The organism is Pseudomonas sp. WS 5027 (assembly GCF_012985695.1).
GTDB lineage: Bacteria > Pseudomonadota > Gammaproteobacteria > Pseudomonadales > Pseudomonadaceae > Aquipseudomonas > Aquipseudomonas hygromyciniae.
In genome coordinates, this window is record NZ_JAAQWU010000010.1 from 1 (window position 1) to 57,671 (window position 57,671).

The 57,671-nt window shown below is 59.1% G+C and carries 50 protein-coding genes and 2 tRNA genes (1 of these 52 running past the window's edge); 19 read left to right on the top strand and 33 right to left on the bottom strand.

Annotation, left to right across the window (positions count from 1 at the left end; translation table 11 throughout):
* Positions 1 to 424: 424 nt before the first annotated feature.
* From msrQ to mrcB, 9 genes are all read right to left on the bottom strand, one after another.
* Positions 425 to 1,045, bottom strand: a complete 621-nt coding sequence (msrQ, locus tag HBO09_RS13855) for a protein-methionine-sulfoxide reductase heme-binding subunit MsrQ (RefSeq protein WP_169995095.1) — start codon at positions 1,043 to 1,045, stop codon at positions 425 to 427.
* A complete protein-coding gene (gene msrP / locus HBO09_RS13860; protein WP_169995097.1) occupies positions 1,045 to 2,058 on the bottom strand; it encodes a protein-methionine-sulfoxide reductase catalytic subunit MsrP in 1,014 nt (337 codons plus the stop codon). Before msrP ends, msrQ begins: the two co-directional genes overlap by 1 nt.
* A gap of 63 nt (positions 2,059 to 2,121) precedes the next feature.
* Positions 2,122 to 2,979: a CDP-diacylglycerol--serine O-phosphatidyltransferase gene (gene pssA / locus HBO09_RS13865; protein ID WP_029298897.1), complete on the bottom strand. Its 858-nt coding sequence runs from the start codon at positions 2,977 to 2,979 to the stop codon at positions 2,122 to 2,124.
* Between the two features lie 143 nt (positions 2,980 to 3,122).
* Positions 3,123 to 4,139 (bottom strand): ketol-acid reductoisomerase, encoded by a 1,017-nt coding sequence (gene ilvC, locus HBO09_RS13870; protein WP_003194132.1) that lies wholly within the window; start codon positions 4,137 to 4,139, stop codon positions 3,123 to 3,125.
* 46 nt (positions 4,140 to 4,185) lie between these two features.
* Complete coding sequence (ilvN, locus tag HBO09_RS13875) at positions 4,186 to 4,677, bottom strand: acetolactate synthase small subunit (protein WP_003176102.1); 492 nt, start codon at positions 4,675 to 4,677, stop codon at positions 4,186 to 4,188.
* 2 nt (positions 4,678 to 4,679) lie between these two features.
* Positions 4,680 to 6,404, bottom strand: coding sequence for an acetolactate synthase 3 large subunit (locus HBO09_RS13880; protein WP_169995099.1), 1,725 nt, complete (start codon positions 6,402 to 6,404; stop codon positions 4,680 to 4,682).
* Positions 6,405 to 6,835: 431 nt separating this feature from the next.
* Positions 6,836 to 7,165 carry a YqcC family protein gene (locus tag HBO09_RS13885; protein ID WP_169995101.1) on the bottom strand — a complete coding sequence of 110 codons (330 nt, stop codon included), beginning with the start codon at positions 7,163 to 7,165 and terminating at the stop codon, positions 6,836 to 6,838.
* A complete protein-coding gene (locus tag HBO09_RS13890) occupies positions 7,165 to 7,896 on the bottom strand; it encodes a hypothetical protein (RefSeq protein WP_169995103.1) in 732 nt (243 codons plus the stop codon). Before HBO09_RS13890 ends, HBO09_RS13885 begins: the two co-directional genes overlap by 1 nt.
* A 16-nt stretch (positions 7,897 to 7,912) precedes the next feature.
* Positions 7,913 to 10,237 carry a penicillin-binding protein 1B gene (gene mrcB, locus HBO09_RS13895; RefSeq protein ID WP_169995105.1) on the bottom strand — a complete coding sequence of 775 codons (2,325 nt, stop codon included), beginning with the start codon at positions 10,235 to 10,237 and terminating at the stop codon, positions 7,913 to 7,915.
* 117 nt (positions 10,238 to 10,354) lie between these two features.
* Here mrcB and HBO09_RS13900 point away from each other — a divergent pair, with 117 nt between their 5' ends.
* The 3 genes from HBO09_RS13900 (at position 10,355) to HBO09_RS13910 (ending at position 12,820) form a co-directional block, all read left to right on the top strand.
* A complete protein-coding gene (locus HBO09_RS13900; RefSeq protein WP_169995107.1) occupies positions 10,355 to 11,911 on the top strand; it encodes a bifunctional aminoglycoside phosphotransferase/ATP-binding protein in 1,557 nt (518 codons plus the stop codon).
* A gap of 90 nt (positions 11,912 to 12,001) precedes the next feature.
* Positions 12,002 to 12,346 carry a pentapeptide repeat-containing protein gene (locus HBO09_RS13905; RefSeq protein ID WP_169995109.1) on the top strand — a complete coding sequence of 115 codons (345 nt, stop codon included), beginning with the start codon at positions 12,002 to 12,004 and terminating at the stop codon, positions 12,344 to 12,346.
* A 201-nt stretch (positions 12,347 to 12,547) separates the two neighbouring features.
* Positions 12,548 to 12,820, top strand: coding sequence for a TfoX/Sxy family protein (locus HBO09_RS13910; protein ID WP_169909993.1), 273 nt, complete (start codon positions 12,548 to 12,550; stop codon positions 12,818 to 12,820).
* A 281-nt stretch (positions 12,821 to 13,101) separates the two neighbouring features.
* Here HBO09_RS13910 and HBO09_RS13915 read toward each other — a convergent pair whose 3' ends face one another.
* Genes HBO09_RS13915 through HBO09_RS13925 form a run of 3 tightly spaced genes read right to left on the bottom strand, consistent with a single transcriptional unit; the run spans position 13,102 to position 15,781 of the window.
* Positions 13,102 to 13,869, bottom strand: a complete 768-nt coding sequence (locus HBO09_RS13915) for a heme ABC transporter ATP-binding protein (RefSeq protein WP_169995111.1) — start codon at positions 13,867 to 13,869, stop codon at positions 13,102 to 13,104.
* Complete coding sequence (locus HBO09_RS13920) at positions 13,869 to 14,906, bottom strand: iron ABC transporter permease (protein WP_032862939.1); 1,038 nt, start codon at positions 14,904 to 14,906, stop codon at positions 13,869 to 13,871. Before HBO09_RS13920 ends, HBO09_RS13915 begins: the two co-directional genes overlap by 1 nt.
* Positions 14,903 to 15,781, bottom strand: a complete 879-nt coding sequence (locus HBO09_RS13925) for an ABC transporter substrate-binding protein (RefSeq protein ID WP_169995113.1) — start codon at positions 15,779 to 15,781, stop codon at positions 14,903 to 14,905. Before HBO09_RS13925 ends, HBO09_RS13920 begins: the two co-directional genes overlap by 4 nt.
* Before the next feature lie 184 nt (positions 15,782 to 15,965).
* On the opposite strand from HBO09_RS13925, the gene HBO09_RS13930 reads away from it, so the two are divergent.
* Positions 15,966 to 16,283: a Rieske (2Fe-2S) protein gene (locus HBO09_RS13930; protein WP_169995115.1), complete on the top strand. Its 318-nt coding sequence runs from the start codon at positions 15,966 to 15,968 to the stop codon at positions 16,281 to 16,283.
* Here HBO09_RS13930 and sfsA read toward each other — a convergent pair.
* Both sfsA and HBO09_RS13940 read right to left on the bottom strand, forming a co-directional pair.
* Positions 16,280 to 16,993 (bottom strand): DNA/RNA nuclease SfsA, encoded by a 714-nt coding sequence (gene sfsA / locus HBO09_RS13935; protein WP_169995117.1) that lies wholly within the window; start codon positions 16,991 to 16,993, stop codon positions 16,280 to 16,282. The genes HBO09_RS13930 and sfsA overlap by 4 nt on opposite strands.
* Entirely contained in the window at positions 16,993 to 18,165 is a 1,173-nt protein-coding gene (locus tag HBO09_RS13940; RefSeq protein WP_169995119.1) for a pyridoxal phosphate-dependent aminotransferase, read from the bottom strand. Before HBO09_RS13940 ends, sfsA begins: the two co-directional genes overlap by 1 nt.
* Positions 18,166 to 18,484: 319 nt before the next feature.
* Between HBO09_RS13940 and dksA the strand changes: the two genes are divergently transcribed.
* The 14 genes from dksA to HBO09_RS14010 all read left to right on the top strand — a co-directional run bounded on the left by dksA (position 18,485) and on the right by HBO09_RS14010 (position 38,254).
* Entirely contained in the window at positions 18,485 to 18,919 is a 435-nt protein-coding gene (gene dksA / locus HBO09_RS13945) for an RNA polymerase-binding protein DksA (RefSeq protein ID WP_169995121.1), read from the top strand.
* A gap of 84 nt (positions 18,920 to 19,003) precedes the next feature.
* The gene (gene gluQRS / locus HBO09_RS13950; protein ID WP_169995123.1) at positions 19,004 to 19,891 is read left to right on the top strand and encodes a tRNA glutamyl-Q(34) synthetase GluQRS; all 888 of its coding nucleotides are present in this window, start codon (positions 19,004 to 19,006) and stop codon (positions 19,889 to 19,891) included.
* A gap of 62 nt (positions 19,892 to 19,953) precedes the next feature.
* Positions 19,954 to 20,130: a hypothetical protein gene (locus tag HBO09_RS13955; protein ID WP_003176118.1), complete on the top strand. Its 177-nt coding sequence runs from the start codon at positions 19,954 to 19,956 to the stop codon at positions 20,128 to 20,130.
* Entirely contained in the window at positions 20,114 to 23,068 is a 2,955-nt protein-coding gene (locus tag HBO09_RS13960) for a sensor histidine kinase (protein WP_169995125.1), read from the top strand. The genes HBO09_RS13955 and HBO09_RS13960 overlap by 17 nt, the downstream gene beginning before the upstream one ends.
* Positions 23,069 to 23,090: 22 nt before the next feature.
* Positions 23,091 to 24,518 (top strand): sigma-54 dependent transcriptional regulator, encoded by a 1,428-nt coding sequence (locus HBO09_RS13965; protein WP_169995127.1) that lies wholly within the window; start codon positions 23,091 to 23,093, stop codon positions 24,516 to 24,518.
* A gap of 713 nt (positions 24,519 to 25,231) precedes the next feature.
* Positions 25,232 to 26,629 (top strand): polynucleotide adenylyltransferase PcnB, encoded by a 1,398-nt coding sequence (locus HBO09_RS13970; RefSeq protein ID WP_133715797.1) that lies wholly within the window; start codon positions 25,232 to 25,234, stop codon positions 26,627 to 26,629.
* A 5-nt stretch (positions 26,630 to 26,634) separates the two neighbouring features.
* Positions 26,635 to 27,117: a 2-amino-4-hydroxy-6-hydroxymethyldihydropteridine diphosphokinase gene (gene folK, locus HBO09_RS13975; RefSeq protein ID WP_169995130.1), complete on the top strand. Its 483-nt coding sequence runs from the start codon at positions 26,635 to 26,637 to the stop codon at positions 27,115 to 27,117.
* Between the two features lie 322 nt (positions 27,118 to 27,439).
* Positions 27,440 to 28,240: a 3-methyl-2-oxobutanoate hydroxymethyltransferase gene (gene panB / locus HBO09_RS13980; RefSeq protein ID WP_169995132.1), complete on the top strand. Its 801-nt coding sequence runs from the start codon at positions 27,440 to 27,442 to the stop codon at positions 28,238 to 28,240.
* On the top strand, positions 28,237 to 29,091 hold the full coding sequence (gene panC, locus HBO09_RS13985) for a pantoate--beta-alanine ligase (RefSeq protein WP_169995134.1): 855 nt from the start codon (positions 28,237 to 28,239) through the stop codon (positions 29,089 to 29,091). The genes panB and panC overlap by 4 nt, the downstream gene beginning before the upstream one ends.
* A 349-nt stretch (positions 29,092 to 29,440) precedes the next feature.
* Positions 29,441 to 31,105 (top strand): glucose-6-phosphate isomerase, encoded by a 1,665-nt coding sequence (pgi, locus tag HBO09_RS13990; protein ID WP_159906453.1) that lies wholly within the window; start codon positions 29,441 to 29,443, stop codon positions 31,103 to 31,105.
* A gap of 98 nt (positions 31,106 to 31,203) precedes the next feature.
* The gene (gene acs / locus HBO09_RS13995) at positions 31,204 to 33,141 is read left to right on the top strand and encodes an acetate--CoA ligase (protein WP_169995136.1); all 1,938 of its coding nucleotides are present in this window, start codon (positions 31,204 to 31,206) and stop codon (positions 33,139 to 33,141) included.
* 16 nt (positions 33,142 to 33,157) lie between these two features.
* Positions 33,158 to 34,027, top strand: coding sequence for an oxygenase MpaB family protein (locus tag HBO09_RS14000; protein ID WP_169995138.1), 870 nt, complete (start codon positions 33,158 to 33,160; stop codon positions 34,025 to 34,027).
* Positions 34,028 to 34,197: 170 nt separating this feature from the next.
* A complete protein-coding gene (locus HBO09_RS14005; protein ID WP_169995140.1) occupies positions 34,198 to 35,214 on the top strand; it encodes a class I SAM-dependent methyltransferase in 1,017 nt (338 codons plus the stop codon).
* 106 nt (positions 35,215 to 35,320) lie between these two features.
* Complete coding sequence (locus HBO09_RS14010) at positions 35,321 to 38,254, top strand: DUF748 domain-containing protein (RefSeq protein WP_169995142.1); 2,934 nt, start codon at positions 35,321 to 35,323, stop codon at positions 38,252 to 38,254.
* A 275-nt stretch (positions 38,255 to 38,529) separates the two neighbouring features.
* Here HBO09_RS14010 and HBO09_RS14015 read toward each other — a convergent pair whose 3' ends face one another.
* The 16 genes from HBO09_RS14015 to rlmE form a co-directional block, all read right to left on the bottom strand.
* The gene (locus tag HBO09_RS14015; RefSeq protein ID WP_029298967.1) at positions 38,530 to 39,150 is read right to left on the bottom strand and encodes a BON domain-containing protein; all 621 of its coding nucleotides are present in this window, start codon (positions 39,148 to 39,150) and stop codon (positions 38,530 to 38,532) included.
* A 295-nt stretch (positions 39,151 to 39,445) separates the two neighbouring features.
* Positions 39,446 to 41,551 (bottom strand): polyribonucleotide nucleotidyltransferase, encoded by a 2,106-nt coding sequence (gene pnp / locus HBO09_RS14020; RefSeq protein ID WP_169995144.1) that lies wholly within the window; start codon positions 41,549 to 41,551, stop codon positions 39,446 to 39,448.
* 194 nt (positions 41,552 to 41,745) lie between these two features.
* Positions 41,746 to 42,015, bottom strand: a complete 270-nt coding sequence (gene rpsO, locus HBO09_RS14025; RefSeq protein WP_003176135.1) for a 30S ribosomal protein S15 — start codon at positions 42,013 to 42,015, stop codon at positions 41,746 to 41,748.
* A 115-nt stretch (positions 42,016 to 42,130) separates the two neighbouring features.
* Positions 42,131 to 43,048 (bottom strand): tRNA pseudouridine(55) synthase TruB, encoded by a 918-nt coding sequence (gene truB, locus HBO09_RS14030; protein ID WP_003176136.1) that lies wholly within the window; start codon positions 43,046 to 43,048, stop codon positions 42,131 to 42,133.
* A 3-nt stretch (positions 43,049 to 43,051) separates the two neighbouring features.
* A complete protein-coding gene (gene rbfA / locus HBO09_RS14035; RefSeq protein ID WP_029298974.1) occupies positions 43,052 to 43,447 on the bottom strand; it encodes a 30S ribosome-binding factor RbfA in 396 nt (131 codons plus the stop codon).
* A 159-nt stretch (positions 43,448 to 43,606) separates the two neighbouring features.
* The gene (gene infB, locus HBO09_RS14040; RefSeq protein WP_169995146.1) at positions 43,607 to 46,129 is read right to left on the bottom strand and encodes a translation initiation factor IF-2; all 2,523 of its coding nucleotides are present in this window, start codon (positions 46,127 to 46,129) and stop codon (positions 43,607 to 43,609) included.
* 27 nt (positions 46,130 to 46,156) lie between these two features.
* Positions 46,157 to 47,638, bottom strand: coding sequence for a transcription termination factor NusA (gene nusA / locus HBO09_RS14045; protein WP_169995148.1), 1,482 nt, complete (start codon positions 47,636 to 47,638; stop codon positions 46,157 to 46,159).
* A gap of 59 nt (positions 47,639 to 47,697) precedes the next feature.
* Positions 47,698 to 48,156, bottom strand: a complete 459-nt coding sequence (gene rimP, locus HBO09_RS14050; protein WP_169995150.1) for a ribosome maturation factor RimP — start codon at positions 48,154 to 48,156, stop codon at positions 47,698 to 47,700.
* 140 nt (positions 48,157 to 48,296) lie between these two features.
* A tRNA-Met gene (locus tag HBO09_RS14055) sits at positions 48,297 to 48,373 on the bottom strand.
* Between the two features lie 96 nt (positions 48,374 to 48,469).
* Positions 48,470 to 48,555, bottom strand: a tRNA-Leu gene (locus HBO09_RS14060).
* 21 nt (positions 48,556 to 48,576) lie between these two features.
* On the bottom strand, positions 48,577 to 48,960 hold the full coding sequence (gene secG, locus HBO09_RS14065; protein ID WP_169995152.1) for a preprotein translocase subunit SecG: 384 nt from the start codon (positions 48,958 to 48,960) through the stop codon (positions 48,577 to 48,579).
* A gap of 4 nt (positions 48,961 to 48,964) precedes the next feature.
* Complete coding sequence (gene tpiA, locus HBO09_RS14070) at positions 48,965 to 49,720, bottom strand: triose-phosphate isomerase (protein ID WP_070994377.1); 756 nt, start codon at positions 49,718 to 49,720, stop codon at positions 48,965 to 48,967.
* A gap of 66 nt (positions 49,721 to 49,786) precedes the next feature.
* On the bottom strand, positions 49,787 to 51,124 hold the full coding sequence (glmM, locus tag HBO09_RS14075) for a phosphoglucosamine mutase (protein ID WP_169995154.1): 1,338 nt from the start codon (positions 51,122 to 51,124) through the stop codon (positions 49,787 to 49,789).
* A 16-nt stretch (positions 51,125 to 51,140) separates the two neighbouring features.
* Complete coding sequence (folP, locus tag HBO09_RS14080) at positions 51,141 to 51,992, bottom strand: dihydropteroate synthase (protein WP_169995156.1); 852 nt, start codon at positions 51,990 to 51,992, stop codon at positions 51,141 to 51,143.
* Between the two features lie 8 nt (positions 51,993 to 52,000).
* Positions 52,001 to 53,911 carry an ATP-dependent zinc metalloprotease FtsH gene (gene ftsH / locus HBO09_RS14085; RefSeq protein ID WP_029298988.1) on the bottom strand — a complete coding sequence of 637 codons (1,911 nt, stop codon included), beginning with the start codon at positions 53,909 to 53,911 and terminating at the stop codon, positions 52,001 to 52,003.
* Positions 53,912 to 54,111: 200 nt separating this feature from the next.
* Positions 54,112 to 54,762, bottom strand: coding sequence for a 23S rRNA (uridine(2552)-2'-O)-methyltransferase RlmE (rlmE, locus tag HBO09_RS14090; protein ID WP_029298990.1), 651 nt, complete (start codon positions 54,760 to 54,762; stop codon positions 54,112 to 54,114).
* A gap of 105 nt (positions 54,763 to 54,867) precedes the next feature.
* On the opposite strand from rlmE, the gene HBO09_RS14095 reads away from it, so the two are divergent.
* A complete protein-coding gene (locus tag HBO09_RS14095) occupies positions 54,868 to 55,176 on the top strand; it encodes a YhbY family RNA-binding protein (protein ID WP_029298992.1) in 309 nt (102 codons plus the stop codon).
* A gap of 8 nt (positions 55,177 to 55,184) precedes the next feature.
* On the opposite strand, the gene HBO09_RS14100 is transcribed toward HBO09_RS14095, so the two are convergent.
* The 3 genes in view from HBO09_RS14100 to carB are tightly spaced (at most 28 nt apart) and all read right to left on the bottom strand, a layout consistent with a single transcriptional unit that may run on beyond the window.
* Positions 55,185 to 55,589: an MFS transporter gene (locus tag HBO09_RS14100; protein WP_169995158.1), complete on the bottom strand. Its 405-nt coding sequence runs from the start codon at positions 55,587 to 55,589 to the stop codon at positions 55,185 to 55,187.
* A 28-nt stretch (positions 55,590 to 55,617) separates the two neighbouring features.
* Positions 55,618 to 56,094 (bottom strand): transcription elongation factor GreA, encoded by a 477-nt coding sequence (gene greA, locus HBO09_RS14105; RefSeq protein ID WP_008029775.1) that lies wholly within the window; start codon positions 56,092 to 56,094, stop codon positions 55,618 to 55,620.
* On the bottom strand, positions 56,091 to 57,671 hold the 3' end of the coding sequence (carB, locus tag HBO09_RS14110; protein ID WP_169995160.1) for a carbamoyl-phosphate synthase large subunit. 1,641 nt of this gene lie beyond the right edge of the window; the window shows 1,581 of its 3,222 coding nt (coding positions 1,642-3,222); the start codon falls outside the window, past its right edge; it ends in the stop codon at positions 56,091 to 56,093. The genes greA and carB overlap by 4 nt, the downstream gene beginning before the upstream one ends.

Below are 57,671 nucleotides of genomic sequence, written 5' to 3' on the forward strand. Positions count from 1 at the left end.
TTCTCGCGGAGTAACTTGTGATGCTGATAATCTTGTTGACTATCAGTCTGACTCCACAAGCACCCACACGAATTGCTTGATTCAGTTGTTAAAGAGCGGTTGGTTAAGATCTTTCGTCTCAACCGAGACGCGCATTCTACAGCAGCCTCATTTGCTGTCAAGTGGTTATTTTTAGAAGTTTTCGAGGATTTTCTCAACAACTTCAACCACTTGCGCTTTCGATCTCTCGTTAGCGGGAGGCGAATTCTACAGCGTTACACGCTGCTGTCAACACCTCTTTTTCAACTTCCTTTTGGCTTCGATAAACTGAAGCAACCTGCTGCCGAAAAATTCGTAACTCATTGTTTACCAAGGAGTTTTCCGTTTCGACTGCGCCGGAAGTGGGGCGAATTATAGACTTCTAGGATCTGCGGTCAAGGGTTTATTACGCTTTTGTTGCAGAAGGTGCTTTTTTAGCAATAAGGCGAGGGATTCGACGCATCACGGGCGGGATTCGCAGGACCAGAAGCAGCCCCCCTATAGAAGCATAAATCGCCCACTCCTTTAGATCGGCCCGAACAATCCACAGCATATGCAGCAAACCAAGCCCCAGCACCACATAAACCAGGCGATGCAGCTTCTTCCAGCGAGCGCCTAACCGACGCTGGCTATAGCGATTGGATGTCACCGCCAATGCCAGCAAGCAAAGGAAACCCAACGCTCCCACAATAATGTAGGGTCGTTTGCGCAGCTCAACCCCCAACTGCGACCAATCCAGCCCCAGGATAAATACGCAGTAAGCCGCGAGATGCAGCACCACGTAAGCAAAGCACCATAACCCCAACTGCCGGCGCACCGCGATCCACCCTGCCCAACCGCTCAGCTTTTGCAAAGGTGTCATTCCCAGCGTGATCAGCAACAGGATCAGTGTTCCCAACCCCAAGCGATCAACCAGCACTTTGCCGGGGTCAGGCCCCAAGGCGAAACTCCAGGCCTCATACAACCAGTACAACGGCCACACCGCAGCCGCTATAAAGACGCCAATGCGCCAGATGGGGTAGCGCATCAGTAGTTCTTCCGCAGATCAAGGCCCGTATAGAGAGAGGCAACCTCATCCGAGTAGCCGTTGAACATTTGCGTATCCCGGACATTCGGACTGAATAGACCACTGGGCAGACGTCGTTCCCGCGCCTGAGTCCAACGCGGATGATCGACCGTGGGATTCACATTTGCATAAAACCCATACTCCTCCGCCGCAATGCTCTGCCATGTGGTCTTCGGCTGCTCACTCACCAGACTGATCCGCACGATGGACTTCACACTCTTGAAACCATACTTCCACGGCACCACTAAACGCAGCGGCGCGCCATTCTGGTTGGGCAGCTCCCGCCCATACATACCCACCGCCAGGATCGCCAAAGGATTCATCGCTTCATCCAGGCGCAGCCCCTCTATATAAGGCCAGTCGATCAAGCCAAAGCTCGAACGCTGACCCGGCATGCTCTTGGGATCATGGAGGGTTTCAAAGCGTATGTACTTGGCCTTGGATGTCGGCTCAACCTGTTTAAGCAAGGCCGATATAGGAAAGCCCATCCACGGAATGACCATCGACCATGCCTCGACACAGCGTAGACGATAGATCCGTTCTTCCAACTGATACGGTTTCATGAAGTCTTCCAAGGCATAGCGCCCTGGTTTTGCGACCTCACCATCAATCACGACGCTCCATGGTTCAGTCTTGAGGGAACCAGCATTCGCCGCCGGGTCACCCTTGCCGGTACCGAACTCATAGAAGTTGTTGTAGTGGGTCGCATCTTTGGACGGCGTGATGGCTTCGTCTTTTACGGTCACCGCCTGCCATTGTGTGCCGGGGAGCTTCTCGGCGAACCAACTGGGCGCCTTGCCTGGCTCGACATCGGCATAACGCGCAGCGTCAGCAGCGCTCGCCCACCGCGGCAGGCTACTGGCAGCAATACCGGCAAGCGCACCACCGAGCAAACTGCGGCGAGAGAAATAGAAGGATTCTGGGGTGACATCCGATTCATGGCAGTCGGACGCTTTGGGTAACTTGATTAACATGGCAACTCCGCAGCATTGGAGAACTGATGCACCAATAGACTGCGGAGTATGGGAGAAATTACATTAAGGCAATGTTTTGTCCCGGCGCAGATGCAACAGGTACTGAACCGGACCCGAAGCCGCATACACCAGGAACGCCAGCAGCAGGATCCTGGGCGGATCACTGAAGACAACCGCGAAAACCAGGACCACCACAAGAATCGCCACGAAAGGCACCCGCCCCTTCAAGTCGAATTCCTTGAAGCTGTTGTACTTGATGTTGCTGACCATCAGCATACCGGCCGCCGCAACCATCAAGGCCACCAGGAACGACATCTTCGACCCCTGGATACCGTAGTCACTGAACGCCCAGACAATACCCGCCACCACACCCGCTGCCGCAGGACTGGCGAGGCCAATGAAATAACGCTTATCGGCAGTACCCACCTGAGTATTGAAACGCGCCAGTCGCAGCGCTGCTCCCGCTACATAGATGAAGGCAACCATCCAGCCGACCTTGCCCATATCCCCCAGCGCCCAGGCAAATGCCAACAACGCAGGTGCGACACCAAAGGCAACCATATCCGACAGCGAGTCGTACTCGGCACCGAAGGCGCTTTGGGTATTGGTCATCCGCGCCACACGACCATCAAGACCGTCGAGCACCATGGCCACGAATATCGCAATGGCGGCAAAACCGAAGTATTTGCTGGCACTCGCTGCATCACCTGCCGCCAATGCGCTCTGGGCACTCATGGAATTGATGATGGAATAGAAGCCGGCAAACAGGTTCGCCGTAGTGAACAGGTTGGGCAGAAGATAGATGCCACGATGCCGGACCTTGCGGCCTTCCGCGTCATGCCCTTCTTCGACATGTTCATCGATCGGTAGCAGGCTTTCGGCGTCAGAGGCCTGGTTTGGCTCTTCGGGACGTTCGCTCATGGACTTTACCTTGCAACGGTGTGAAAAAATTCGACAGACACTTGCGGCGAGTGTTCGCCCGCAAACGATGCAGCTTTATACCAGAACCGGCCCTCAAACGAAAAAACGCGGCCTAGGCCGCGTTTTCCGTAGACACGTGCGACTTAGTTCTTGGCTTTGTCGACGATCTTGTTGGCACCGATCCACGGCATCATGGAGCGCAGTTGCTCGCCGATGACTTCGATACCGTGAGCGGCGTTGTTACGACGCTTGGCGGTCATCGAAGGGTAGCCGGTTGCGCCCTCGCTGATGAACATTTTGGCGTATTCGCCGTCCTGAATACGTTTCAGGGCGTTGCGCATGGCCTGACGGGATTCGGCGTTGATCACTTCCGGGCCAGTCACGTACTCGCCGTATTCGGCGTTGTTGGAGATCGAGTAGTTCATGTTGGCGATACCGCCTTCGTACATGAGGTCAACGATCAGCTTCAGTTCGTGCAGGCACTCGAAGTAGGCCATTTCCGGCGCGTAGCCAGCTTCAACCAGGGTTTCGAAACCAGCTTTGACCAGCTCGACGGTACCACCGCACAGAACGGCTTGCTCGCCGAACAGGTCGGTTTCGGTCTCGTCCTTGAAGGTAGTTTCGATGATACCGGTACGACCGCCACCCACGCCTGCGGCGTAGGACAGTGCAACGTTCTTGGCGTTGCCCGAAGCGTCTTGGTAGATCGCGATCAGGTCAGGGATACCGCCGCCCTTGACGAACTCGGAACGCACGGTGTGGCCCGGTGCTTTCGGCGCGATCATGATCACGTCGAGGTCAGCGCGCGGCACGACCTGGTTGTAGTGGATCGCGAAGCCGTGGGAGAAGGCCAGAGTGGCGCCTTTCTTGATGTTCGGCTCGATTTCGTTCTTGTACAGCGAGGACTGGAACTCGTCCGGAGTCAGGATCATGACCAGGTCAGCAGCCGCAACAGCGGAAGCAACGTCAGTCACTTTCAAGCCATGGGCTTCTGCCTTGGCAACAGTGGCCGAACCTTTACGCAGGCCGACAGTGACGTCTACGCCGGAGTCTTTCAGGTTGCACGCCTGGGCGTGGCCCTGGGAACCGTAGCCGATGATGGCGACTTTTTTGCCCTGGATGATCGACAGGTCGCAATCTTTATCGTAATAAACTTTCATGAGGTTCCTCTATATATCCAGGCCGTAAGGCCATTCACTAATTGGGTTAGATGCTGAGTACTTTGTCGCCACGGGCAATCCCGGTGACACCACTGCGTACGGTTTCCAGAATCGAGGCCGTCCCGATCGACTGGATGAAGCTGTCCAGCTTGTCGCTTGTACCGGTCAGTTGCACGGTATAAACGCTGGCGCTCACATCGACGATCTGCCCACGATAAATATCGGTAGTACGCTTGATCTCGGCACGTTGGGCACCCGTGGCCTTGACCTTAACCAGCATCAGCTCGCGCTCGATGTGGGCACTTTCCGACAGATCGACCAGCTTGACCACTTCGATCAGCTTGTTGAGGTTCTTGGTGATCTGCTCGATCACTTCATCATGGCCAACGGTGGTCAACGTCAGGCGCGACAAGGTCGGGTCTTCGGTCGGAGCGACAGTCAGGCTTTCGATGTTGTAGTTGCGCTGCGAAAACAGGCCAACCACACGAGACAGAGCGCCCGGTTCGTTCTCCAGAAGCAGGGAGATAATGTGCCGCATGATTAGGTTCGCTCCGTCTTGTTCAGCCACATATCGCGCATTGAACCGTCTTTGATCTGCATCGGGTAGACGTGCTCGCTGGTGTCGACCTGAATGTCGATGAACACCAGACGATCCTTCATGGCGAACGCCTCTTCCATTTTCGGCTTGAGGTCCTTCAAGTCGGTGATGCGCATGCCGACATGGCCATAGGCTTCAACCAATTTGACGAAGTCAGGCAACGACTCCATGTAGGAATGGGAGTGACGACTGTTGTAGCTCATGTCCTGCCATTGGCGAACCATGCCCAACACACCGTTGTTCAGGCAGACGATCTTCACCGGCAAACCATATTGCAGGCAGGTCGACAGCTCCTGGATGTTCATCTGGATACTGCCTTCACCGGTGACGCATGCAACGTCAACGTCCGGGAAGCTCAGTTTCACACCCATGGCAGCTGGAAAACCAAAGCCCATCGTGCCCAGGCCACCGGAGTTGATCCAACGGTTAGGCTTGTCGAACTTGTAGTACTGCGCGGCAAACATCTGGTGCTGGCCCACGTCGGAGGTCACAAAGGCGTCGCCCTTGGTCACTTCGCACAGGGTTTCGATCACTGTCTGTGGCTTGATGATGCTGCCGTCACCCTTGTCGTAAGGGAACAGGCCGCGGTCGCCACGCCATTCGTCGATCTGCTTCCACCAACTGGCAACGAATTCCTTGTTCGGCGTCTCGCCAATGTCCTTGAGCGCGGCGACCATTTCGGTCAACACGCTTTCCACAGGACCTACGATCGGCACGTCGGCCTTGATGGTCTTGGAGATGGACGCCGGGTCGATGTCGATATGGATGATCTTGGCATTCGGGCAGAACTTGCTCGCGCCGTTGATCACCCGGTCATCGAACCGCGCGCCCACAGCCAGGATCACGTCGGCGTGGTGCATGGTCAGGTTGGCCGTGTAGCTGCCGTGCATGCCGAGCATGCCGACGAACTGACGATCCGAACCCGGGAACGCGCCGAGCCCCATCAAGGTGTTGGTCACCGGCAGGTTGAGCATCTTGGCGAGTTCGGTCAATGGTGCGGAACCACCGCCCAGAATCACGCCACCACCGGAGTACAGCACCGGACGCTTGGCCGCCAGGAGCATTTCTGCGGCCTTGCGGATCTGCCCCGAGTGCCCACGAACGGCCGGGCTGTAGGAACGCAGCTTGGCTTTCTTCGGGAAGATGTATTCGAATTTTTCCGCCGGGTTGGTCATGTCTTTCGGAATATCCACCACCACAGGCCCCGGACGACCGGATTGCGCGAGGTAGAACGCCTTCTTCATGACTTCCGGGATTTCCGAGGCATGCTTGATCATGAAGCTGTGTTTCACGATCGGCCGGGAGATACCGATCATGTCGGTTTCCTGGAATGCATCAGTGCCCACCATGGTGCTCGCCACCTGGCCGGAAATGATCACCATCGGAATAGAGTCCATATACGCAGTCGCGATGCCAGTAATGGCATTGGTTGCGCCAGGGCCGGACGTTACCAGCACCACGCCGGCTTTACCGGTGGCACGGGCATAACCGTCAGCCATATGGGTCGCGGCCTGTTCGTGGCGAACCAGGATGTGGTTGACAGCCGGTTCCTTGAACAGTGCGTCGTAGACATGCAGCAGAGCACCACCCGGGTACCCGTAGATATAGTCGACGCCTTCGTCACGCAAAAAGCGGACGAGCATCTCACCGCCAGATAAAAGCTCCACGTTGTTCACCTCTAAAACGCCAGAATACCGTCCGTTGAAAACCGACGGGTCTTAATAGGTTTACTTCTCAACAGAGCATGAGCGACGGTGGTCGCCGACTACGTCAGCACTGACTGAGCAAGTATTGGGATCGTCCCAAGTGTTGCGGGCTTTTCCCACCCAGCGCGAGGTAACGCGTTGCGGGTGTAACAGGTCGGCGCGGATGTGCGCCTCATGATCTGCTGAGTGGGCCTGCTTCTGGCAGTCCCTCTACAGCGGACTTTGGATTCTTCTGTTTCAGCCCCCTCAAGTCAAGCAATAATTGCGCTTTTTTCCAACTAAGCGCATGAGAACGTAGAAGAAAGGGGTTTGAGGAGGGATAAAACTCGCCTGAATGTCGTCAAGCGGTAGAAATGTGCGCAAGACTGCCGGAAAACCCGGCAGTCAGGCAATTAACGAGCGCCGACGATCAATTGGTCGAACTTTTTCAGCGCAGACCTTAGGCCAAGACTCTCTTGGGGGCGATCGGCGTAGACCATCTCGGCCATCTCCAGGATGCCCGAAGCATTAGGTAGCGGCAGGTCCTGTTCGAGGATCTGTTTCATCCGGACCAGGAAGATCCACTGCAGCCACTGATGAAAATCCAGGGTATCGACTGAAAACGGCTCAACGCTGCTCAGCGCCTCGGCTGTGGGGGACACTTCATCCCACCAGCCCGCCAGGCGCAATTCACGCTCAATCAGCAACAACTGTTCGGCAATCGCCGGAAAACGAGGATCCATCAGAGACTGACCTTGGCCTTTTGCCGGGCCTGGGCAGCGCCGGCGGCATCACCTTGCGCAGCGCGCGCATCACCAATCAGAGCCCACAGGCTGGCTTGCAGATCAGGACGACCGTTGGCCATGGTCAAGCCGCGACGGGCGAACTGTTCAGCTTGTGGCGCATCACCCTGGGCCATGCGCACTTGCGCCAGGCGGTAGAGCACCTGCGGCTCACGTGGTGCGACACGCTGGGCGCGCTCAAGGCTGGATGATGCGCCGTTCAAGTCGCCACCAGCCTGCTGTTGCTGCGCAGTGGTGAGCAACGCCAGGACCGGGCCGTCCAACTGCTCGTCGGCAGACAAGCCGCCGGCGCTGGCCGAAGGAATCCCGCTTGGTGTCGACGGCATGTTGTAGGAACCCTGGTTGATCGGCGCAGTATCAATTGGCGCGGAGTTCGACGGCCCAGGTGTGATAGGGCCCGGCGTCCAAGGCGCGGAGCTGATCGGCGCTGACGTGGTAGCGCCACCACCCGGGACCATCACCACCACCCCGGAATCCTGCGGCACAGCCTGGGTCGTGGCAGGGTTGGGACGGGTGGTCACGGTCTGGCGGAAGCCGCCATTGGCCGAAATCCGGTCATTGTTGGACACGGCCGTGCCGGAATCCACCACCGGGATCGAACCGCGCTGCACGCTGGAGCAACCACTGAGCAAAGCTAACGTTGTAATAGCCGGAATCAACCACTTGTTCACTTGAAATCCTCTTTGCTTAATTCATCCAGCCCTTGACCCAATCCATCACCGAATCCGCATCCGTGGGCACACCTGTGCCACACGGAGCGCCGGCTGGCGGTTCACTGCCGCGAATATACGGCATCTGCACCGCGCCCGGACAGTTGGCATCGGAGCCCTGCCCGGTATGGGGGTCGATCCAGGCCTGAACAATATTGTCGGGTTGCGGCATGTTCAGTGGCAGCGGGTCGGCCTTGTGCATAAAGCTGGTCCAGACCTGCAAGGCGCCGGTCGCACCGGTAAACGGTGTCTTGCCATTGTCATCGCGCCCCAGCCACACCACCGCAAGCAGGTCCTGGCTGAAACCGGCGAACCAACTGTCACGGGAATCGTTACTGGTACCGGTCTTGCCGGCCAGCGTCAGGTTGGCCGGCAACGAGCTGTACACCGACCGACCGGTACCTTCACGCATAACCCGTTGCATGGCGTTCTGGATCAGATAGATGGAAGCCGGATCAAAACGCTGCTCGATCTGGAACGGATAGCGCTTGAGCGGCTCGCCTTCCGCCGTGAGAACACTGCGGATCCCGCGCATCGGTGTATTGAAACCACCGTTGGCGAGGGTCTGGTACATGGTCGCCACTTCCATCGGGCTCAAGCCCCCTGCACCCAGCAACATCGACGGGAACGCCGGAAACTCGCGGCTAACACCCAATCGCGCCAGGGTCTTGAGCACATTCGGCACGCCCAGCTCCAGGCCAAGCCGCGCCGTGGACAGGTTGTAGGAATGCGCCAGCCCCTGGTACAGGAACACCGTACCGTGGGAGCGACGATCATAATTCTGCGGCTTCCACACCTGGCCGTCGGCGCCCTTGACCGAAAACGCTTCATCGGAGAGCCAACTGGTCAGGGTGTACTTGCTCGGTTTTTCCAGCGCGGTGAGGTACACCGCCGGCTTGATCAGCGAGCCAATCGGCCGTACGGCATCCAGTGCACGGTTGAAGCCGGCAAAGCTGGCCTGGCGGCTGCCGATCATGGCCTGGACTTCACCCGTTTCCGGATTGGTCACCACCATGGCCGCTTCGACTTCGTCCGAGCCTTTACGCCCGGCCAGGCGCTTGAAGGTATCGCTGACCGAGGCTTCGGCCTTCATCTGCAGGATCGGGTCAAAGCTGGTGAAGATTCGCAGGCCTTCTTCGGTCAAGTCCTCGTCGCGATAGTCTTCACGCAACTGACGCTTGACCAGATCGATAAAGCCGGGGAAGGAACTGTCGGCCAACTTGCCACGGGTGGTGACGCCCAGGGGCATCTTTTTCGCTGCGGCGACCTGTTCTGCTGTGGCTACACCCTGTTGCTCCAAGACATCGAGTACCAGGTTGCGGCGTTCCAGGGCCCGTTCCGGGTTGCGACGCGGGTTGTAATAGGACGGTCCCTTGACCATGCCCACCAGCAACGCCACCTGGTGCAACTTCAGCTCGGACAATGGCTGGCCGAAGAAGAACTGGCTGGCCAAGCCGAAACCGTGCACCGCGCGCTGACCATCCTGGCCGACGAACACCTCGTTGAGGTAGGCCTCCAGAATCTCCTGCTTGCTGTAGTGCAGCTCCAGCAACATCGCCATCATGGCTTCGGTGAGTTTGCGGGTCAGGCTGCGCTCACTGGTCAGGTAGAAGTTCTTGACCAACTGTTGCGTCAGCGTACTGCCGCCCTGGGTCATCCGGCCACCCGAGGTGTTGACCCAGATGGCGCGGGCGATGGACTTGGGCGATACGCCCCAATGGCTGTAGAAATCCCGGTCTTCGACCGCAACCAGGGTTTCCAGCAGATACGGCGGCACCTGATCGATCTTGATCAGGATGCGATCTTCAAGGTTCTTCGGGTAAATCCCACCGATCAACAAGGGCTCAAGGCGCACCACCGGCAGCTTGCCGCCATTGAGTGCAGAAAGCTCGGCCACGTAATCCCCGGAGAAGCGCACGCGCACCGGCTGCGCCTTTTCGAGGCCTTCATAGAACTGGAAGCCCCGGGTGTTCAAATCCACGGTGTTGCCGCTGACCGCCGCCGCCCCCGGACCATTGGCCACGGCTTCACGCCGGTAGCCCAACGCATCGAGCTCGGTGAGGAAATCAGCCTTGCTCAGCTTCTGGCCAGTAAACAGCTCCAGCGGGCGAGCGTAGACCTTCGCCGGGATGGTCCAGCGCTTGCCAGAGAACTTCTCCTGGACCACGGCATCGAGGTACACCGCGATGCCTGCGAGCACCACCAGGCCAACCAGGCCGAGCTTGAGCGCCCACCCCAGCCAGGGGCGCAGGCTGCGTGAAGGAGGTTTTTTGCGGGAACGGGGAGATCGGGTACGAGTCATGGCGGCGGATTATACGCATTTTATTGACGATCAACATGAACCGGACGGCGGTTTGCATGACCGACTTGAGCGGCCATAATGCGCTCCATTATTTTCCCAGACTCCGAAGGATCGCCCGTGAGCCAGCCCCTGATTGCCGCCCTGCAAAACCCGGCCCTGTTTCCTCATCCGGTCGAAGCGTTTCAAGTCATCGAAACCCATATTTCCTGGGTCCTGCTCACCGGCCCCTATGCCTACAAGATCAAGAAGCCGGTGAACTTCGGTTTCCTCGACTTTACCCAACTGGACGACCGCGCCCACTTCTGCAATGAAGAGCTGCGCCTGAACCAACGCCTGACGCAAGATTTGTATCTTGAAGTGTTGCCGATCACCGGCAGCGTTGAAGCACCGCAACTGGGTGGCGAAGGTCCCGCCATCGAATATGTGCTGAAGATGCGCCAGTTCCCGCAAAGCCAACTGCTGAGCACCTTGCAGGCCAACGGCGAGCTGACCAGCGGCCATATCGATGAAATGGCCAGCCAGATTGCCCATTTCCATCTCAACGCCCCCAAGGTTCCCGAGGCGCATCCCGCCGGCACCCCGGACGAAGTGATGGCGCCGGTACGGCAGAACTTCGAGCAGATTCTTCCATTCCTCAGCGACAAGGCCGACCTGGCCCAACTCGACGCCCTGCAAGCCTGGGCCGAGAGCAGCTTCGAACGCCTCAAGCCGCTGCTGGAGCAACGCAAGCTCAATGGTTTTATCCGCGAGTGCCACGGTGATATCCACCTGGGCAACGCGACCATGATCGACGATCACGTGGTGATCTTCGATTGCATCGAGTTCAACGAACCGTTCCGCTTCACCGACGTGTGCGCCGACACCGGCTTCCTGGCCATGGACCTGGAAGACCGCGGCCTCAAGTCCCTGGCCCGACGCTTTATCAGCCAATATCTGGAGCTGACCGGCGACTACCAGAGCCTGGAGTTGCTGAACTTCTATAAAGCCTACCGCGCGCTGGTCCGCGCCAAGGTCGCGCTGTTCAGCATGCCGGCCGAGGCAACACCGGTCGAACGTGCGACCACCCTGCGCCAATACCGCAACTACGCCAACCTGGCCGAAAGCTACAGCACTATCCCCTCGCGTTTCCTGGCAATTACCCATGGTGTGTCGGCGACCGGCAAAAGCCATGTGGCGCTGCGCCTGGTGGACGCGCTGGGAGCCATTCGCCTGCGCTCCGATGTCGAGCGTAAACGCCTGTTCGGCGAGCAGCAGGTCGAAAACACCCCGCACGCCGGGATCTATGCCTCGGATGCCAGCGCGGCGACCTACGCCCGCCTGAATACCCTCGCCGAAACCGTACTGCGCGCAGGTTTCCCGGTAGTCCTGGACGCAACCTACCTCAAGCGTGAGCAACGAGACGCTGCCGCCAAAGTCGCAGAAGCTACCGGCGCGCCATTCCTGATCCTGGATTGCAATGCACCGCAGGCCGTTATCGCTAGCTGGCTGGCAAAACGTCAGGCAGATAAAAAAGATCCGTCTGACGCCACCCTGGCGGTCATCGAACAGCAGCAAGCCAGCCGTGAGCCTTTGGGCGCCGAAGAACTGCTACTGAGCAAGCGGGTCGAGACCAATGAAAGCGGGACGCTGGACGCGCTGGTTGCCCATGTTCGCCAACACCTGCCAGGGTTGTAAGAAACATTTCCTGGCCGTGACGCCGTTAACAGCTCACGGCCAGAAATAGTGGCACTATAATGGCGTCATAAGTCCAACAGGAGATGCCGCATGGGCCAGCCGAAGCTGCTTGATACCCCGCTCTACGCGCTGCTGCATAAAGATGACATCCGTGGCTTCAATCAGGAACGCCCCAAGGATGGCGTCATAGATATGCGCGGCGGCGACTTCCGTGGGCTCGACCTGCGCCACCTGGATGCCGAGGGCGTGGATTTTACCGACGCCTATTTCCGTTCTGCCGACCTGCGTGGCCTGGACTTGCGCGACTGCGCGATGGAAGGCGCCAGCCTGGCCCATGCGCAGATCTCCGGCACTTACTTTCCGCCCGAACTGAGCGCTGACGAGATCCTTATGTCGGTCAATTTCGGCACTCGCCTGCGTTACCGCACCCGCTGACCGTACACCTTTATCTCCAGCCTCGCGCAATGCGGGCTGGGGGCCGACGCCTGTCACCGTCAAGATCCCAGCGCCAGCCTTAGAAGCATTTACGTCGTTTCTGAGCAAACAACTACGCTTTTCCTACTGAGCGCTACACTCCTTTCAGGCTTGCCTGGTCACGATACCCACCGAACCATTCGGCCGTCGCAAGGAGGCTTGATGAATGATGAGCTGCAACACCTGAAAAACCTTGGCAAGACCTCGGCGCAATGGCTGCATGCGGTGGGCATTCATAGCGCTTCGGACCTGCGTCGCCTGGGCGCGGTAGATGCCTACCGGGCGGTACGCACTCGCGGCTTCCGAGCTTCAAAAGTACTGCTGTATGCCATCGAAGGCGCATTGATGGACGTGCATTGGAACGATATTCCAACCGAGCGCAAGGAAGCCTTGAATCGCCAACTGGAAGCGTTGTCGCCACGCAATAAGAACTGAGAAGGGCAAAAGCCCAGTGTTTGCGGGGATTCCAAACAAGCGTTTGAGGAAACCCTTCCAGAGCGAGAAAACAAATGTTGACTCACAAATGAGAATCGTTATGATTATCACAACTGGTCGCGAGATCAGCCGATAACTGAAAGACCATTGGTTCGGACTCTCAGATTATCTCCTCATCAGGCTAATCACGGTTATTTGACCCGGCTCTTGCCGGGTCTTTTTTTGCCTGCGTTTTATGGTCCGGGCACATGAATGTATTACCTGCCGGCTCCTACAGGTTTTTAGCGGGCAATGATCAGTGGATGACCTAGTTCAGGATGGGGCTGCACCAGTACATCCAGGCCAAACACCGCCTTGAGCAGCTCCGGTCGCAACACCTGCGCCGGTGTACCCAGGGCGTGGGGGCGGCCGTTTTCCAGCAGCAAGATACGATCACAGTAGCGCGCCGCCAGGTTCAGGTCGTGAAGGATCACCAGCACCGCAGCGCCACGATCGGCAAAGCTGCGGATGGCCTGCAAGGTCGTATGCTGGTGCAATGGGTCAAGCATTGACGTCGGCTCGTCCAGCAATAACGTCTGCCCCGCCTCGCCCGGCCAGAGCTGTGCCAGTACCCGCGCCAGGTGCACGCGCTGGCGCTCACCACCGGACAGGGCCAGGTAACTGCGCCCACTCAAATGGCCTACATCGGCAGCCCGCAAGGCGGCTTCGATGATTTCATCGTCGCGTACCCGCCCGGTCTGATGGGGCAAACGCCCCATGCCCACCACTTCCTCGACGCGAAAAGCGAAATCCAGGGTCGACACCTGGGGCAGCACCGCCAGCCGCTGTGCCCGTTGCGCTCCCTGCCAATCCTTGAGCTCTTGGTCGTCCAGCCAGACCCGCCCTTCATCCGGATGCAATTGCGCGCACAACGCGCCCAGCAATGTACTTTTACCGGCTCCATTGGGACCCAATACGCCCAATACTTCACCCGGCTTGAGGTCCAGGGTCACATCAGCCAGTACGGTTTTGCGACCGCGACGGATCTGCAGGTTTTCCACTCGCAGCATCAGGCGCGACCTCGCAGCAGCAGGTAGAGAAAAAACGGCGCACCGATAAAGGCGGTAACAATGCCGATGGGCAACTCAGCCGGCGCCAGCGCCAGGCGGGCCACCAGATCGGCGAATAGCAACAGACTCGCACCCGCCAGCACCGAGGCCGGCAGGAGCACGCGATGATCAGGGCCCGCCAATAGTCGCACCAAATGCGGCACCACCAACCCGACAAAACCGATCAGCCCTGCAGCAGCGACCGCTGCGCCAACCCCAAGGGCCGTGCAAAATACCAGTTCGCGCTTGAGCCCCTCGACATTGATCCCCAGATGACTGGCTTCCGATTCGCCCAGAAGCAAGGCATTGAGCGCCTTGGCCCGGCGCGGCAGCCACAGCGCCACGCCCGCACTCACCAGCAGCAACGGCCACAACCGCGAGTAGCTGGCGCCATTGAGGCTGCCAAGGTTCCAGAACGTCAGGGTGCGCAAGGTGGCGTCATCCGCCAGGTAGGTGAACAGGCCCACCGCCGAAGCTGCCAGGGCGGTCAAGGCGATGCCAGCCAAGAGCATGGTTGCGACATTGGTCTGGCCGTCGCGCCGTCCCAGGCGATACACCAGCGCAGTCACGCCCAAGCCGCCGAGGAATGCACACAGCGACAGCAGATACGGCCCCACCGCGTCCGGCAGGCCACCGAAAGCCGCGCCGCCGACGATGGCCACTGCTGCCCCCAGCGCAGCGCCACTGGACACGCCAACCAGCCCCGGGTCGGCCAACGGGTTACGGAACAACCCCTGCATGGCCACCCCCGACAGCGCCAGCACCCCACCCACCGCAAGCCCCAGCAAAGTGCGCGGCAGGCGGATCTGGCCGAGAATCAGTTCAGCCTGCTCCAGGCCCTGGGCCTCGATGGGCACGCCCAGCAAGCGCAAGGCGGCGCGCAATGTGTCGAGCAACGGTAGGCTGACCGGCCCAAGGGCCAAGGACAGCCAGATCGCCAATACACACAACAGGCTCAAGCCGATAAACAGCGCGCGCGGTTTAACCAGAGTGGTCATGGGACGGTTTGGGCATTAGCGGGATAGAACCCGGCGGACAAGGCTTGCAGGCTGGCCGGCAAACGCGGGCCCAGGCCACCGACCAACAACGTAGGGTCCAACTCAAACACCCGGCCGGCCTTGGCCGCCGAGGTGCTCTCCAGAATCGGGTTTTCCTTGAACAAGGCCGCGCGGGCCGCCTCGCCACTCAAGGCGCGGTCGGAGAATACCAGCACTTCAGGGCGCAACCCCGCCAGAGACTCAACCGAAAACGGCTTATAGCCGCTGTGCGTCGCCAGGTTGCGCCCACCGGCTTGTTGCAACACCCAATCGGCGGCCGTGTCCTTGCCGGCGATCAGCGGCTTGCCCCCGGCATGCCCGAGTATCAGCAGCACGCCGGGAGCCTTTTGCCGGGTTTGCGCCTGGGTCACGGCCGTCTTTTGCAGGTTCAGTTGCTGTTGATAAGTACTGAACAGTGCCGCGGCCTTGTCTTGCGCCCCCAACAGCTTGCCCAGATGTTGCAGGTTGCGTTGCAGGGTCGGCAGGTCCGGTTGCGCCGAGAACAGTTCCACTTGCACCCCTGCATTGCGAATCTGCGCCAGCACCGGTGGTGGCCCCATTTCCTCGGTGCCCACCAGGATCTGCGGTCGCAGGCTCAGGATCCCTTCGGCGGAGAGCTGGCGCTGGTAACCGATACTCGGCAGCGCCTTGAGCGACTGCGGATGCTGGCTGGTAGTATCCACGCCCACCAGCTTCGACTCCCCGCCAAGGGCCGTCACCCACTCCGACAACGCCCCCCCAGCGCTGACCCAGCGTTGAGGCAGCTCAGCGGCTTGCGCCACGTGGTTGACCAGCAGTCCAACAACAAGCGCAATAGCGCTGGTACTCAGGCGCATAAAAGGGTTTCCTTCCTGGGGTGAAGCCTGTCATGTGACCGTCTGGGATCGTACTGAGCACGCAGTCAGCCATCGGGCGAAGCCGGCATTTGATAATTGTTTGCATTTGAACGTCAAGCACCGGGCTCACCCGCAAACCCCGGATCACTCTACAGCCCTTGAGCCGCACCACCTGAGAACACTTATGAAGTTTCTGTGCCCCTCCCATGAACTGGCCCCAGACAGCAGTCGCGGCTTCGATATCGATGGCCGCAAGCTATTTGCCGTACGCCGCGCAGACCTGGTGTATTTCTATATCAACCGCTGCCCCCATCGTGGCGTCCCGCTGGAGTGGCAACCTGACCGGTTTCTCGATACCAGCGCGAGCATGATCCAGTGCGCCACCCACGGCGCGTTGTTTCTGATCGAAAGCGGTGAATGCGTCGCCGGCCCCTGCGCGGGCCAGAGCCTGACGCCCCTGCCCGGCCGCGAAGACGCACAGGGGTTGTGGGTGCAACTCTAGTCGTTGAGCAACACCTGCAAGGGGCGATCGATGCAGATTTGCTGGGCACTCACCTGCACGCCGTAAGCCAGGACCTCCACCCCGGCAGCTTTGGCCTCGCGCAGCGCAACGGCGTACCCCGCGTCGATTTCCTCAGCCGGCCTTACGCCGTCAATGCCGGACAGATTCACACAGTACAACTGCACCGCTCGTACGCCGCTACGGGCCAAGTGCGCCAATTCCCGCAAATGCTTGGCGCCACGCTGAGTCACCGCATCGGGAAACGCCGCGATAGACGTGCCGTCAAACCCCAGGGTGACACTTTTGACTTCGACATAGGCTGCGCCGCCAGGGTAGTCCAGGCGAAAGTCGATACGGCTTTTCTCCTGACCGTAAGGCACTTCGCGCTTTAACGCGGTAAAGCCGTTGAGCTCGGTGATCACCCCGGCATTCAGCGCCTCTTCAACCAACTGGTTGGCCCGTGCGGTGTTGACACACGCCAGCCGCCCCTGGGGCGTTTCAGCTATCTCCCAGGTGCCCGGCAATTTGCGCTTGGGGTCGTTGGAACGACTGAACCAGACCGACCCGCCTTCGACCATGCAGTTGAACATCGAGCCAGTGTTCGGGCAGTGGATGGTGAGCAGTTCGCCGGTAGCGGTTTCGATATCGGCCAGAAAGCGCTTGTAGCGGCGAATCAGCCGCCCTTCTTCGAGGGGAGGATGAAAAAGCATCAGCCTTGCCAGCTCCGCAAACCACGGGCAATCCGCTCCACGGCTTCCTGGAGGCGATCGAGGTTTTGCGTATAGGCAAAACGCACATGATGACCCGCCTGGAAGCGACCGAAATCCAACCCCGGCGTGAATGCCACATGCTCGGTTTCAAGAAAGTGCCGGCAAAATGCGAAAGCATCGCCGCCAAAGGCGCTGATATCGGCATACAGGTAAAACGCCCCCTCAGGCTCGACCGCAATACCGAAACCCAGCTCACGCAAGGCCGGCAGCAGAAAGTCACGCCGGCGCCCGAACTCGGCCCGTCGCTCTTCAAGAATCGCCAGGGTTTGCGGGGTAAAACAGGCCAATGCCGCATGCTGGGCCATGCTTGGCGCACTGATGTACAGGTTCTGCGCCAGCTTTTCCAAATCACCCACCGCAGCGGGCGGCGCCACCAGCCAGCCCAGGCGCCAACCGGTCATGCCGAAATACTTTGAAAAACTGTTTAGGACAAACGCCTCGTCGTCCACCTCCAGCACGCTGGCCGCGTCAGTGCCATAGGTCAGGCCGTGATAGATCTCATCCACCACCAGATGGCCATTACGCGCCTTGATCGCACTGGACAGGCCGGCCAGCTCATCGCGGGTCAGGATGGTTCCGGTCGGGTTGGCCGGCGAGGCAACCAAGGCGCCCACACTGTCCTGGTCCCAATAGCGCTCCACCAGGTCGGCGGTCAGTTGGTAACGCACCTCGGGACCGACCGGCACCAGTTGCGCCGCCCCCTCCACCAGTCGCAGGAAGTGCCGGTTGCAAGGGTAGCCGGGGTCCGCCAGCAGCCAATGCTTGCCGGGATCCACCAGCAGGCTGCTGGCCAGGAGCAAGGCCCCGGAGCCGCCCGGGGTGATCAGGATGCGCTCGGGGTCGATATTCAAGCCATAACGCTGCTGGTAGAAACCACTGATGGCCTCGCGCAATTCCGGCAGGCCACGGGCGGCGGTGTAGCGGGTCTTGCCGTTGGCCAGCGCGGCCTGGCCGGCCTGGATGATCGGCTCGGCGGTGGTGAAGTCCGGCTCGCCGATTTCCAGGTGAATCACATCATGGCCCGCGGCCTGCAGCTCATTGGCTCGCGCCAGCAGCGCCATGACATGAAAAGGTTCGATAGCACGACTGCGAGCACTGTAGGGCTGAGCCATTAGCCTTCCTTAACAATGAGGACAAAATCGGGATTCTACCGAACCCGTGCGGTAAAACATGCTCTATTGCCTGGCTGACCAGGATGATCAACCGGGCAAGCGCCTGCAAAAAGACTAAAATCATCACTCGAGACGGTGCATGCCCGGCCACGGTGGGTCGCAACAGTTTGCAACCCCAGCGAGATGGGCCTCGACAACCGGGAGTGGCGCACCCCGAATCTATCTGGTAAGTTCGCCCGCTTGCAGCCGCAGGGCCGGCAGGTGTCGGTGATGTTGCAATCCTGCGCAATGGATTAGAAGAGTGAGAGGCGGTCTATTCATGTCCACCCAAGCAAAGCAACAGAGCATCAGCGGCTTCGAACCCTACATCGAGAAGAAGGGCGAGGAGTACATGGGCGAGCCCATGCGCAAGCACTTCACCAAGATCCTGCAGAAATGGAAACAGGACTTGATGCAGGAGGTCGACCGTACCGTTGACCATATGAAGGATGAAGCCGCCAACTTCCCTGACCCGGCCGACCGTGCCAGCCAGGAAGAAGAGTTCAGCCTTGAACTGCGCGCCCGTGATCGCGAGCGCAAACTGATCAAGAAAATCGACAAGACGCTGCAACTGATCGAAGACGAAGAGTATGGCTGGTGCGAATCCTGCGGCGTCGAGATTGGTATTCGCCGCCTGGAAGCCCGTCCTACAGCCGACATGTGCGTAGACTGCAAGACCTTGGCCGAAATCAAGGAAAAACAGGTCGGCAAGTAATCCCTGCCGGGCTGAACGAATGGGGCGTGCAAACGCCCCATTTTTGTTTCTGGAGTTTGGCGGTTTTCCAGTAATATCCAGGCCATGACAGCCTCTCCTTATATCGGGCGTTTCGCCCCCACGCCCAGCGGCCATTTGCACTTCGGCTCCCTGGTTGCAGCCCTCGCTTCCTATCTCGACGCCCGCGCCAATCAAGGCCGCTGGCTAATGCGCATGGAAGACCTCGACCCACCCCGTGAAGAGCCCGGCGCCCAAGCGGCGATCCTGCATGCCCTGGAAAGCTACGGTTTTGAATGGGACGGCGAACTGGTCCGGCAAAGCGAGCGGCATGATGCCTACGCCAAAGTACTGAACGACATGTTCAACCATGGCCTGGCTTACGCCTGCACCTGCTCACGCAAGCAACTCGAACCGTATAACGGCATTTATCCTGGCCTATGCCGCAATGCCGGTCACGACCAGCAGGATGCTGCCATTCGCCTACGGGTTCCCGAGCTGGAGTACCATTTCACCGACCGCGTCCAAGGCCAATTCCGACAGCACCTGGGCCGCGATGTCGGCGATTTCATCATCCGCCGCCGCGACGGCCTGTACGCCTATCAACTGGCCGTGGTGCTCGATGATGCCTGGCAAGGTGTCACTGATATCGTGCGCGGCGCCGACTTGCTGGACTCCACGCCACGCCAGTTGTACCTGCAGGAGCTGCTGGGCCTGCGCCAGCCGCGCTACCTGCATGTGCCCCTGATCACCCAGCCGGACGGTAACAAGCTGGGCAAATCCTACCGCTCCCCGCCGTTGACGCCCGACCAGGCCACCCCGCTGCTATTAAGGGCCCTGCGCGCCCTCGGCCAGACGCCTGGGGATGAACTGCTCCACGCCAGCCCGCGGGAACTGCTGGATTGGGGTATCCGGCACTGGGATGCCACCCGGATCCCGCGCACACTGACCCTGGCCGAAGCGCAATTGCACTGAAGGCGCTTGCAGCCTGCCAGCCATCCGTTAACATCGCCGCAGTTTTTCAATCAGAGGCCAACATGTACATCTATCGCTTGGTCCTGCTGCTGGTCGTCGGGATCTACCTGTTTTCTCCCGCCATCATGGACTGGTGGATCGACGCCACGGGCGCCTGGTATCGCCCCTATCTGCTGTGGCTGATCCTGATCGTCGTGACCTTCATCCTGCAGAGCCAAAAAGATGCCGATGAGCTTTAGCCTGACCCAGATGCTGCTGATCAGCGCCGCCTACCTGGCCGCGTTGTTCGGGGTGGCCTGGATCAGTGAGCGCGGGATGATCCCGCGGGCGATCATTCGCCACCCACTGACCTACACCTTGTCCCTGGGCGTGTATGCCAGCGCCTGGGCGTTCTATGGCACGGTGGGCCTGGCCTACCAATACGGCTATGGGTTTCTTTCCAGCTACCTCGGGGTGTCCGGAGCCTTCCTGCTGGCGCCGGTGTTGCTGTACCCGATCCTGAAAATCACCCGCACCTACCAGCTTTCTTCATTGGCCGATCTGTTTGCGTTCCGCTTTCGCAGCACCTGGGCCGGCGCGCTGACCACGATTTTCATGCTGATCGGCGTGCTGCCGCTGCTGGCCCTGCAAATCCAGGCCGTGGCCGACTCCATCGGCATCCTCACCCATGAACCGGTGCAACATCGGGTGGCCTTGAGCTTTTGCGCGCTGATTACCCTCTTCACGATTTTTTTCGGCTCGCGGCATATCGCTACCCGGGAGAAGCACGAAGGTCTGGTATTTGCGATTGCCTTCGAGTCGGTGATCAAGCTGATCGCCATCGGTGGCGTGGGCCTGTACGCGCTGTACGGCGTGTTCGACGGCCCGCAACAGCTGGAACTGTGGCTGCTGCAAAACCAGACCGCCCTCGCCGCCCTGCACACCCCGCTGCAAGAAGGCCCATGGCGCACGCTGCTGCTGGTGTTCTTTGCCTCTGCCATCGTCATGCCACACATGTATCACATGACCTTCACCGAGAACCTCAACCCGCGCTCGCTGGTCAGCGCCAGCTGGGGCCTGCCGCTGTTCCTGTTGCTGATGAGCCTGGCGGTGCCGCTGATCCTCTGGGCCGGTCTGAAACTGGGGGCCACGACCAATCCGGAATATTTCACCCTCGGTATCGGCATCGCGGCCAACAGTAAATCCCTGGCATTGCTGGCCTACGTCGGCGGGTTATCGGCGGCCAGCGGCTTGATCATTGTCACCACCCTGGCGCTGTCGGGCATGGCCCTCAACCACCTGGTACTGCCGCTGTACCAGCCGCCCGCCGAAGGCAATATCTACCGCTGGCTGAAATGGACACGCCGCGCGCTGATCGTGGCGATCATCATGGCCGGCTATGGCTTCTACCTGCTGATGGCGGCCGAGCAGGACCTGGCCAACCTCGGCATTGTGGCCTTCGTCGCCACCTTGCAGTTCTTGCCGGGCGTTCTGTCGGTGCTGTACTGGCCGACAGCCAATCGACGCGGGTTCATCGCCGGGCTGCTGGCGGGGATCCTGGTGTGGCTTGTCACCATGCTGCTACCGCTGGTCGGTAACCTGCAGGGCTTCTATATCCCGCTGCTGAACATGATCTACGTGCTGGATGACACCAGTTGGCACATGGCTGCCATCGCCTCGCTGGCGGCCAACGTGCTGATGTTCACCCTGATTTCCTTGTTCACCAATGCCAGCCCCGAAGAAACCAGCGCTGCCGAAGCCTGTGCGGTGGATAACGTGCGCCGCCCGCAACGCCGCGAATTGCATGCGGCTTCGCCCCAGGAGTTTGCCACCCAACTGGCCAAGCCCCTGGGCGCCAAGGCCGCGCAAAAGGAAGTAGAGCAGGCGTTGCGCGATCTGTTCCTGCCCTTCGACGAGCGCCGCCCTTATGCCCTGCGCCGCCTGCGCGACCGAATCGAGGCCAACCTGTCGGGGCTGATGGGCCCCAGCGTATCCCAGGACATGGTTGAGACTTTCCTGCCCTACAAGGCCGGCGGCGAAAACTATGTCACCGAAGACATCCACTTTATCGAGAGCCGGCTGGAGGACTACCACTCGCGTCTCACCGGCCTTGCCGCCGAACTCGACGCCCTGCGCCGCTACCACCGCCAGACCCTGCAGGAACTGCCCATGGGTGTCTGCTCCCTGGCCAAGGACCAGGAAATCCTGATGTGGAACAAGGCCATGGAAGAACTGACCGGCATCGCCGCCCAGCGCGTGGTGGGCTCGCGCCTGACCACCATTGCCGATCCTTGGAAAGAACTGCTGCAGGGCTTTATCAACCTGCCGGACGAACACTTGCACAAACAACATCTGGCCCTCGACGGCCAGACCCGCTGGTTGAACCTGCACAAAGCAGCGATCGACGAACCCCTGGCCCCCGGTAACAGTGGCCTGGTATTGCTGGTCGAAGACCTGACCGAAACCCAAATGCTCGAAGACAAACTGGTGCACTCCGAGCGACTGGCCAGCATCGGACGACTGGCAGCCGGCGTAGCCCACGAGATTGGCAATCCGATCACCGGTATCGCGTGCCTGGCGCAGAACCTGCGCGAAGAGCGCGAAGAAGACGGCGAAATCACCGAAATCAGCGGGCAGATCCTCGAACAGACCAAGCGCGTCTCGCGCATCGTGCAATCGCTGATGAGCTTTGCCCATGCCGGCGGCCACCAGAATCACGATGAAGCAGTGTGCCTGGCCGAAGTCGCCCAGGATGCCATTGGGCTGCTGGCCTTGAACCGGCGCAATTTCGAAGTACAGTTCTATAACTTGTGCGATCCGGAACACTGGGTGGTCGGCGACTCACAACGCCTGGCCCAGGTGCTGATCAACCTGCTGTCCAATGCCCGCGACGCGACACCCGCTGGCAGTGCGGTGAGGGTCAAGAGCGAGGCTTTCGAACACACGGTCGACCTGATCGTCGAGGACGAAGGCAGCGGTATTCCACAGAACATCATGGACCGATTGTTCGAACCCTTCTTCACCACCAAGGACCCTGGTGAAGGTACCGGTCTGGGCCTTGCACTGGTCTATTCCATCGTTGAAGAGCATTATGGACAAATCACCATCGACAGCCCGGCTGACACCGAAAGCCAACGCGGCACCCGTATTCGGGTGACCTTGCCGCGTCATGTCGAAGCGACGTCCGCTGTGAACTGAGACCGTCGAGAGAATTGAATCAATGCCGCACATTTTGATCGTCGAAGACGAAACCATTATCCGCTCTGCCTTGCGTCGCCTGCTTGAACGTAATCAGTACCAGGTCAGCGAAGCCGGCTCGGTGCAGGAAGCCCAGGAGCGTTTCAGCATTCCCACATTCGACCTGATCGTCAGTGACCTGCGCCTGCCTGGCGCACCGGGCACTGAACTGATCAAGCTCGGCCAGGGCACGCCGGTGCTGATCATGACCAGCTACGCCAGCCTGCGCTCCGCCGTCGACTCGATGAAGATGGGCGCGGTGGACTACATCGCCAAGCCTTTCGACCACGACGAAATGCTCCAGGCGGTGGCCCGCATCCTGCGTGATCGTCAATCGGCCAGCAGCGCCCCAGCGGAACGGCCGGCCGGCAAGGCCGCCAGCGACAAGCCCGGTGTCGACAACAGCAATGGCGAAATCGGCATCATCGGCTCCTGCCCGCCCATGCAGGACCTGTACATCAAGATCCGTAAGGTGGCGCCCACCGACTCCAATGTCCTGATCCAGGGCGAGTCCGGTACCGGCAAGGAGCTGGTGGCCCGCGCTCTACACAACCTGTCCAAACGTGCCAAGGCACCGATGATCTCGGTGAACTGCGCGGCGATTCCCGAATCCCTGATCGAATCCGAACTGTTCGGCCACGAAAAAGGTGCCTTTACCGGCGCCAGCGCCGGACGTGCAGGCCTGGTGGAAGCGGCGGACGGCGGCACGCTGTTCCTCGACGAGATCGGTGAGCTGCCTCTGGAAGCCCAGGCACGCCTGCTGCGGGTGCTGCAAGAGGGCGAGATTCGTCGGGTTGGCTCGGTACAGTCGCAAAAAGTTGATGTGCGCCTGATCGCCGCGACTCACCGTGACCTGAAAAGCCTGGCGAAGATCGGCCAGTTCCGCGAAGACCTGTATTACCGCCTGCACGTGATCGCCCTCAAGCTGCCGGCCCTGCGCGAACGCGGTGCCGACGTCAACGAGATTGCCAATGCATTCCTGTTGCGCCAGAGCGCACGGGTGAACCGTACCGACCTGACGTTTGCGGCCGACGCTGAACAGGCCATCCGCCATTATTCGTGGCCAGGTAACGTGCGCGAGCTGGAAAACGCAGTGGAGCGGGCGGTGATCCTTTCGGAGAGCCCGCAGATCTCCGCTGAGCTGCTGGGCATCGATATCGAACTGAGCGACCTGGACGATGACGACTTCATTGGCCTGGCACCACAACAGGGCGGCAGTAACTCCAGCCATGAGCCCACGGAAGACTTGTCCCTGGAAGACTACTTCCAGCACTTCGTCCTGGAACACCAGGACCACATGACCGAAACCGAACTGGCGCGCAAACTGGGCGTCAGCCGCAAGTGCCTATGGGAACGGCGCCAGCGCCTGGGGATTCCACGGCGCAAGACCGGGGTTGCCAGCGAAAGCTGAGGCCAACTCACATTGGGTAACACCCCAAACGTGAAAAAACTGTTACCTCAGATATTCACGTAACAAAAAGCCGGGGCTTACGGTAACGAAGCCCCGGCTTTTTTTTGCCCGCCAAACACCCGAAAACCGGCCAACCCCCTGATTTTGCTGGCCCTCGCAAAAGTTGGCACGCACCCTGCTATATGCTTAGTACAAGAACAATAAAAAGCACCGTACACCCCACAATAAAAATAAGACGAATCGACTCACGCATAATAAAAACAACACGGCGGAGGCGCAGCTAACTGATTCTTTTGGAGAGGCGTTGCATTTGGGGCTTGCCCCGCAACCAGGCCGAGAACAACAAAAACTGCCCCAAGGCAGAGCCTGAACTGGTTGGATCATTGATCATCGCAACACAGCGACCAAAGCAATCCGTTTGCTCTTGACTCCCGATTGGGAGTGCCATGAAGGTCAAATCTCATGGCGAGGGCGATCAACAAAAACAAGAAGCCCGAAATCAATAATAAAAATAGAGCACGCAACTACTTTCTGGGGGAGCTTCGGCTCCCCTTGTAGTTTCTGCGTTTTGAGCGCCCCACCGGCTTATTTAAGCATCTGGCTCAACGCTTGCAGCTAGTTCCTACACCATCCCCTGACTAAATGCTAGAATCCCGGCCCATCATGCGGTCATTCTTCGTTATGGCCGAACATTCCTTCAAACAGTGCATCCCATGCTGAAGAAGTTGTTCCAGTCATTCCGTTCCCCCTTGCGTCGTACGCAACACATTCGCAGCACGCCTGAAGTGCTCAACAGCAATCAACACTCGCTGCAGCGCGCCCAGTTCAGCCGTTATGCGGTGAACATCGTCGAACGCCTGCAGAACGCTGGCTACCAGGCCTATCTGGTCGGCGGTTGCGTGCGCGACATGTTGCTCAATATCACTCCAAAGGATTTCGACGTCGCCACCAGCGCCACGCCTGAACAAGTGCGTGCCGAGTTTCGCAACGCGCGGATCATCGGTCGGCGCTTCAAATTGGTGCATATCCACTTTGGTCGCGAGATCATTGAAGTCGCGACCTTCCGCGCAGGCCACCCGCAAAACGATGAAGAGGAAGACAGCAACCAGTCTTCCCGCAACGAAAGCGGACGCATCCTGCGGGACAATGTGTACGGCACCCTGGAAGAAGACGCGCAACGTCGCGACTTCACCATCAATGCCCTCTATTACGATCCGGTCAGTGAGCGCATCCTCGATTACGCCAACGGCGTGCACGATATCCGCAATCACCTGATCCGCCTGATCGGCGACCCCACGCAGCGCTACCAGGAAGACCCGGTGCGCATGCTGCGGGCCGTGCGGTTTGCCGCCAAGCTGAACTTCGGTATCGAGAAACACACGGCCGCGCCGATTCGCGAACTGGCGCCGATGCTGCGGGAAATTCCCTCGGCGCGCCTGTTCGAAGAAGTGCTCAAGCTGTTCCTGTCCGGGCATGCCGCCGACACGTTCGAAATGCTGGTAGACCTGCAGTTGTTCGACCCACTGTTCCCGGCCAGCGCCGATGCACTGGAACACAACCCGACGTACACCCACACATTGATCAGTGAAGCGCTGATCAATACGGACCTGCGGATCAAACAGAACAAACCGGTCACGCCGGCGTTCCTGTTCGCCGCTCTGCTCTGGCCGGCGTTGCCAGCCCGGGTGCTGCGCCTGCAGAACCGTGGCATGCCGCCGATTCCGGCGATGCAGGAAGCGGCCCACGAACTGATCGCCGAACAGTGCCAGCGCATCGCGATCCCCAAGCGTTTCACCCTGCCGATCCGCGAGATCTGGGACATGCAGGAGCGCCTGCCACGACGCAGTGGCAAACGTGCCGACCTGCTGCTGGACAACCCGCGCTTCCGTGCCGGCTATGACTTCCTGCTACTGCGCGAAAGCGCCGGCGAACAGACCGATGGCCTGGGCGAATGGTGGACCGACTACCAGGACGCCAATGACAGCGAACGTCGCGAGATGATTCGTGAGCTCAGCAGCAAAGGCGAAGCCACTGGCGACGGGCCGAAGAAGCGCCGCCGCAGCAGTGGCAGCAAACGCAAGCGCAGTGCCGCCGACACCTCTGGCGAATAAGCACGGTGGAGCGTATCTACATCGGCATGGGCAGCAACCTCGCTGCCCCGCAACAGCAATTGCGCAATGCCCTCGAGGCGTTGACGCAGTTGCCGAACACCACATTCGCGGGTGTTTCTGCCTTCTATCAAAGCGATTCCCTGCTTCCCGGCCAACCGCGCTACACCAATGCCGTGGCGGCGCTGGACAGCACCCTCGAGCCGCTGGCACTGCTGGATGCGCTGCAAGCCATCGAGAACGATCAGGGCCGCGAACGTCTTGAACGCTGGGGGCCACGCACCCTGGACCTGGATATCCTGCTGTTTGGTGATCGCCTGATCGACGAGCCGCGCCTCAAGGTGCCTCATTACCAGATGCATTTAAGGGCTTTCGTGCTCTATCCACTTGCCGAATTGGCGCCGTGCACTTTAAAACTGCCTGACGACCGCCTACTCAGCGACCTGCTCGCCGAATGCCCATTCGTCGGCCTGGAACGCCTGCTCCTGTAGGAGCGAGCTTGCTCGCGAAAATCGTCAATATAAATGCCGGCGGCCTGATTAAACGCGTTGTCTAGATCCTCTTCGCGAGCAAGCTCGCTCCTACAATCGCATCAGTAACAGCGGTAACACCCCGCTCGTAACAATGCGGTAACACATCCAATTGACTTCCAGAGTTCTCCTCACGACTATAGGCGTCCCGCTGCCGCCAACCCGGCGCTGAAGGGCGCAATCCAGGCCTTATAAGCACTGCTCTGAAGAAAGTGCGCCTGTATAAACGAAGACTCACGCGCGTTACTCGCTGTTTCCAAGCGCCTGAACGAGGACCCTTTTCATGCCAGACATTACCCTGACCACCTTGCAGAGCCTCAAACTCAAGGGTGAAAAAATCGCCATGCTGACCTGCTATGACGCCACGTTCGCCCAGGCTTGCTGCCAGGCCGGCGTCGAGGTGCTACTGGTAGGCGACTCCCTGGGCATGGTTCTTCAAGGGAATGACAGCACCCTCCCCGTCACGACCGATGAACTCGCCTACCACACCGCCAGCGTCAAACGCGGTAACGAGGGCGCATTCATCATCGCCGACCTGCCGTTCATGGGTTACGCAACGCTTGAGCAGACGTTCCAGAACGCCGGCAAGCTGATGCAGGCCGGGGCACATATGATCAAAGTGGAAGGTGCCGTGTGGCTTGCCGAATCGATCCGCCTGCTGGCTGAACGCGGCGTGCCGGTATGCGCACATATGGGCCTCACGCCACAGTCGGTGAACATCCTCGGTGGTTACAAGGTCCAGGGCCGCAATGAAGCCCAGGCACGGCAGATGCGTGCCGATGCCATCGCCCTGGAGCAGGCCGGCGCCGCGATGATCGTGCTCGAATGCGTGCCAAGCGAGCTGGCGCAAGAGATCACCCAGGCGGTGAAAATCCCGGTGATCGGCATTGGTGCGGGCAGCGCGACTGACGGCCAGGTCCTGGTACTGCACGATATGCTCGGCCTGAACCTCAGCGGCCGCGCACCGAAATTCGTGAAGAACTTCATGGCCGGCCAGGACAGCATCCAGGCCGCGCTGAGCGCCTATGTTGCCGAAGTCAAAGCCGTTACCTTCCCAGGCATCGAACACGGATTCTCTGCATGAACACCGTAAAAACCTTGCGCGAACTGCGGGCCGCCGTCACTCACGCGCGCAGCGCCGGCAAGCGCATCGGCTTCGTGCCCACCATGGGCAACCTGCATGCCGGCCACGCCACGCTGGTGACCCGCGCCGCCGAGCAAGCCGACTTCGTAGTGGCGAGCATTTTCGTCAACCCACTGCAGTTCGGCGCCGGCGAAGACCTGGACAAGTACCCGCGCACCCTCGCCGCCGACCAGGAAAAACTGCTGGTGGCGGGCTGCAACCTGCTATTTGCCCCTACGGTTGACGAGATGTACCCCGGCGGCATGAGCGTGCAGACCCGGGTCAGCGTACCGCAACTGTCCGAAGGCCTGTGCGGCGCCAGCCGTCCGGGTCACTTCGAGGGTGTGGCGACGGTGGTGAGCAAGTTGTTCAACATGGTCCAGCCGGACCTCGCGGTATTCGGGCAAAAGGACTACCAGCAACTGGCGGTGATCCGCGCCATGGTGCGGGACCTGAACATGCCGATCCAGATCATTGGCGAACCCACCGTGCGCGCCGAGGACGGCCTGGCGCTGTCCTCGCGCAACGGTTACCTGAGCGAAGAACAGCGCGCCATTGCCCCGGTGCTGTACCGCAGCCTCAGTCATATCGCCACCGCAATCGAGAACGGCGATCGCGACTTTACCAAGCTGCGTGCCGAGCAGATCCAACACATCGAGGCCGCCGGTCTGCGCATGGACTACCTGGAAGTTCGCCAGGGCCAGCACCTGCGCCCTGCAACTGTCGAGGATCGTGATGTGGTGATCCTCGTTGCCGCTTACCTGGGTGCGACCCGGTTGATCGACAACCTTCACCTAAATCTACCCGCCTGATCCTGGCGATACTCCACTGTAGGAAAGGTTTGTGTGGGAGCGGGCTTGCCCGCGATTGCGGTGGGTCAGCGGCAAATGCATCGACTGACAGTCTGCCATCGCGGGCAAGCCCGCTCCTACATAAACCTGCGCCTACATTGGTTTTGTATCCCCCGCAAAGCCCTCGGTATAAAAAAGTACCGGCCTCTGCACAGACAAAGCCAAGACATATCGACACGCTAGGTTTAATGTAATCGCCCGGCGTTATAGTTAGCGCTGTCTGGAACCCAATCCTTGATCCAAGACTGGACGTTCCGGGTTTAGAAGTGTCCTAAAGGCAGTCCCAGTAATAAAAAGGAAACCCGCAGCGATGGCGTATTACCGCACTCCTCATGACGTTACCGCTCTGCCCGCCTGGCAAGCGCTCAATCAACATCGCCAAGCCATGCAGGATTTCAGCATGCGCGACGCGTTCAATGCCGATCCCCAGCGCTTTACCCAATTCACTTTGAGCAGCTGCGGACTGTTCCTCGATTACTCGAAAAACCTGATCACCCCTGAAACCCGCGACCTGCTGGTGGGCCTGGCCAACGAAGTCGATCTCAAAGGCGCGATCAAGGCGCTGTTCGACGGCGAGCCGGTCAACTCTTCGGAAGGTCGTCCGGCGCTGCACACTGCACTGCGCCGCCCAGTGGGCGACAAACTGTCGGTCAACGGCACCAATATCATGCCCGACGTGCACAAGGTGCTGAACCAGATCACCGATCTGGTGGGGCGCATCCATGATGGGCTGTGGCGCGGCTACACCGAGAAGCCGATCACTGACGTGGTCAACATCGGTATCGGTGGTTCGTTCCTCGGCCCGGAGCTGGTCTCTGAAGCACTGTTGTCCTACGCACACAAAGGCGTGCGCTGCCATTACCTGGCGAATATCGATGGCAGTGAGTTCCACGAACTGACCCAGAAGCTGCGCGCCGAGACCACGCTGTTTATTGTCTCGTCGAAATCCTTCAACACCCTGGAAACCCTGAAAAACGCCCAGGCCGCCCGCGCCTGGTACCTGGCCCAGGGTGGCTCGGAAGCCGAGCTGTATCGCCATTTCATCGCCGTGTCGAGCAACAACGCGGCGGCCGTGGCCTTCGGTATCCGTGAAGAGAACATCTTCCCGATGTGGGACTGGGTCGGCGGCCGTTACTCGTTGTGGTCGGCCATCGGCTTGCCAATCGCCCTGGCTATCGGCATGTCCAACTTCAAGGAACTGCTGTCTGGCGCCTACTCCATGGACCAGCACTTCCAGAACGCCCCATTCGAGCAGAACATGCCCGTGCTACTGGGCCTGCTGGGTGTGTGGTACGGCAACTTCTGGGGCGCGCAGAGCCATGCGATCCTGCCGTACGACCACTATCTGCGTAACATCACCAAGCACCTGCAACAGCTGGACATGGAATCCAACGGTAAAAGCGTGCGCCAGGACGGTAAACCGGTCGCGGTCGACACGGGCCCGGTGATCTGGGGCGGCGTGGGCTGCAACGGCCAGCACGCTTACCACCAGTTGCTGCACCAGGGCACCCAGTTGATCCCGGCCGACTTCATTGTGCCGATCGTCAGCTTCAACCCGGTCTCCGACCATCACCAGTGGCTGTATGCCAACTGCCTGTCCCAGAGCCAAGCGCTGATGCTCGGCAAGACCCGCAGCGAAGCCGAAGCCGAACTGCGTGACAAGGGCATGGCCGAGGAAGAAGTACAGAAACTGGCGCCACACAAAGTGATTCCAGGCAACCGCCCGAGCAACACCCTGGTGGTCGAACGGATCAGCCCGCGTCGCTTGGGCGCACTGGTGGCAATGTATGAGCACAAGGTGTTCGTGCAGAGCGTCATCTGGGGCATCAACGCCTTTGACCAATGGGGCGTGGAGCTGGGCAAGGAACTGGGCAAGGGCGTCTACAACCGCCTGACAGGCGCTGAGGAAACCTCGGCCGAAGATGCCTCGACCCAGGGCCTGATCAACTACTTCCGTGGGCGTCACCGCGGTTGAAGTGATCGGCACTACAATCAGGGATTGAACCTGCATAAACGGCTCCTATAGGGAGCCGTTTATGCTCTTGTGGCCATAACAAGAATAAGGATCCCTGTATGTTCGATATCAGCCAGTTTCCCCATGCCGATGCCGTGCGCCGTGGGGCGCAACTCAGTCAAGCGGACTACCAGCGCCTCTATCGTCAATCCATCGAACACCCCGATACTTTCTGGGCCGAACAGGCCAAGGCCTTGCTCGACTGGATCACGCCCTGGCAGACCGTCCAACACTGCGATATCCACACCGGCGCCGCACAGTGGTTTGCCGGCGGCCAGCTGAACGTCAGCTACAACTGCATTGACCGACACCTGGCGCAACGTGCCGATCAGCCGGCCTTTATCTGGGAAGGCGACGATCCTGCAAACTCTTCCAAAATCACCTACCGCCAACTTCATCAACACGTCAGCCGCCTGGCCAATGTGCTGAAAAGCCGTGGGGTGAAGAAAGGCGATCGGGTGTGTATCTACATGCCGATGATTCCCGAGGCCGCCTACGCGATGCTGGCCTGTACGCGGATTGGCGCGGTGCACTCGGTGGTGTTTGGCGGGTTCTCACCGGACGCCTTGCGCGACCGCATTCTGGATGCCGACTGCCGCACGGTGATCACTGCCGATGAAGGCGTGCGCGGCGGCAGGCCCGTGGCGCTGAAACAGAATGTCGACAAGGCCTTGGCCAGTTGCCCAAATGTCACGACGGTACTGGTGGTGGAACGCACTGGCGCCGCCGTGGCCTGGACCGAGGGGCGCGACCTCAAGTATCAACAGGCCGTTGACGCGGTCAGCGGCGAATGCCCGCCCGAGCCGATGGATGCCGAAGACCCGCTGTTTATCCTCTATACATCCGGCAGTACCGGCAAGCCCAAGGGCGTGCTGCACACCACCGGCGGCTATCTGTTGCAAGCGGCGATGACCTTCAAGTACGTGCTCGATTATCGCGAGGGCGAAGTGTTCTGGTGCACCGCCGATGTCGGCTGGGTTACCGGCCACAGTTACATCGTGTACGGGCCTCTGGCCAATGGCGCTACCTCCCTGATGTTCGAGGGAGTACCGAGCTATCCGGACAGCTCGCGCTTCTGGCAAGTGATCGACAAACATCAGGTGAATATCTTCTACACCGCGCCCACCGCCCTGCGGGCCCTGATGCGTGAGGGCCATGGCCCGCTGGAGAGCACGTCCCGGGCCAGCCTGAGATTGCTCGGCAGTGTCGGCGAGCCGATCAACCCGGAGGCCTGGGAGTGGTATTTCAATGCCGTCGGCGAACAGCGCTGCCCGATTGTCGATACCTGGTGGCAGACCGAGACCGGCGGCATCATGCTCAGCCCGCTGGTCAGCGCCCAACGCATCAAGCCTGGCTGTGCGACCCAGCCGATGTTTGGGGTGCAGCCGGTCTTGCTCGACGAGCAGGGTAAGGAAATCAACGGCGCCGGCAGTGGCGTCCTGGCGATCAAAGCCAGCTGGCCGGGGCAGATCCGTAGCGTGTATGGCGACCCGCAGCGGATGGTCGACACCTACTTCAAACCCTACCCCGGCTATTACTTTACCGGCGACGGCGCACGGCGCGACGAGGATGGCGACTATTGGATCACCGGGCGTATCGATGATGTGATCAACGTCTCCGGCCATCGCATCGGCACCGCCGAGGTGGAAAGCGCGCTGGTGCTGCATGACAAGGTGGCCGAGGCCGCCGTCGTCGGCTATCCCCACGACCTCAAGGGCCAGGGCATCTATGCCTTTGTCACGCCGATGAATGGCGTCGAGCCCAGCGATGAGCTGAAAAAGCACCTGCTGGAACTGGTCAGCAAGGAAATCGGTAGTTTCGCCAAGCCCGAGCTGATCCAATGGGCGCCGGCCTTGCCCAAAACCCGCTCAGGCAAGATCATGCGGCGTATCCTGCGCAAGATCGCCTGCAACGAGCTGGACAGCCTGGGCGATACCTCGACCCTGGCCGATCCCAGTGTGGTCGACGACCTGATCGACAAGCGCCTGAACCGATAGGAACCCCCAAACCGCCATGGAATTTTTGCGCAACCGTATCGAATCCCAGTTGATGAGCCTGACGGGCCTGTCCCTGGGCAACCTGGACCTGGAAAGCCCCAAGGGCGACCCAGGGCTGTTCGGGCCGGGCTCGGTAAGCTGGAAGGTCCATGGCGACTTCAGCAGCATGCTGATCGGTGGCATCAGCGCCTTGATGTTGCAGGCGCTGCACCCCTTGGCGTTGGCCGGCGTGTGGGACCATTCGAACTTTCGCCAGGACATGCTTGGGCGTTTGCGCCGCACTTCGCAGTTTATTTCCGGTACCACCTTTGGCTCACGCCGCGACGCGTTATGGCTGATCGAAAAGGTGCGCACCATCCACCTGCAAGTGGTCGGGCATGCACCTGACGGGCGTCCTTACGCGGCCAGCGATCCCGAATTGCTGACCTGGGTCCACGTCGCCGAAGTCAGCAGCTTTCTCGCGGCGCACCTGCGCTACAAAAACCCGGATTTATCGCCCAGGGATCAGGACCGCTACTACAGCGAAATAGCCCTGGTCGCCGAACAGCTGGGCGCTCGGCATGTGCCGCGCTCACGGCAGGAAATTTCGGATTATCTGCAGCGAATTCGTCCACAACTGCTGTGTGACGAGCGCAGCCGCGAAGTAATGCGCCTGCTGCTCAATGCCCCGGCGCCCAGCACCCTGGCCAAGCCGTTCGGCGCGCTGATGATGCAAGCGGGTATCGATCTGCTTCCGGACTGGGCCAACGACATGCTTGGCCAACAACAAAGCCCGCTGCAGCGCCAACTGATTCGCGCCGGGGTCAGGCGCAGCGCGCCGCTACTACGCTGGGCGATGCGCAATGGCTCGGTGCAGCGCGCCCACAGGCGCATGGGCCTTCTGTAACGCCCCCTTGTAGAGCTCGCTTGCCAGCGAAAATCTTCAACGCTGACGCAATACGCCTGAAGAAACGCGGCGATATTGAGTTTTTCGCGGGCAAGCCCGCTCCTACAAAAGCCGGGACCCACGGGAGCTGTTAAACTTGCGCGCTTCAATTCCCCAGCAAGGCGCGCTCCATGTCGTCCCTGAATCAGGCGCTGCGCGCCGCCCTCGATCACCGCCAAGACCTGCTCGCCGAGCTACATGCCCAAGGTACCGATTGCTATCGGCTGTTCCATGGCAGCCAGGAAGGCGCCGGTGGCCTGACCATCGACCGCTACGGCCCACAATTGATGGTGCAGAGCTTTCACCAGTCCCTGGACAGCGATGCGCTGCTGCAATTGCACCTGATGATCAACCAATTCCTCGGGCTGGAATTGCTGCTGGTCTACAACGACCGCTCCCGAGGCAACTCGCGTATCGACCGTGAAGACACGGTGTACCGCGCCGAACCCGCAGCCCTGGAAGACTTGGTTGGCCATGAATGGGGCCTGAACTATCGCGTGCGCGGTCGCCACCCGGGGCAAGACCCGCTGCTGTTCCTGGACCTGCGCAACACCCGCGGCTGGGTCAAGGCCCACAGTGCCGGCAAAAGCGTGCTCAACCTGTTTGCCTACACCTGTGGCGTCGGCCTCAGCGCGGCGGCCGGTGGGGCCCGCGAAGTGTGCAACCTGGACTTTGCCGAGGGTAACCTGGCAGTCGGTCGCGAAAACGGCGAGTTGAACCCACAGCTGCCACCCATGACGTTTGTACAGTCCGATTACTTCCCGGCAATCCGTCAACTGGCCGGGCTGCCGATCACCCAGCGTCGCGGGCAAAAACTGCCGAGCTACCCGCGCCTGGAACAACGTCAATATGACCTGGTATTGCTCGACCCTCCGGCGTGGGCCAAGAGTGCCTTTGGAACCGTGGACCTGTTGCGTGACTACCAAAGCCTGCTCAAGCCGGCATTGCTGGCCACTGCAGACAATGGCGTGCTGATCTGCTGCAACAACCTGGCAAAAGTCAGCATGGACGACTGGCGCGAGCAGGTCTTGCGCTGCGCTGAAAAGGCCGGCCGACCTGTACGCGACTGGAAAGTGATGACACCCGGCGCTGACTTTCCCTCACAAGACCAACAGCCCCCACTCAAGACCCTGATTCTGCAACTGTAGGATTGTCCTGAAAGGTCTGGCCTGGCGTAATAAAGCTGCGGTTCTTCGGAACCGCAAACCCGTGCCATACTCCAAGGCACTCCGATTGATATAGATGGCGTCACCCATGTCCAAAGGATTGATTCGCGCCGCAGGCGCCTTGCTGACCGCCCTTGCACTCTACAGCTTGCTGGGCTTCCTGATTCTGCCCGGTATTGCGCTTCGCGTGGCCAACCAGCAGTTGGCCAACTACGCCACGGTACCGGCCCGTATCGAGCGTATCGAGCTCAACCCGTTCAGCCTGGAGCTGACCCTCTGGGGCCTGAAAATCGGCGAGCCCGGCAAGGAGCAAGTGGGTTTTGAGCGTCTCTACGCCAACCTGCAGATCGACAGCCTCTGGACACGCGCCCTGCACTTGGCCGATGTGCAACTGGACAAGCCCAAGACCGAAATCCTCTTCGACAAAGCCGGCACGCTCAACCTGGCGCAACTGTTCAAAGTGCCGCCGAGCGAGCCGACCCCCGATGACCCCGACAGCAAACCGTTCCCGCTGCGTATCGAACGCATCAAGCTGGCCGAAGGCTACGTGCACTTTGAAGACGTGCGCCCCAGCGAGCCTATCGAGTTCCTCTACGACAAACTCGACTTTGAGCTGAAAAACCTCAGCACCCTGCCCGAAGACAATGCCGACATGACCCTGGTCGCTGCCGGCCCCGAAGGCGGCCAGATCGACTGGACCGGCAATTTCAGCCTGGTGCCGATCGCGTCCGAAGGTAAGCTCAAGGTCACCGATGGCAAAATGAAGGTCTGGTGGCCCTACGTACGGGACGCCCTGCCTCTGGTCCTGGAAGACGGCATCCTCAACTTCAGTACCGACTACAAGCTGAACCTGGCCAAAGAAACCGAACTGAACCTGACCAACCTCTCCGCGAGCATCGCGCCGTTCGCAATCAAGGCCCCGGATGGGCGGCCACTGGCGCGCCTGGAACGCCTGGATGTCAGCGAAACCTCGATCGACCTGGCCAAGCAGCAAGTGATCGTAGGCAAGATCCGCAGTAACAAACTCGAAACCTGGGCCGCCCGCGAAGCCGATGGCCAACTGGACTGGCAGAAATTGTTCGCCAGTCAGCCAAGCAAGCCGGCCACCAAGCCTGAGCCAGCAACGGCCCCCGCCACCGCCGACTCGCCCAAACCCGCACCGGCAGCACCGAGCAAGCCTTGGCAAGTACTGCTCAAGGATGTGCAACTGCGCAACTACCAGGTGCACTTGGCCGATCGCCAGGTAAAACCCGCTGTGGCGCTGGAACTGGGCCCGCTGAATGTCGATGTACAAGACTTCGACAGCCTCAATCAAAGCCCCTTCACATTGAAGATCGACAGTGGCCTGGGCAAGCAGGGCAAGATCCAGGCAAGCGGCCAAGTCAACCTGAACCCAGTCAGCGCCAAGTTGAAAGTCGACACCAAGGATATCGACCTGCGGGTTGCCCAATCCTATATCAGCCCCTTTATCCGCCTGGAGCTGCGTAGCGGCATGCTGGGCAGCAACCTCGATGTGAACCTCAAGAGTACCGAGCCCCTCGCGCTGCAGATCACCGGCCGTGCGCAAGTGGATCAACTGCACACCCTCGACACCCTCAAGACTCGCGACTTTCTCAAGTGGCAGCGCCTGGTGGTCGAAGGCTTGAACTACCAGCACGGCAACAGCCTGTCGATCGACAAGATCAACCTGCTGCAACCCTATGCGCGCTTTATGATCAACGATGATCGCACCACCAACGTCGACGACCTGCTGATCCCGCAACCGGCCGACAGCGGTGCCAAATCAGCCGCCAAATCCAGCGCGAGCAACGAAAAGCCCCTGGGCATCCGAATCGGCCAGATCGCGATCAACGATGGCTCGGCAAACTTTGCCGACTTCAGCCTTACGCCGAACTTCGCCACGGCGATCCAGCAGCTCAATGGACAGATCGGCACCATCGACAGCCGACAGGCCAAGCCGGCCAGTGTCGATATCAAGGGTAAGGTCGACCGCTATGCGCCTGTGACCATCAAGGGCAGCGTAAACCCGTTTGACCCGATGGCCGCGCTGGATATCGCCACCAGCTTCAAACGCGTCGAGCTGACCACCCTGACACCGTATTCCGGCAAGTTCGCAGGGTTCCGCATCCGCAAGGGCCGGCTCAACCTGGATCTGCACTACGTGATCACCAAGGGCCAGTTGAAGGCCGAGAACAAGGTGGTAGTGGAGCAACTGCAGCTGGGTGAGAAGGTCGACAGCGCGGATGCAGTGGACCTGCCGATTCGCCTGGCGATCGCCTTGCTCAAGGACACTGACGGCAAGATCTCCATCGAGTTGCCAGTGACCGGCGACTTGAACAACCCGCAATTCAGCGTGATGCCGATTGTCTGGCAAACCTTGCGCAACCTGGTAGTGCGTGCGGCGACGGCACCGTTCAAGTTTATTGGCGGGCTGGTAACCGGTGGTGGCGCGCAGGACCTGGGCACCGTGTCGTTCGACGCAGGCTCCAGTGCGTTGAGCAAGGATGCAGAGTCAGCCCTGAACAGCCTCGCCAAGGCCCTCAAGGAGCGCCCTGCCCTACGCCTGGAGATCGAAGGCACCGCAGCAGCCAGCAGCGACGGGCCGTTCCTGGCTGCAGAGCGGCTTGAGCGCGAGTATCAGTACAACTACTACAAGATACTCCAGCGTCGTGGCGACAAAGTCCCAGCCCAGGCGTCGTTGCTTGTAGTACCTGAGAAGGAAAAAGCCCCGCTGCTCGAAGGCATCTATCGCACCCGCTTGAAGCAGCAGCCACCGGCTGAGTGGAAAGACCTGGGCAGCGATGAGCGCTCGGCGAAGCTGCGCGACGGCGTGATCAAGTTCTGGAGTGGCAGCGACGTGCTGCTACGCCAACTGGGCCAGGACCGTGCCAGTACGATCAAGGACTATCTGGTCGACAAGGGCCAGTTGGAAGATGACCGGGTGTACTTCATTGATGCCAACCTGGGGCAGGCCGAGAAAGATGGCCGGGTTGTCACACCCATGCATCTGGATGCCGAGTAACTACCAGGCACCAGAGATCTGAATGTGGGAGCTGGCTTGCCTGCGATGGCGGTGTATCAGCAGCAAATAGGCTGACTGAACCACCGCTATCGCAGGCAAGCCAGCTCCCACATTTGCTCTCCATAATCTGCAACCCACAATAAAACGGGCCCCGACACAAGTGCCGGGGCCCGTAGTGACCACATCCCTGTGGTCGGTCGCATGAACCTGTAAGGTGCATCGAGCGGATATCTGCCTCGCTCTCGGCCGCCTGGGTCCAGTCGAACTGTTACGCGTTACTCTGCTTTCAGGCCATCGGCCGATACAGCTTTAACGCCTTTGATTTTCTTGGTGATATTCACCGCAGTGGTTTTCTGCGCTTCAGTCACAGCGACCGAAGAGGACAGGGAAACCACGCCCTTGTTGGTTTCGACTTTGATGTCGGTACCAGGAATGCCTTTCTCGGTTACCAGGTCAGCTTTCACTTTGGTAGTGATCCAGGTATCCGAAGTGGATTCTTTGGCGCCTGCTGCTGCGCTTTTGGTTTTGTCGATGTTGTCTGCCTTGGTAGCGCCGCCAGCCAGCAGGCCGTCAGCAGAAACCGCGGTTACACCTTTGATTTTCTTGGTGATCGCTACAGCGGTTGCTTTCTGCGAATCCGAAATAGCTACAGTCGACGACAGGGAAACCACACCTTTGTTGGTTTCAACCTTGATGTCCGAACCTGGAATGCCTTTTTCGGTCAGCAGATCAGACTTAACTTTGGTGGTGATCCAAGTATCCGAAACACTTTCTTTTGCCTTGGTGGCTTCACCAGCCGCCAGGGTCATTGGAGCTTGGGAAGTCTGGGCAAAGGCCACGTTAGCACCCATGGCCAGGGTCAGAGCGGTAGCAGTAGCGAGAGCGAACTTCTTCATACGAGTAACTCCTGTTTTATTGAAAGTCTGCAGTGTGTGAACCTTGATGCTGCAGCGTTAACAGGAATATTGCAGGCAGTGTGCCAAGTCCAAAAAATGAAATAAGTCCTTATAAAACAACAAGTTAATAAAATCAGTCTTTTTCGAAATCGTGCAACTTGCATGAAGACCTTCGTGCCTGCATGCAAGTTGCGGCTTTTGCCCTGGGCTAAACGGCTGATTTACCTTCACTTTCCTACAGCGATAAAAAAAGGACTCCGAAGAGTCCTTTTTTCAGCGTGAAGCCTGGGAGTAATTAAACGCCCGAAGCCTTGGCTGCTGCTACGTCCTTGATGGACAGCTTGATACGGCCGCGGTTGTCCACGTCCAGTACCAGCACTTCCACTTCCTGGCCTTCTTTCAGGATATCGGTCACTTTCTCAACGCGAGCGTCGCTCAGCATGGAGATGTGAACCAGACCGTCCTTACCAGGCAGGATGTTGACGAATGCGCCGAAGTCGACGATGCGCTCAACCTTACCGACGTAGATCTTGCCGATCTCGGCTTCAGCGGTGATACCCAGTACGCGCTGACGTGCTGCTTCAGCCGCTTCCTTGGTTTCGCCGAAGATCTTGATCGAACCGTCGTCTTCGATATCGATCGAGGCCTTGGTTTCTTCACAGATCGCACGGATGGTCGCGCCGCCTTTACCGATAACATCACGGATTTTGTCGGTATCGATTTTCATCGCGATCATGGTCGGAGCATTTTCCGACAGCTCGGTGCGGGACTGACCAATGATCTGGTTCATCTGACCGAGGATGTTCAGGCGCGCTTCCAGGGCTTGGCCCAGGGCGATCTCCATGATCTCTTCGGTGATGCCCTTGATCTTGATGTCCATCTGCAGCGCGGTAACACCTTTGGCGGTACCGGCTACTTTGAAGTCCATGTCGCCCAGGTGGTCTTCGTCACCCAGGATGTCGGTCAGGACGGCGAACTTCTCGCCTTCTTTAACCAGACCCATGGCGATACCGGCAACCGGCGCCTTCATCGGCACACCAGCGTCCATCAGAGCCAGGGAAGCACCGCAAACGGAAGCCATGGAGCTGGAACCGTTGGACTCGGTGATTTCTGACACAACACGGATGGTGTATGGGAACACGTCAGCGGCAGGCAGCATGGCCTGGACCGAACGACGGGCCAGACGGCCGTGACCGATTTCGCGACGACCAGCGCCACCCATGCGACCACACTCGCCCACCGAGAACGGAGGGAAGTTGTAGTGCAGCATGAACGGGTCTTTTTTCTCGCCTTCCAGGGTGTCCAGCAGTTGTGCGTCACGGGCGGTGCCCAGGGTCGCGACTACCAGAGCCTGGGTTTCACCACGGGTGAACAGGGCCGAACCGTGGGTCTTGGGCAGAACGCCGACTTCGATGTTCAGCGGACGCACGGTGCGGGTGTCACGGCCATCGATACGTGGCTTGCCGTTAACGATGTTTTCGCGAACGGTGCGGTATTCGATTTCACCGAAGGCTGCTTTGACTTCGCTGGAGGAAGGCTGGCCTTCTTCACCGGACAGCTTGGCAACAACCTGGTCCTTCAACTCACCCAGGCGAGCATAACGGTCGGCCTTGATGGTGATGGTGTAGGCGTCGGAGATCTGTGCGCCGAACTCGGAGCGGATAGCGCCCAGCAGTTCGGTGGCTTCTGGCTGAGGAGCCCAGGTCCAGGTCGGCTTGGCGGCTTCGGCAGCCAGTTCTTTAACGGCGTTGATCACAACCTGGAACTCGTCGTGAGCAAACAGTACGGCGCCCAGCATCTGGTCTTCAGTCAGCTCTTTGGCTTCCGATTCAACCATCAACACGGCTTCCGAGGTACCGGCAACGACCATGTCCAGGCTCGAAGCTTTCAGTTGCTCGTAAGTCGGGTTCAGCAGGTAGCCGGTGCTTTCGTGGAACGCAACGCGAGCTGCGCCGATCGGGCCATCGAACGGAATGCCAGAGATCGCCAGGGCAGCCGAAGTACCGATCATCGCAGCGACGTCCGGATCGGTTTTTTTGCTGGTGGACAGAACGGTGCAGACAACCTGCACTTCGTTCATGAAGCCTTCTGGGAACAGCGGACGGATCGGACGGTCGATCAGTCGGGAAGTCAGGGTTTCTTTCTCGGAAGGACGGCCTTCACGCTTGAAGAAACCGCCAGGGATCTTACCGGCAGCGTAAGTCTTTTCCTGGTAGTGAACAGACAGAGGGAAGAAACCCTTGCCTGGATCGGCTTGCTTGGCACCAACGACGGTCACCAATACGCTGACGTCGTCGTCAACGGTGACCAGCACTGCGCCGGAGGCCTGACGGGCGATACGGCCTGTCTCGAGGGTAACGGTCGACTGACCGAACTGGAATTTTTTGATTACCGGGTTCACGGTGTCCTACCTTCTTTGTGGCTCTTGGGGAACTTGTCTTCTTGCGAAATTCTTGGGCAATGTCGGGAGTCGGCCCAACCCTTGTCCAGGGTAAAACGTGTATCCAGATAAAACTTGAGGCTGGGAGCCTGCCATGGGCCAGCGGGAATCCCACTGACACACGGCAAACAACCAACCTCTAGCGCAATCGCTGATTAGCGACGCAGACCCAGGCGACCGATCAGAGCCTGATAACGACCCAGATCCTTGCCTTTCAGGTAGTCCAGCAGCTTACGACGCTGGTTTACCATGCGGATCAGACCACGACGGGAGTGGTGATCTTTACCGTTGGCCTTGAAGTGACCTTGCAGCTTGTTGATGTTGTGGGTCAGCAGTGCAACTTGCACTTCTGGCGAACCAGTGTCACCAACAGCTTGCTGATAGTCAGCTACGATTTGTGCTTTTTCTTGAACGTCGAGAGCCATGAGGCAATCCTTTTTTCAGGAAACCACCCAAAGGGCAGTTTCAACAGGCCAGGGACAAATCCCTGTATCTAAAAATGAGTGTTGACCGTGCCTGTTAACAGCCACACTCGTTCGGTCATTCTGACCGAATCAGCCGACGCGGCGCGATGCGCCCGTCTTCGCTCACTTCACCGATACCGATAAAGCGACCGTTGTGATCTTGTACCCGCACCATGCCGAACTTCGGCGCATCCGGAGCGCGTACCGGTTGGCCGTTAAGCCAGTAGAACGCGCTGTGCTCCGAAAAGTGCAGCAATGGCCAATCCAGCAAACCGCTGTCCGATGGCATCAGGAAGCGATCAACTGCTTCGTTGCCGCCTTCGGCATGCACGGCTTCCAACTCTTCCAGCGTGACCGTCTGGGCCAGGGTGAAAGGGCCTGCCTGGGTGCGTCGCAGTTCTGCAACGTACGCGCCGCAACCGAGCTGTTCACCAATATCTTCCACCAGGGTACGGATATAGGTGCCTTTGCTGCAGTCCACGGCCAAACGGGCAGTGTCGCCTTCACAGGCGAGCAATTCCAAGCGCGCAATAGTAACAGAACGCGGTTCACGCTCCACTACTTCGCCCGCACGTGCCAGCTTGTAAAGAGGCTGGCCATCACGCTTGAGAGCCGAGTACATCGGCGGTATCTGACTGATTTGCCCACGAAAAGCGGGTAAGGCGGCCTCAATATCTGCACGACCAACGGTCACGTCGCGAACCTGCAGAACATCACCTTCGGCATCAGCCGTGGTGGTGGTCTTGCCCAGTTGCATCAGGGTTTCGTAACCCTTGTCCGAATCGAGCAGGTATTGGGAGAACTTGGTGGCCTCGCCAAAGCACAATGGCAATACGCCAGTGGCCAAGGGGTCGAGGCTACCGGTGTGCCCGGCCTTCTCTGCATTGAGCAGCCAGCGGACCTTCTGCAAAGCGGCATTGGAGGTAAAGCCAATGGGCTTGTCGAGCAGGATGATGCCGCTGACGTTACGACGGATACGTTTGACCTGAGCCACCGCTTACTCCTTGGCGTCTTCAGGTGTGGACGGATGCTGATTGTCTTCAGCCACTGCACGCTCGATCAGGGCCGACAGATGCGCACCACGCACGACGCTTTCGTCGTAGTGGAAGTGCAATTGGGGCACGCTACGCAGCTTCATCTCGCGGGCCAACTGCATACGCAGGAAACCTGCGGCGGAGTTGAGCACCTTGATGCTTTGCGCGATCTCTTCGCTGTTGTCCTGGCCCATCACGGTGATGAAGATCTTGGCGTGACCGACGTCACGGCTCACTTCAACAGCAGTGATGGTGACCAGGCCAACGCGCGGGTCTTTGACTTCGCGACGGATCAGTTGGGCCAGCTCGCGCTGCATCTGATCGCCGATACGCTGGGTACGGCTGTATTCTTTTGCCATGTCTTGTTACCTGTTACTGCCACACGGTGAAACCCGTGGGGTCTGAAAGCGGCAAACGCCCGGCCTGACAAAAGCCAGACCGGGCGTTGCGTTTAGAGTCCGGACACAGCGCGGGGCATTTGCATGCCCACACGCGGCGTGGCTCCTGAAGTGCGCGAGTTAGAGGCTGCGAGCAACCTGGACCTTCTCGTAAACTTCGATCTTGTCGCCAGGCTTGACGTCGTTGTAGCTCTTGACGCCGATACCGCATTCCATGCCGGCACGTACTTCAGAAGCGTCATCCTTGAAGCGGCGCAGGGATTCCAGCTCGCCTTCGAAGATAACGATGTCTTCACGCAGTACACGGATTGGACGGTTACGGTGCACAGTACCTTCGATAACCATGCAACCGGCGATCGCGCCGAACTTCGGCGAACGGAACACGTCACGAACTTCGGCGATACCCAGGATATTCTCCCGGACGTCACTGCCAAGCATGCCGGTAAGGGCCTTCTTGACGTCTTCGATGATGTCGTAGATGACGTTGTAGTAACGCATGTCCAAGCCTTCCTGCTCGACGATCTTCCGTGCGCCAGCATCGGCACGCACGTTGAAGCCGAACAGTACAGCGTTGGAAGCCAGTGCCAGGTTGGCGTCGGACTCGGTGATACCACCGACACCGCCACCGACAACACGCACTTGCACTTCGTCGTTACCTAGGCCGTTCAAGGCGCCGTTCAACGCTTCGAGGGAACCACGGACGTCAGATTTGAGGACGATGTTGAGCGTCTTCTTCTCTGCCTGGCCCATGTTCTCGAAGATGTTTTCCAGCTTGCCGGCGTGAGCACGGGCCAGTTTGACTTCGCGGAACTTGCCTTGACGGAACAGAGCCACTTCACGGGCTTTCTTCTCGTCCGACAATACGCTCATCTCGTCGCCAGCGTCCGGGGTACCGTCCAGGCCGAGGATCTCGACAGGGATGGATGGACCCGCTTCCTTGATTGGCTTGCCGTTCTCGTCGAGCATGGCACGTACACGGCCATAGTTCGAACCGACCAGCACCATGTCGCCTTGGCGCAGGGTACCGTCTTGAACCAGAACGGTAGCAACCGGGCCACGACCTTTGTCGAGACGCGATTCAACCACAACACCACGACCCGGGGCCGATGGGGTTGCTTTGAGTTCCAGGACTTCGGCTTGCAGCAGAACAGCTTCGAGCAGTTCGTCTACGCCAGTACCGACCTTCGCCGAAACCGAAACGAACGGCGTATCACCGCCCCACTCTTCGGAAGTCACACCGTGAACCGACAGTTCGCTACGGATGCGATCAAGATCAGCGCCCGGCTTGTCGATTTTGTTCACGGCAACAACCAGTGGAACACCAGCGGCCTTGGCGTGCTGGACAGCTTCAATGGTCTGCGGCATTACGCCGTCGTCCGCTGCAACTACCAGGATCACGATGTCGGTCGCCTTGGCACCACGGGCACGCATTGCGGTAAACGCGGCGTGACCTGGGGTGTCAAGGAAGGTGACCATGCCGCGCTCGGTTTCAACGTGGTATGCACCGATGTGCTGGGTGATACCACCGGCTTCGCCGGCAGCTACCTTGGCACGACGGATGTAGTCGAGCAGCGAGGTCTTACCATGGTCAACGTGGCCCATTACGGTCACGACTGGCGCACGGGAGAAGGTCTCGCCTTCAAACTTAAGGGACTCGGCCAGGGAGTCTTCCAGGGCGGTGTCGCTGACCAGGGTCACTTTGTGGCCCAGTTCTTCGGCTACCAGTTGAGCAGTTTCCTGGTCAAGCACCTGGTTGATGGTCGCTGGAGTACCCAGTTTGAACATGAACTTGATGATTTCAGCAGCCTTGACCGACATCTGATTGGCCAAATCGCCAACAGTGATGGTCTCACCGATCTGCACATCACGCACGACAGGGCCGGTTGGGCTCTGGAAACCGTGGGCGTTGCGTTTCTTCAGCTTGGCCTTGCCGCGACCACCACGACGGAAGCCATCGCTTTCTTCGTCGGTGGTACGTGGCGCAACGCGTGGAGCAGGCGCTTTCTCTTTGACCGAGGCACGATGCGGAGCGTTTTTACGCTCGCCATCGCCACCACCACTGCGACGATTGTTATCGTCGGCACGGGGCTTGTCCGGACGACGAGGTTCGTCGCGCTTGCGAGCGTCAGCAGCAGGTGCTGGCGCAGCGGCAACCGGAGCAGCCTCACGCACAGCTTCAACAGGCGCTGCAGGAGCGGCGACTGCATCAGTAGCGGATTGCGCAGCAGCAGGCTGGCGACGCGCTTCTTCTTCGGCGCGACGCTTGGCTTCTTCTTCAGCCTTCTGACGTGCAGCATTTTCTACTGCGCGACGTTCGTCCATGTCGCGTTTGCGCTCGGCTTCGATTTCTTCCGGGCTGCGCTGTACGAAGACTTTCTTCTTACGCACTTCAACGCTGATGCTCTTGCTACCAGCCACCCGCAGGGTGCTGGTTGTTTTGCGCTGCAATGTAATCTTGCGCGGTTCTTCCACTTTCGCCTTGTGGCTGCTTTTCAAGTGAGTCAGCAACGATTGCTTCTCACTGTCGCTCACATGTTCCTCGGCGGCGGTGTGCGGCAGACCTGCCTCACGCATCTGCTGCAACAGGCGCTCTACCGGTGTTTTGACCTCATCGGCCAGTTGTTTCACCGTGACTTGCGTCATGCACTTCTCTCCTCAGGCCGCGCCTAATTACTCGAACCAATGGGCTCGGGCGGCCATGATCAACTTGCCGGCACGATCATCGTCAATGCCGTCGATGTCGAGCAGGTCGTCAATAGACTGCTCGGCCAGGTCTTCGCGGGTAACTACGCCGCGCACCGCCAGTTCCATCGCCAAATCCTTGTCCATACCCTCAAGCGAGAGCAGGTCTTCGGCCGGATGGGCGTCTGCCAGCTTTTCCTCAGTAGCGATGGCTTTAGTCAACAAACGATCCTTGGCCCGAGCGCGAAGCTCGTTGACGGTGTCTTCGTCAAAGCCATCGATGTTGAGCATTTCCTCCACCGGTACGTAGGCAATCTCTTCCAGGCTGGTGAAGCCTTCATCTACCAGCACCTGTGCCAGGTCTTCGTCGACTTCCAACTCGTCGATGAAGTTGCGCAGGATATCGCCGGTTTCTGCTTGCTGCTTAGCCTGGATGTCCGATTCGGTCATGACGTTCAGGGTCCAGCCAGTCAACTGGCTGGCCAGACGCACGTTCTGACCACCACGACCGATGGCCTGGGCCAGATTGTCTGCGCCAACGGCGATGTCCATTGCATGGGCATCTTCGTCAACAATAATTGCCGCAACTTCGGCCGGGGACATGGCGTTGATCACGAACTGCGCAGGGTTATCGTCCCACAGCACGATATCCACGCGCTCACCGCCCAATTCGCCCGACACTGCCTGGACGCGCGAACCGCGCATACCAATGCAAGCGCCTTGCGGGTCGATGCGTTTGTCCTTGGAGCGGACCGCGATCTTGGCACGCGAACCCGGGTCGCGGGACGCAGCCATGACTTCGATCAGGCCTTCGGCAATTTCCGGCACTTCGATACGGAACAGCTCGATCAACATTTCTGGCGCAGTACGCGACAGGATCAGTTGAGGGCCACGGTTCTCAGTGCGGATTTCCTTGAGCAGCGCACGCAAACGCACGCCAACACGGAAGGTTTCGCGGGAAATGATGTCTTCACGGGCCAGCAACGCTTCTGCGTTGTTACCCAGGTCGACGATCACGTTGTCGCGGGTCACTTTTTTCACGGTGCCGGAGATGATTTCCCCCAGGCGCTCGCGATAGGCGTCAACAACTTGGGCGCGCTCGGCTTCGCGGACCTTTTGCACGATGACTTGCTTGGCAGTCTGTGCAGCGATGCGGCCGAACTCGATGGACTCGATCTTTTCCTCGACGACGTCACCAACCTGGGCACCAGGATGCGTTTGCGCAACCTTGCTTGGCCAGGTTTCGATGGCCGGATCATCAAGATCGGCTTCTTCGACGACCGTCCAGCGACGGAAAGTCTCATAGGCTCCGGTGTGGCGGTTGATTTCCACACGCAGATCAACTTCGTCTTCAAACCGCTTTTTGGTAGCAGTGGCCAGGGCCAGCTCCAGCGCTTCAAAAATCACGTTTGCCGGTACGCCCTTTTCATTGGATACCGACTCAACAACCAGCAGTACTTCTTTGCTCATCGTACGCCTCGCCTTTCGCAAGCCATTGGATCCGCGGGATCCGCAGTTTCTGGCACGTCTCAGTCAAAACTGGGAATAATGTTGGCCTTGTCGATCATATCGATCGGCAACAGGAACTCGTGGTCTTCTACCTGCACCACTACATCCTGTTCTTCTACACCGCGCAGAAGGCCCTGAAAGTTGCGTCGCCCTTCGAAAGGAGATCGCAGCTTGATCTTCACTTGTTCACCGGCATATTTAGCAAACTGCTCAATAGTGAACAGTGGGCGTTCCATGCCTGGCGAGGAAACTTCGAGGGTGTATTCAACGGCGATCGGATCTTCAACATCCAGAACACCGCTGATCTGACGGCTGACGATGGCACAATCGTCCACCAGCACACCGCCCTCTTTATCGATATAAACGCGCAACATTGAGTGGCGACCTTGAGCCGAAAACTCAACACCCCAGCATTCATAGCCTAGGGCCACGACCACCGGGGCCAGCAAGGCCTGCAACTCTTCTAGCTTGCTCGACACCTGAACCCCCTCGTGCATGTATGTGCATGCTGTGCAAAATAAAAAAATGGGCGAAACGCCCATCCTTGAAACGCCGTCGAACAGCGGCGTTGAAAGTGTCCAGCTAACAAAAAGCCCCTTAAAAGGGGCTCCGCTAAAACTGGTTGCGGGGGCCGGATTTGAACCGACGACCTTCGGGTTATGAGCCCGACGAGCTACCAGACTGCTCCACCCCGCGACAAAGCTGGGGCGGAAGTATACGACCGATCCCTTACAGGGTCAATGTAACCTTCCACCTACAAGAAAGCCCGCAACAGCGGGCTCTCCTGATAATTGGTACCGAGAAGGGGACTCGAACCCCTACACCCTATGGGCACAACCACCTCAAGGTTGCGTGTCTACCAATTCCACCACCTCGGCAATACAGCGTTTACAACCTTCTTACTTCTGCTCTTGAGCTGGAGGCACGTCAGTCGCTGGAGTAGCCGACTTTTGCTCTTGAAGCACCGGGACATCATCAGAAGCCGGTTTTGCCTTTGGAACTTCCAACACTGCTGGATCTGGCAAACCTGCTTGAGTCAGCACATGAGCTTTCTCTTTAGCAAAGTAACCTAACCCCAGGCTGGTCATGAAGAAACCGGCGGCAAGTATAGCAGTAAACTTACTAAGAAAGGTAGAGGAACCTTGGCTTCCGAACACAGTATTTGAAGCACCTGCCCCGAAAGACGCACCAGCGTCCGCACCTTTACCCTGTTGCAGCAATACCAGGGCAACAACGCCCAGTGCACCCAACAGATGAAAAACGACTACGACTGTTTCCAGCATTTTCTCAGTTTCCCGCGGCGCGACAAATCGCACCGAACTCATCTGCATTCAGGGAAGCTCCACCAATGAGCCCCCCATCGATATCCGGCATGCCGAACAGTTCGACCGCATTGGCCGCCTTCACGCTGCCGCCGTATAGAAGCCGCACACCTTGCGCGACCTCAGAATTCTCTGCCGCCAACTGCGCGCGGATGGCTGCGTGCACATCCTGCGCCTGTTGCGGTGTAGCAGTCAGCCCGGTGCCAATGGCCCAGACCGGCTCGTAAGCAATCACTGCCTTTGCAAAGGCACCGACACCCAGCTCCTCGATGATACTGCCAAGCTGACGCGAGACAACTTCAAGAGTTTTACCCGATTCACGCTGCTCGAGGGTCTCCCCTATGCACAACACTGGAATCAGGCCACAAGCCTGTGCCGCTGCGAACTTGCGGTTGAGTGTCCCATCACGCTCGCCCATCATCTGACGGCGCTCGGAGTGCCCAACGAGCACATAGGAACAACCCGCATCAACCAGCTGACTCGGTGCAATCTCACCGGTCAACGCACCCTGCATGGCTTCTACTGCGGAGTTCTGTGCGCCGACCTGAATCGACTTGCCTTTCAAGCCATCAACCACTTGGTTGATATGCAAGCAAGGCGGGAATACCGCAATATCGACACCGCTCGGCAGGGCCAAGTGACGAAGGCCATTGACCAGCTCAGCGACACTGGCGCGGGTACCGTGCATCTTCCAGTTACCAGCTACCATAGTGCGACGCATGCTGTACCTCGTCGGTCAAAGTGGGCGCAGATGTTACCCAACCGCATCAACACTGGCAAGCCGAATTCAGGCGCAAACTTCAGTTACCAGTTTTGCCAGCTCTTCGGCGTAGCCGCGAACCTGTATTTCGTCATCACCTTCGACCATGACACGCACCAAAGGCTCGGTCCCCGACTTGCGCAACAAGACCCGACCACGGCCCGCCATCGCGACGGTAACGCGCTCACAGGCTTCCTTGATAGCCGGATGCTCGATAGGGTTTTCACCCCCCGCGAAACGCACATTGAGCAATACTTGAGGACACTTGCGCAGCGCCTGACGCGCCTGGGCCAGGCTTTCTTCACGGCGACGCAAGGCAAGCAGTACCTGCAACGCGGCGATGATCGCATCACCGGTGGTGGTGTGCTGGAAGCACACGACATGCCCCGAGTTCTCGCCACCGACCACCCAGTTACGCTCCAGCAACTCGGCAATCACGTAGCGGTCGCCAACATTGGCGCGCACAAACGGAATCCCCAGATCTGCCAGGGCCAACTCCAGCCCCAGGTTACTCATCAAGGTACCGACGACGCCGCCTTGCAGCTTGTTACGCTCATGCAGGTCACGAGCGATGATGAACAAAAGGTCGTCACCGTCGACGATGGCGCCGGTATGATCAACCATCAGCACGCGGTCACCGTCGCCATCAAAGGCAATACCCAGGTCCGCGTGCTCAGCCAATACCGCCGCCTGCAATTGCCCCATGTGGGTAGAACCGCAGTTATCGTTGATGTTCAGGCCGTTGGGCTGGGCCGACAGTACTGTGACCTCGGCGCCCAATTCCTTGAATACGCTGGGAGCAACCTTGTAGGTCGCACCATGGGCGCAGTCGATGACCACCTTGAGCCCGGCAAAATTGGTGCTGGTAGGCACGCTGCTTTTGCAAAACTCGATATAACGACCCGAAGCGTCGTTGATCCGCGAAACCTTGCCCAGCTTGCTCGACTCGACGACCGTCATTGGCGCATCCAGCAACTCTTCAATCATGTGCTCGATCTCGTCCGGCAGCTTGGTGCCCTGGCCCGAGAAAAACTTGATGCCGTTGTCATCATGGGGATTGTGCGAAGCGCTAATCACAATCCCAGCCTCAGCGTGAAAGGTACGCGTGAGGTAAGCGATCGCCGGCGTAGGCATCGGCCCCAGCAACATCACGTCAGCCCCTGCAGCAGAAAGACCCGCTTCCAGCGCAGACTCGAACATGTAACCAGAGATCCGCGTGTCCTTACCAACCAGGATGCGACATGCCCCCATGCTCCGAAAAGCCATCCCGGCCGCCCAGCCCAGCTTGAGCATGAAATCCGGAGTGATCGGGAACTCGCCGACCCGACCACGAATACCGTCGGTGCCAAAATATTTCTTTGTCATAAGTGCTCCATCATTCTTATTCGGCTGATTCTACCACTTCGATCATCCGTACTACGTCAACAGTCTCGGCCACATCGTGCACTCGCAGAATGCGCGCGCCCTTGGCAACGGCCAAAGCCGCCAGGGCCAGTCCGCCATGCAGGCGCTCGCCCACGGGACGATTCAAGGCCATGCCTATCATGCTCTTGCGCGACACCCCAACCAACAGGGGACGACCAAGGGCATGCAGCGATTGCATATGTTTGAACAAGCTCAAGTTGTGCTGCAGGGTTTTGGCAAAACCAAACCCGGGGTCGAGAATGATCCGCTCAGGCGCAATCCCCGCAGCGGCGCATTGGGCAATGCGACCTGCAAGAAATTCCGTCACTTCTTCAACAATGTTGTCGTAGTGCGGGGCGTCCTGCATCGTCCCGGGCTCGCCGAGCATATGCATCAGGCAGACAGGCAGCCCAGTGGCCGCAGCAGCATCCAGCGCGCCGTCACGCTGCAACGAGCGCACGTCGTTGATCAACCCTGCCCCAAGCCGCGCGGTTTCGCGCATGACAGCAGGGGTCGAGGTGTCTACCGAAATGATTACATCCAGTTCGCGATGGATTCGCTCGACAACCGGCGCAACACGCTCCATCTCCTCCAATGGGGAAACAGCACGCGCTCCTGGCCGGGTCGATTCGCCACCCACATCGATAAGAGTCGCACCGGCAGCGACCATCGCCGCTGCATGGCGCAATGCCGCATCCAGCTGGCTGAAGCGACCACCGTCGGAAAAGGAATCAGGGGTTACATTGAGAATGCCCATAACGTGAGTACGGGCCAAATCAAGAACCCGGCTGCCGCAAGGCAACCGGGTAGAGGGCGACGCAGAAGTCATTTCAAGCCTTAAAGGTCGGCAGCCGGGCCGCCGATTGGGTTTTCCGGGCGCTCGTTCTGTACCACTGGCGGCGTGCCTGAAGTACCCGAACCGCCTTCCCAATCACGAGGCTCACGAGGCGTACGACCAGCCATGATGTCGTCGATCTGCTCGGCATCGATGGTCTCGTACTTCATCAGGGCATCAGCCATGGCGTCGAGCTTGTCGCGGTTATCGGTAAGGATCTGCTTGGCCGTGCCGTAGCACTGGTCAATGATGCTGCGCACTTCGGAGTCGATCAGCTTGGCTGTCTCGCCGGAGAAGCTGGCACTTTGACCGCCGCCGCCACGACCCAGGAACACTTCACCCTCTTCCTCGGCATACATCAGCGGGCCGAGTTTTTCCGACAGACCCCACTTGGTGACCATATTCCGCGCAATCTGGCTGGCACGCATGATGTCGTTGGACGCGCCGGTGGTTACACCGTCAAAACCCAAGGTCATCTCTTCAGCGATACGACCGCCGTACAGCGAACAGATCTGGCTGATCAGGGCGCGCTTGGAGAGGCTGTAGCGATCCTCTTCCGGCAGGAACATGGTGACACCCAGCGCCCGACCACGAGGAATGATCGATACTTTGTAGACCGGGTCGTGCTCAGGCACAACGCGACCGACAATGGCGTGACCGGCTTCGTGATAAGCAGTGTTCTGCTTCTCTTTCTCGGACATGACCATGGATTTGCGCTCGGCGCCCATCATGATCTTGTCTTTGGCCAGTTCGAACTCTTTCATCTCGACGATACGCTTGCCGGTACGGGCAGCGAACAGCGAAGCCTCGTTCACCAGGTTAGCCAGGTCGGCACCAGAGAAACCAGGAGTACCACGGGCAATCACGCCCGGAGCCACGTCGTCGCCCATTGGCACTTTGCGCATATGGACCTTGAGAATCTGCTCACGGCCACGGATATCTGGCAAGCCAACCACAACCTGACGGTCGAAGCGGCCCGGACGCAGCAGCGCCGGGTCAAGTACGTCAGGACGGTTGGTGGCGGCAATCACGATGATGCCATCGTTCATTTCAAAGCCGTCCATCTCCACCAGCAACTGGTTGAGGGTCTGCTCACGCTCGTCGTGACCACCGCCCATACCAGCACCACGATGGCGACCGACAGCGTCGATTTCATCGATAAAGATGATGCAAGGCGCGTGTTTCTTGGCCTGCTCGAACATGTCACGCACACGGCTTGCACCTACGCCGACAAACATCTCGACGAAGTCGGAACCGGAAATGGTGAAGAACGGCACCTTGGCTTCGCCGGCAATCGCCTTGGCAAGCAGGGTTTTACCGGTACCTGGAGGACCGACCATCAGCACACCGCGAGGAATACGGCCGCCCAGGCGCTGGAACTTGCCCGGATCGCGCAGGAACTCGACCAGTTCGCCAACTTCTTCCTTGGCTTCGTCGCAACCTGCAACGTCAGCCAGGGTCGTTTTCACCTGATCTTCGGAAAGCAGGCGCGCCTTGCTCTTGCCGAAGCTCATCGGCCCGCCCTTGCCCCCCGCGCCGCCTTGCATCTGGCGCATGAAGAACATGAAAACGGCGATAATCACCAGGATCGGGAAGCTGGCAACCAGCAACTGTGTCCAGATGCTCTGCTGCTCAGGCTGCTTGCCCTCGACGACCACCTTGTTATCCACCAGGTCGCCGATCAGGCCATTGTCCTGGATCGCCGGACGAATGGTCTTGAAGCTGTCGCCATCGTTGCGTTTGCCAGTGATCACGTAGCCATCAACCGCCACGCGCTCGACCTTGCCATCCTTAACTTGCTGGATGAAGTCGGAATAGTTGAGGGTCTGCGGCTCGTTAGGGCTGGAGAAGTTGTTCATCACCGTCACCAGGACAGCCGCGATGATCAACCACAGGATCAGATTCTTTGCCATATCGTTCAATTAACTACCCTCTGAAGCAAGCTCCGCTACTGGCGCGCGCTTCGCATGATATTCACCGGCCTAACTTACTACATTACCTACAACTCTGGCAGGCGCCGTCTGTAACCCTTTGTGAAACTTTGACTACACAATATTCGTAAAGCTTCATGACGAAAGCGATATAAAAAAACCTATCGCCTACCTCCAATTCCTCAAAAACGCTCTTCGCTCGCAGCGCCCTCGACACCGCGGAAGCCGCGGCACAGCAAATACTGCTCCCTGGACCTGTCCCGGGAAGAGTCAGGCTTGCGCGTCTGCACCTTGTCGAACAACTTGCGGATGTTCTTGTGGTACTCGTCAAACCCTTCGCCCTGGAAGACCTTCACGAGGAAATCTCCACCTGGACGCAAAACCCGACCCGCCAAATCCAGCGCCAACTCACAGAGGAACATAGCGCGCGGCATATCGACGGCCGGTAATCCACTCATATTGGGGGCCATGTCGGAAATCACAAGGTCTACCTGCGAATTTCCTACCGCTTCAAGGATCTGCGCAAGTACGGCGTCCTCGGTGAAGTCACCATGAACAAAGGTCACATCCGGGATGCTGTCCATTTCCAGGATGTCGGATGCGATCAGACGCCCCTGCCCACCAATCAGACGACTGGTCACCTGGGACCAGCCACCCGGGGCGGCGCCCAGGTCAATAACGCTCATGCCCGGGCGGATCAACTTGTCCTTGTCCTGGATCTCCAGCAGCTTGTAACTGGCCCGTGAACGGTAACCGTCCTTCTGCGCCTTTTTGACGTAAGGATCGTTGAAATGCTCTTGAAGCCACTTAAGGCTAGTTTTGGAACGGGCCACGGGCCACCTCGAAAATAAAACGGGTCGTGATTAACTGGGCGGTCCCGGACTCGCTCGGGTAAACTGGCCGCCGCTTTTTACAAGATCAGACGCAGGGGTCAGATTATGCCGCTCACTCAAGAGCAGAAGAAACAGTACAAATCCATTGGCCACCATCTGAAACCAGTTCTGATTGTGGCAGACAACGGTTTGACTGAAGGTGTGCTAGCCGAACTTGAACGCGCATTAGGCGATCACGAGCTGATCAAGATCAAGGTCAATATCCTTGATCGCGAAGCGCGCCTGGCCGCCATTGCAGAACTGTGCAAGGTGGGCAAAGCGGACCTGGTTCAGGTCATCGGCAAGATGGCGCTGCTGTATCGCAAGAATTTCAGCGCCAACAAGCAATTGTCGAACGTTCATCGCTTCAAATGATTCAAGGGTCACGGGCGTGCTTCGCGCGCCCCGCCACTCCACCCCGGCGCCGGCTGTACTACCAGCACCAAGCCAGAAAACCCTAGCACAAGATAGCTGAACAACTGCCAGCGCAACGCTTGCGGCAGCAATACGTGCACCACGCAATACATTGCGCACGCATACAGCGCCATCAACAGCAGCTGCCCACGCATATCCCGCCACAAACTCCCCAAGCCCTCGGCCTTGACCAGCACCAATGCCTGGAGAATCACGCACGCCGCCGCAAAACCCACCAGCAGCGCACTCAATAATCCGCCGATCTCATCGATCAACAACGGCGCCAGGCCAATCATACCCAGCACCGGCAATACACCCAGGTGTAACAGCCATAGACCGCCAACCCAGAGCATCTGGGCCAGCTGCCAAAGCATGGCGCCCGCTGGAAGCGGGCGCCGTCTTTCAGATGTGACGAACTTCGACAATCTCGTACTCGATCACGCCACCAGGCGTCTTGACGGCGACCACGTCACCCTCTTCCTTGGCGATCAAAGCACGGGCCAGCGGCGAACCGACGGAGATCTTGCCGAGTTTGAAGTCAGCTTCGTCCTCACCCACGATGTGATAAGTCACGCGCTCATCCGTCTCGACGTTGGCGATTTCCACAGTGGTACCGAAAATCACTTTGCCGGTGTGCGGAATGCTTGTGACATCAATGATGACCTGATTCTGAATCCGCCCTTCAATGTCACGGATCCGCGCCTCGACCATACCCTGCTGCTCACGAGCAGCGTGGTATTCGGCGTTTTCTTTCAAGTCACCCAGCTCACGGGCCGTACCGATGTCCTGGCTCAGCTTTGGACGTACGACCTTGGTCAGGTGGGCGTGCTCCTCTTCCAGGGCCTTGGCGCCCTGGACAGTCATAGGGTATTTGATCATGCCTTCAATCCTGCGTGTAGATCCTGCAAGCGCCGCACGGTCTTTTCCGGACCGAACTTGAGCGCTTCACAGATGGCTTCGCCAGCAGCAATGGTGGTGGTGCAGTAGATCTTGTGCTGCAAGGCGTTACGACGAATGGAGTAGGAATCCGCGATCGACTGGCGACCTTCGGTGGTGTTGATGATCAGGGTGACTTCGTCATTCTTGATCATGTCGACAACGTGCGGACGACCTTCCGTTACCTTGTTCACGCGACGCACTTTCAGGCCAGCCGCTTCAATCAGCTTGGCGGTCCCGGCGGTGGCCACGACTTCGAAGCCCAAGTTGATCAGATCACGGGCCACGCCTGCAACCAGCGGCTTGTCATCGTCACGCACGCTGATAAACGCAGTACCGCCGGTCGGCAGCACTTCGCTGGCACCCATCTGGGCCTTGGCGAATGCTTCGCCGAAAGTATCACCCACACCCATCACTTCACCGGTGGACTTCATTTCTGGGCCCAGGATCGGGTCCACGCCAGGGAATTTTGCGAATGGGAACACCGCCTCTTTCACGCTGTAGAAGTTCGGAATGATTTCCTTGGTGAAGCCGATTTCCTTCAAGGTCTTACCGGCCATCACACGGGCGGCAATCATCGCCAGGGACACACCGATGCACTTGGAAACAAACGGTACGGTACGCGAAGCACGCGGGTTGACTTCGATGACGTAGATGTCTTCGCCTTGAAGCGCCAACTGTACGTTCATCAGGCCGACCACACCCAGTTCCAGGGCCATTTTCTTGACCTGTTCGCGCATCTCGTCCTGGATGTGCAGCGGCAGCGAGTACGGCGGCAGGGAGCACGCGGAGTCACCGGAGTGAACACCTGCCTGCTCGATGTGCTGCATGATCGCGCCAATCACCACGTCGGTACCGTCGCAGACCGCATCCACGTCCATCTCGATGGCGCAGTTGAGGAAGTGGTCCAGCAGCACCGGGCTGTCATTGGAGACTTTCACCGCGTCACGCAGGTAGCGCTTGAGTTCTTCTTCTTCGTAGACGATTTCCATCGCCCGGCCGCCCAGTACGTAGGACGGACGCACCACCAACGGGTAGCCGATCTTGCTGGCTGCCCGGATGGCCTCGTCTTCGCTGCGCACGGTCGCGTTTGGCGGCTGGCGCAGGTTCAGGCGCTCGACCATTTGCTGGAAGCGCTCACGGTCTTCGGCACGGTCGATGGCGTCAGGGCTGGTACCGATGATCGGCACGCCGGCCGCTTCCAGGGCACGTGCCAGTTTCAGCGGAGTTTGCCCGCCGTACTGAACGATCACGCCTTTTGGCTTCTCGACGCGACAGATTTCCAGCACGTCTTCCAGCGTCACCGGCTCGAAGTACAGACGGTCGGACGTATCGTAGTCAGTGGAAACGGTTTCCGGGTTGCAGTTGACCATGATGGTCTCGTACCCGTCTTCGCGCAGGGCGAGGGCGGCGTGGACGCAGCAGTAGTCGAACTCAATGCCCTGGCCGATACGGTTTGGACCGCCGCCCAGGATGATGATCTTATCGCGGCCCGACGGCGCGGCTTCGCACTCTTCCTC

Bases quoted from the DNA above. Each gene is read 5' to 3' on its own strand.
- HBO09_RS13910 (WP_169909993.1), top strand. From the start codon at position 12,548: ATGAATGATGAGCTGCAACACCTGAAAAACCTTGGCAAGACCTCGGCG.
- HBO09_RS14095 (WP_029298992.1), top strand. From the start codon at position 54,868: ATGCCGCTCACTCAAGAGCAGAAGAAACAGTACAAATCCATTGGCCAC.
- HBO09_RS14000 (WP_169995138.1), top strand. From the start codon at position 33,158: ATGGAATTTTTGCGCAACCGTATCGAATCCCAGTTGATGAGCCTGACG.
- secG (WP_169995152.1), bottom strand. From the start codon at position 48,960: ATGCTGGAAACAGTCGTAGTCGTTTTTCATCTGTTGGGTGCACTGGGC.
- pssA (WP_029298897.1), bottom strand. From the start codon at position 2,979: ATGAGCGAACGTCCCGAAGAGCCAAACCAGGCCTCTGACGCCGAAAGC.
- HBO09_RS13925 (WP_169995113.1), bottom strand. From the start codon at position 15,781: ATGCGCCTGAGTACCAGCGCTATTGCGCTTGTTGTTGGACTGCTGGTC.
- HBO09_RS13915 (WP_169995111.1), bottom strand. From the start codon at position 13,869: ATGCTGCGAGTGGAAAACCTGCAGATCCGTCGCGGTCGCAAAACCGTA.
- HBO09_RS13940 (WP_169995119.1), bottom strand. From the start codon at position 18,165: ATGGCTCAGCCCTACAGTGCTCGCAGTCGTGCTATCGAACCTTTTCAT.
- folP (WP_169995156.1), bottom strand. From the start codon at position 51,992: ATGACTTCTGCGTCGCCCTCTACCCGGTTGCCTTGCGGCAGCCGGGTT.
- gluQRS (WP_169995123.1), top strand. From the start codon at position 19,004: ATGACAGCCTCTCCTTATATCGGGCGTTTCGCCCCCACGCCCAGCGGC.
- tpiA (WP_070994377.1), bottom strand. From the start codon at position 49,720: ATGCGTCGCACTATGGTAGCTGGTAACTGGAAGATGCACGGTACCCGC.
- glmM (WP_169995154.1), bottom strand. From the start codon at position 51,124: ATGACAAAGAAATATTTTGGCACCGACGGTATTCGTGGTCGGGTCGGC.
- HBO09_RS13960 (WP_169995125.1), top strand. From the start codon at position 20,114: ATGCCGATGAGCTTTAGCCTGACCCAGATGCTGCTGATCAGCGCCGCC.
- ilvN (WP_003176102.1), bottom strand. From the start codon at position 4,677: ATGCGGCACATTATCTCCCTGCTTCTGGAGAACGAACCGGGCGCTCTG.
- greA (WP_008029775.1), bottom strand. From the start codon at position 56,094: ATGATCAAATACCCTATGACTGTCCAGGGCGCCAAGGCCCTGGAAGAG.
- nusA (WP_169995148.1), bottom strand. From the start codon at position 47,638: ATGAGCAAAGAAGTACTGCTGGTTGTTGAGTCGGTATCCAATGAAAAG.
- pgi (WP_159906453.1), top strand. From the start codon at position 29,441: ATGGCGTATTACCGCACTCCTCATGACGTTACCGCTCTGCCCGCCTGG.
- HBO09_RS13905 (WP_169995109.1), top strand. From the start codon at position 12,002: ATGGGCCAGCCGAAGCTGCTTGATACCCCGCTCTACGCGCTGCTGCAT.
- ilvC (WP_003194132.1), bottom strand. From the start codon at position 4,139: ATGAAAGTTTATTACGATAAAGATTGCGACCTGTCGATCATCCAGGGC.
- ftsH (WP_029298988.1), bottom strand. From the start codon at position 53,911: ATGGCAAAGAATCTGATCCTGTGGTTGATCATCGCGGCTGTCCTGGTG.
- HBO09_RS14015 (WP_029298967.1), bottom strand. From the start codon at position 39,150: ATGAAGAAGTTCGCTCTCGCTACTGCTACCGCTCTGACCCTGGCCATG.
- HBO09_RS14010 (WP_169995142.1), top strand. From the start codon at position 35,321: ATGTCCAAAGGATTGATTCGCGCCGCAGGCGCCTTGCTGACCGCCCTT.
- HBO09_RS13930 (WP_169995115.1), top strand. From the start codon at position 15,966: ATGAAGTTTCTGTGCCCCTCCCATGAACTGGCCCCAGACAGCAGTCGC.
- HBO09_RS13970 (WP_133715797.1), top strand. From the start codon at position 25,232: ATGCTGAAGAAGTTGTTCCAGTCATTCCGTTCCCCCTTGCGTCGTACG.
- infB (WP_169995146.1), bottom strand. From the start codon at position 46,129: ATGACGCAAGTCACGGTGAAACAACTGGCCGATGAGGTCAAAACACCG.
- mrcB (WP_169995105.1), bottom strand. From the start codon at position 10,237: ATGACTCGTACCCGATCTCCCCGTTCCCGCAAAAAACCTCCTTCACGC.
- dksA (WP_169995121.1), top strand. From the start codon at position 18,485: ATGTCCACCCAAGCAAAGCAACAGAGCATCAGCGGCTTCGAACCCTAC.
- HBO09_RS14005 (WP_169995140.1), top strand. From the start codon at position 34,198: ATGTCGTCCCTGAATCAGGCGCTGCGCGCCGCCCTCGATCACCGCCAA.
- rpsO (WP_003176135.1), bottom strand. From the start codon at position 42,015: ATGGCTCTCGACGTTCAAGAAAAAGCACAAATCGTAGCTGACTATCAG.
- msrQ (WP_169995095.1), bottom strand. From the start codon at position 1,045: ATGCGCTACCCCATCTGGCGCATTGGCGTCTTTATAGCGGCTGCGGTG.
- acs (WP_169995136.1), top strand. From the start codon at position 31,204: ATGTTCGATATCAGCCAGTTTCCCCATGCCGATGCCGTGCGCCGTGGG.
- HBO09_RS13965 (WP_169995127.1), top strand. From the start codon at position 23,091: ATGCCGCACATTTTGATCGTCGAAGACGAAACCATTATCCGCTCTGCC.
- HBO09_RS13920 (WP_032862939.1), bottom strand. From the start codon at position 14,906: ATGACCACTCTGGTTAAACCGCGCGCGCTGTTTATCGGCTTGAGCCTG.
- HBO09_RS14100 (WP_169995158.1), bottom strand. From the start codon at position 55,589: ATGCTTTGGCAGCTGGCCCAGATGCTCTGGGTTGGCGGTCTATGGCTG.
- HBO09_RS13885 (WP_169995101.1), bottom strand. From the start codon at position 7,165: ATGGATCCTCGTTTTCCGGCGATTGCCGAACAGTTGTTGCTGATTGAG.
- msrP (WP_169995097.1), bottom strand. From the start codon at position 2,058: ATGTTAATCAAGTTACCCAAAGCGTCCGACTGCCATGAATCGGATGTC.
- HBO09_RS13955 (WP_003176118.1), top strand. From the start codon at position 19,954: ATGTACATCTATCGCTTGGTCCTGCTGCTGGTCGTCGGGATCTACCTG.
- panB (WP_169995132.1), top strand. From the start codon at position 27,440: ATGCCAGACATTACCCTGACCACCTTGCAGAGCCTCAAACTCAAGGGT.
- sfsA (WP_169995117.1), bottom strand. From the start codon at position 16,993: ATGCTTTTTCATCCTCCCCTCGAAGAAGGGCGGCTGATTCGCCGCTAC.
- rbfA (WP_029298974.1), bottom strand. From the start codon at position 43,447: ATGGCAAAAGAATACAGCCGTACCCAGCGTATCGGCGATCAGATGCAG.
- panC (WP_169995134.1), top strand. From the start codon at position 28,237: ATGAACACCGTAAAAACCTTGCGCGAACTGCGGGCCGCCGTCACTCAC.